At 44.3% G+C, this 57,671-nt stretch carries 48 protein-coding genes, 5 pseudogenes and 1 riboswitch (2 of these 54 cut by a window edge); of the genes and pseudogenes, 16 read left to right on the top strand and 37 right to left on the bottom strand.

Annotation, left to right across the window (positions count from 1 at the left end):
• Both AB6D93_RS13925 and AB6D93_RS13920 read right to left on the bottom strand, forming a co-directional pair.
• Nucleotides 1–368, bottom strand: the 5' end (the start) of a protein-coding gene (locus AB6D93_RS13925) for a glycoside hydrolase family 18 protein (protein ID WP_170962816.1). It extends 1,003 nt beyond the left edge of the window; only the first 368 of its 1,371 coding nucleotides appear in the window; the start codon lies at nucleotides 366–368; its stop codon lies beyond the left edge, outside the window.
• 172 nt (nucleotides 369–540) lie between these two features.
• A complete protein-coding gene (locus tag AB6D93_RS13920) occupies nucleotides 541–1,545 on the bottom strand; it encodes a sugar-binding transcriptional regulator (protein WP_017065721.1) in 1,005 nt (334 codons plus the stop codon).
• A gap of 459 nt (nucleotides 1,546–2,004) precedes the next feature.
• Here AB6D93_RS13920 and tal point away from each other — a divergent pair, with 459 nt between their 5' ends.
• Both tal and tkt read left to right on the top strand, forming a co-directional pair.
• Nucleotides 2,005–2,955, top strand: a complete 951-nt coding sequence (gene tal, locus AB6D93_RS13915) for a transaldolase (RefSeq protein ID WP_009845571.1) — start codon at nucleotides 2,005–2,007, stop codon at nucleotides 2,953–2,955.
• Between the two features lie 87 nt (nucleotides 2,956–3,042).
• On the top strand, nucleotides 3,043–5,034 hold the full coding sequence (gene tkt / locus AB6D93_RS13910) for a transketolase (RefSeq protein ID WP_009845572.1): 1,992 nt from the start codon (nucleotides 3,043–3,045) through the stop codon (nucleotides 5,032–5,034).
• A 101-nt stretch (nucleotides 5,035–5,135) separates the two neighbouring features.
• Here tkt and AB6D93_RS13905 read toward each other — a convergent pair whose 3' ends face one another.
• Together AB6D93_RS13905 and AB6D93_RS13900 are read right to left on the bottom strand one after the other, a co-directional pair.
• On the bottom strand, nucleotides 5,136–6,704 hold the full coding sequence (locus tag AB6D93_RS13905) for a PAS domain-containing methyl-accepting chemotaxis protein (protein ID WP_102333911.1): 1,569 nt from the start codon (nucleotides 6,702–6,704) through the stop codon (nucleotides 5,136–5,138).
• 165 nt (nucleotides 6,705–6,869) lie between these two features.
• Nucleotides 6,870–7,274 (bottom strand): annotated as a pseudogene (locus AB6D93_RS13900) (Lrp/AsnC family transcriptional regulator); the annotation flags it as partial.
• Between the two features lie 409 nt (nucleotides 7,275–7,683).
• Between AB6D93_RS13900 and AB6D93_RS13895 the strand changes: the two are divergent.
• Nucleotides 7,684–8,010, top strand: a complete 327-nt coding sequence (locus AB6D93_RS13895) for a hypothetical protein (protein WP_102333912.1) — start codon at nucleotides 7,684–7,686, stop codon at nucleotides 8,008–8,010.
• A 47-nt stretch (nucleotides 8,011–8,057) separates the two neighbouring features.
• On the top strand, nucleotides 8,058–10,814 hold the full coding sequence (locus AB6D93_RS13890) for an immune inhibitor A domain-containing protein (RefSeq protein ID WP_102333913.1): 2,757 nt from the start codon (nucleotides 8,058–8,060) through the stop codon (nucleotides 10,812–10,814).
• A 213-nt stretch (nucleotides 10,815–11,027) separates the two neighbouring features.
• Here AB6D93_RS13890 and AB6D93_RS13885 read toward each other — a convergent pair whose 3' ends face one another.
• Complete coding sequence (locus AB6D93_RS13885; protein WP_017061890.1) at nucleotides 11,028–12,203, bottom strand: MFS transporter; 1,176 nt, start codon at nucleotides 12,201–12,203, stop codon at nucleotides 11,028–11,030.
• Between the two features lie 235 nt (nucleotides 12,204–12,438).
• On the opposite strand from AB6D93_RS13885, the gene AB6D93_RS13880 reads away from it, so the two are divergent.
• Entirely contained in the window at nucleotides 12,439–13,329 is an 891-nt protein-coding gene (locus AB6D93_RS13880; protein ID WP_102333914.1) for a LysR family transcriptional regulator, read from the top strand.
• A gap of 94 nt (nucleotides 13,330–13,423) precedes the next feature.
• Here the strand turns inward: AB6D93_RS13880 and AB6D93_RS13875 are convergent, their stop codons facing one another.
• From AB6D93_RS13875 to AB6D93_RS13850, 6 genes are all read right to left on the bottom strand, one after another.
• A complete protein-coding gene (locus tag AB6D93_RS13875) occupies nucleotides 13,424–18,307 on the bottom strand; it encodes an ATP-binding protein (protein ID WP_372050032.1) in 4,884 nt (1,627 codons plus the stop codon).
• Between the two features lie 70 nt (nucleotides 18,308–18,377).
• Nucleotides 18,378–19,403: an HD-GYP domain-containing protein gene (locus AB6D93_RS13870; protein WP_029235511.1), complete on the bottom strand. Its 1,026-nt coding sequence runs from the start codon at nucleotides 19,401–19,403 to the stop codon at nucleotides 18,378–18,380.
• Nucleotides 19,404–19,713: 310 nt separating this feature from the next.
• Nucleotides 19,714–20,478 (bottom strand): ABC transporter ATP-binding protein, encoded by a 765-nt coding sequence (locus tag AB6D93_RS13865; protein WP_017061894.1) that lies wholly within the window; start codon nucleotides 20,476–20,478, stop codon nucleotides 19,714–19,716.
• Between the two features lie 12 nt (nucleotides 20,479–20,490).
• On the bottom strand, nucleotides 20,491–21,441 hold the full coding sequence (locus AB6D93_RS13860; protein WP_017061895.1) for an iron chelate uptake ABC transporter family permease subunit: 951 nt from the start codon (nucleotides 21,439–21,441) through the stop codon (nucleotides 20,491–20,493).
• Nucleotides 21,434–22,387, bottom strand: a complete 954-nt coding sequence (locus AB6D93_RS13855) for an ABC transporter permease (protein ID WP_017061896.1) — start codon at nucleotides 22,385–22,387, stop codon at nucleotides 21,434–21,436. Before AB6D93_RS13855 ends, AB6D93_RS13860 begins: the two co-directional genes overlap by 8 nt.
• 100 nt (nucleotides 22,388–22,487) lie before the next feature.
• Nucleotides 22,488–23,420, bottom strand: coding sequence for a siderophore ABC transporter substrate-binding protein (locus tag AB6D93_RS13850; RefSeq protein ID WP_017066720.1), 933 nt, complete (start codon nucleotides 23,418–23,420; stop codon nucleotides 22,488–22,490).
• Nucleotides 23,421–24,348: 928 nt separating this feature from the next.
• Between AB6D93_RS13850 and AB6D93_RS13845 the strand changes: the two genes are divergently transcribed.
• A complete protein-coding gene (locus tag AB6D93_RS13845) occupies nucleotides 24,349–24,558 on the top strand; it encodes a hypothetical protein (RefSeq protein WP_004731601.1) in 210 nt (69 codons plus the stop codon).
• Nucleotides 24,559–24,788: 230 nt separating this feature from the next.
• On the opposite strand, the gene AB6D93_RS13840 is transcribed toward AB6D93_RS13845, so the two are convergent.
• Nucleotides 24,789–25,382, bottom strand: a complete 594-nt coding sequence (locus AB6D93_RS13840; protein WP_017061898.1) for a hypothetical protein — start codon at nucleotides 25,380–25,382, stop codon at nucleotides 24,789–24,791.
• 456 nt (nucleotides 25,383–25,838) lie between these two features.
• Here AB6D93_RS13840 and AB6D93_RS13835 point away from each other — a divergent pair.
• A pseudogene (locus AB6D93_RS13835) lies at nucleotides 25,839–26,096 on the top strand (hypothetical protein); the annotation flags it as partial.
• Between the two features lie 101 nt (nucleotides 26,097–26,197).
• On the opposite strand, the gene AB6D93_RS13830 reads toward AB6D93_RS13835, so the two are convergent.
• The 5 genes and pseudogenes from AB6D93_RS13830 to AB6D93_RS13810 form a co-directional block, all read right to left on the bottom strand.
• Entirely contained in the window at nucleotides 26,198–26,857 is a 660-nt protein-coding gene (locus AB6D93_RS13830) for a potassium channel family protein (RefSeq protein ID WP_102333917.1), read from the bottom strand.
• Entirely contained in the window at nucleotides 26,858–27,958 is a 1,101-nt protein-coding gene (locus tag AB6D93_RS13825; RefSeq protein ID WP_102333918.1) for an AI-2E family transporter, read from the bottom strand. It lies immediately after the preceding gene.
• A 22-nt stretch (nucleotides 27,959–27,980) separates the two neighbouring features.
• Nucleotides 27,981–28,553: pseudogene (locus AB6D93_RS13820) on the bottom strand (hypothetical protein); the annotation flags it as partial.
• Nucleotides 28,542–29,222, bottom strand: a pseudogene (locus tag AB6D93_RS13815) (PAS domain S-box protein); the annotation flags it as partial. The pseudogenes AB6D93_RS13815 and AB6D93_RS13820, both read right to left, overlap by 12 nt.
• Before the next feature lie 274 nt (nucleotides 29,223–29,496).
• Nucleotides 29,497–29,925 (bottom strand): PACE efflux transporter, encoded by a 429-nt coding sequence (locus AB6D93_RS13810; protein ID WP_102333920.1) that lies wholly within the window; start codon nucleotides 29,923–29,925, stop codon nucleotides 29,497–29,499.
• A 137-nt stretch (nucleotides 29,926–30,062) separates the two neighbouring features.
• Here AB6D93_RS13810 and AB6D93_RS13805 point away from each other — a divergent pair, with 137 nt between their 5' ends.
• Nucleotides 30,063–30,965 carry a LysR family transcriptional regulator gene (locus AB6D93_RS13805; RefSeq protein WP_102333921.1) on the top strand — a complete coding sequence of 301 codons (903 nt, stop codon included), beginning with the start codon at nucleotides 30,063–30,065 and terminating at the stop codon, nucleotides 30,963–30,965.
• Between the two features lie 423 nt (nucleotides 30,966–31,388).
• Entirely contained in the window at nucleotides 31,389–31,733 is a 345-nt protein-coding gene (locus tag AB6D93_RS13800) for a thiamine-phosphate diphosphorylase (protein WP_102333922.1), read from the top strand.
• A gap of 100 nt (nucleotides 31,734–31,833) precedes the next feature.
• Here AB6D93_RS13800 and thiE read toward each other — a convergent pair whose 3' ends face one another.
• Nucleotides 31,834–32,451: a thiamine phosphate synthase gene (thiE, locus tag AB6D93_RS13795; RefSeq protein WP_017061909.1), complete on the bottom strand. Its 618-nt coding sequence runs from the start codon at nucleotides 32,449–32,451 to the stop codon at nucleotides 31,834–31,836.
• Between the two features lie 261 nt (nucleotides 32,452–32,712).
• Between thiE and AB6D93_RS13790 the strand changes: the two genes are divergently transcribed.
• Entirely contained in the window at nucleotides 32,713–34,656 is a 1,944-nt protein-coding gene (locus AB6D93_RS13790) for a methyl-accepting chemotaxis protein (RefSeq protein WP_102333923.1), read from the top strand.
• 123 nt (nucleotides 34,657–34,779) lie between these two features.
• On the opposite strand, the gene thiM is transcribed toward AB6D93_RS13790, so the two are convergent.
• The 10 genes and pseudogenes from thiM to AB6D93_RS13740 all read right to left on the bottom strand — a co-directional run bounded on the left by thiM (nucleotide 34,780) and on the right by AB6D93_RS13740 (nucleotide 43,473).
• Entirely contained in the window at nucleotides 34,780–35,565 is a 786-nt protein-coding gene (gene thiM / locus AB6D93_RS13785; protein WP_017064406.1) for a hydroxyethylthiazole kinase, read from the bottom strand.
• Nucleotides 35,566–35,594: 29 nt separating this feature from the next.
• Nucleotides 35,595–36,275, bottom strand: coding sequence for a thiaminase II (gene tenA / locus AB6D93_RS13780; protein WP_017061912.1), 681 nt, complete (start codon nucleotides 36,273–36,275; stop codon nucleotides 35,595–35,597).
• A gap of 8 nt (nucleotides 36,276–36,283) precedes the next feature.
• On the bottom strand, nucleotides 36,284–37,240 hold the full coding sequence (locus AB6D93_RS13775) for an ABC transporter substrate-binding protein (protein WP_102333924.1): 957 nt from the start codon (nucleotides 37,238–37,240) through the stop codon (nucleotides 36,284–36,286).
• Between the two features lie 46 nt (nucleotides 37,241–37,286).
• Nucleotides 37,287–38,021 (bottom strand): annotated as a pseudogene (locus AB6D93_RS13770) (ABC transporter permease); the annotation flags it as partial.
• 73 nt (nucleotides 38,022–38,094) lie between these two features.
• On the bottom strand, nucleotides 38,095–38,853 hold the full coding sequence (locus AB6D93_RS13765; protein WP_102333926.1) for an ABC transporter ATP-binding protein: 759 nt from the start codon (nucleotides 38,851–38,853) through the stop codon (nucleotides 38,095–38,097).
• Nucleotides 38,843–39,727, bottom strand: coding sequence for a bifunctional hydroxymethylpyrimidine kinase/phosphomethylpyrimidine kinase (thiD, locus tag AB6D93_RS13760; RefSeq protein ID WP_170967429.1), 885 nt, complete (start codon nucleotides 39,725–39,727; stop codon nucleotides 38,843–38,845). Before thiD ends, AB6D93_RS13765 begins: the two co-directional genes overlap by 11 nt.
• A 98-nt stretch (nucleotides 39,728–39,825) precedes the next feature.
• A riboswitch (TPP riboswitch) is annotated at nucleotides 39,826–39,937 on the bottom strand.
• A gap of 98 nt (nucleotides 39,938–40,035) precedes the next feature.
• A complete protein-coding gene (locus tag AB6D93_RS13755) occupies nucleotides 40,036–40,953 on the bottom strand; it encodes a DMT family transporter (protein WP_102333927.1) in 918 nt (305 codons plus the stop codon).
• A 77-nt stretch (nucleotides 40,954–41,030) separates the two neighbouring features.
• Entirely contained in the window at nucleotides 41,031–41,771 is a 741-nt protein-coding gene (locus AB6D93_RS13750; protein WP_017061918.1) for an AraC family transcriptional regulator, read from the bottom strand.
• 245 nt (nucleotides 41,772–42,016) lie between these two features.
• A complete protein-coding gene (locus AB6D93_RS13745) occupies nucleotides 42,017–42,268 on the bottom strand; it encodes a DUF2999 family protein (RefSeq protein ID WP_004731647.1) in 252 nt (83 codons plus the stop codon).
• Nucleotides 42,269–42,375: 107 nt separating this feature from the next.
• Entirely contained in the window at nucleotides 42,376–43,473 is a 1,098-nt protein-coding gene (locus tag AB6D93_RS13740; RefSeq protein ID WP_102333928.1) for a YdcF family protein, read from the bottom strand.
• A gap of 497 nt (nucleotides 43,474–43,970) precedes the next feature.
• On the opposite strand from AB6D93_RS13740, the gene AB6D93_RS13735 reads away from it, so the two are divergent.
• On the top strand, nucleotides 43,971–44,645 hold the full coding sequence (locus AB6D93_RS13735) for a glutathione S-transferase family protein (protein WP_102333929.1): 675 nt from the start codon (nucleotides 43,971–43,973) through the stop codon (nucleotides 44,643–44,645).
• A 103-nt stretch (nucleotides 44,646–44,748) separates the two neighbouring features.
• Here AB6D93_RS13735 and AB6D93_RS13730 read toward each other — a convergent pair whose 3' ends face one another.
• The 5 genes from AB6D93_RS13730 to AB6D93_RS13710 all read right to left on the bottom strand — a co-directional run bounded on the left by AB6D93_RS13730 (nucleotide 44,749) and on the right by AB6D93_RS13710 (nucleotide 50,134).
• Nucleotides 44,749–45,792 (bottom strand): GMP reductase, encoded by a 1,044-nt coding sequence (locus AB6D93_RS13730; protein WP_017062429.1) that lies wholly within the window; start codon nucleotides 45,790–45,792, stop codon nucleotides 44,749–44,751.
• Between the two features lie 777 nt (nucleotides 45,793–46,569).
• A complete protein-coding gene (locus tag AB6D93_RS13725) occupies nucleotides 46,570–47,010 on the bottom strand; it encodes a PAS domain-containing protein (RefSeq protein WP_017062430.1) in 441 nt (146 codons plus the stop codon).
• A 1-nt stretch (nucleotide 47,011) separates the two neighbouring features.
• Entirely contained in the window at nucleotides 47,012–48,016 is a 1,005-nt protein-coding gene (locus tag AB6D93_RS13720; RefSeq protein ID WP_029236531.1) for a response regulator, read from the bottom strand.
• Nucleotides 48,017–48,335: 319 nt separating this feature from the next.
• Nucleotides 48,336–48,581 (bottom strand): hypothetical protein, encoded by a 246-nt coding sequence (locus AB6D93_RS13715; RefSeq protein ID WP_010430578.1) that lies wholly within the window; start codon nucleotides 48,579–48,581, stop codon nucleotides 48,336–48,338.
• A 200-nt stretch (nucleotides 48,582–48,781) separates the two neighbouring features.
• Nucleotides 48,782–50,134, bottom strand: a complete 1,353-nt coding sequence (locus AB6D93_RS13710) for an MATE family efflux transporter (protein WP_065584788.1) — start codon at nucleotides 50,132–50,134, stop codon at nucleotides 48,782–48,784.
• Nucleotides 50,135–50,234: 100 nt separating this feature from the next.
• On the opposite strand from AB6D93_RS13710, the gene AB6D93_RS13705 reads away from it, so the two are divergent.
• Nucleotides 50,235–51,209 carry a LysR family transcriptional regulator gene (locus AB6D93_RS13705; protein WP_017068435.1) on the top strand — a complete coding sequence of 325 codons (975 nt, stop codon included), beginning with the start codon at nucleotides 50,235–50,237 and terminating at the stop codon, nucleotides 51,207–51,209.
• Nucleotides 51,210–51,251: 42 nt separating this feature from the next.
• The gene (locus tag AB6D93_RS13700; protein WP_102333930.1) at nucleotides 51,252–52,151 is read left to right on the top strand and encodes a DMT family transporter; all 900 of its coding nucleotides are present in this window, start codon (nucleotides 51,252–51,254) and stop codon (nucleotides 52,149–52,151) included.
• A gap of 138 nt (nucleotides 52,152–52,289) precedes the next feature.
• Here AB6D93_RS13700 and AB6D93_RS13695 read toward each other — a convergent pair whose 3' ends face one another.
• On the bottom strand, nucleotides 52,290–52,709 hold the full coding sequence (locus tag AB6D93_RS13695; protein ID WP_017072063.1) for a VOC family protein: 420 nt from the start codon (nucleotides 52,707–52,709) through the stop codon (nucleotides 52,290–52,292).
• Nucleotides 52,710–53,107: 398 nt separating this feature from the next.
• Between AB6D93_RS13695 and AB6D93_RS13690 the strand changes: the two genes are divergently transcribed.
• Nucleotides 53,108–53,728, top strand: a complete 621-nt coding sequence (locus AB6D93_RS13690) for a heme-binding beta-barrel domain-containing protein (protein ID WP_017062436.1) — start codon at nucleotides 53,108–53,110, stop codon at nucleotides 53,726–53,728.
• 71 nt (nucleotides 53,729–53,799) lie between these two features.
• Here the strand turns inward: AB6D93_RS13690 and AB6D93_RS13685 are convergent, their stop codons facing one another.
• Nucleotides 53,800–54,780 carry a bile acid:sodium symporter family protein gene (locus AB6D93_RS13685; protein WP_032545880.1) on the bottom strand — a complete coding sequence of 327 codons (981 nt, stop codon included), beginning with the start codon at nucleotides 54,778–54,780 and terminating at the stop codon, nucleotides 53,800–53,802.
• A 345-nt stretch (nucleotides 54,781–55,125) separates the two neighbouring features.
• Between AB6D93_RS13685 and AB6D93_RS13680 the strand changes: the two genes are divergently transcribed.
• Both AB6D93_RS13680 and AB6D93_RS13675 read left to right on the top strand, forming a co-directional pair.
• Nucleotides 55,126–55,392 carry a DUF3081 domain-containing protein gene (locus tag AB6D93_RS13680; protein ID WP_102333931.1) on the top strand — a complete coding sequence of 89 codons (267 nt, stop codon included), beginning with the start codon at nucleotides 55,126–55,128 and terminating at the stop codon, nucleotides 55,390–55,392.
• Nucleotides 55,393–55,440: 48 nt separating this feature from the next.
• Entirely contained in the window at nucleotides 55,441–56,052 is a 612-nt protein-coding gene (locus AB6D93_RS13675) for a CIA30 family protein (RefSeq protein WP_102333932.1), read from the top strand.
• A 122-nt stretch (nucleotides 56,053–56,174) separates the two neighbouring features.
• Here AB6D93_RS13675 and AB6D93_RS13670 read toward each other — a convergent pair whose 3' ends face one another.
• Together AB6D93_RS13670 and AB6D93_RS13665 are read right to left on the bottom strand one after the other, a co-directional pair.
• Nucleotides 56,175–57,200: a zinc-binding alcohol dehydrogenase family protein gene (locus tag AB6D93_RS13670; protein WP_102333933.1), complete on the bottom strand. Its 1,026-nt coding sequence runs from the start codon at nucleotides 57,198–57,200 to the stop codon at nucleotides 56,175–56,177.
• A gap of 156 nt (nucleotides 57,201–57,356) precedes the next feature.
• Nucleotides 57,357–57,671, bottom strand: the final stretch of a protein-coding gene (locus AB6D93_RS13665) for a glycine betaine ABC transporter substrate-binding protein (protein WP_102333934.1). The gene runs 453 nt beyond the window's last position; the window shows 315 of its 768 coding nt (coding positions 454–768); its start codon lies beyond the right edge, outside the window — the gene reads right to left on this strand; the stop codon is at nucleotides 57,357–57,359.

Genomic DNA, 57,671 nt, shown 5'->3' with positions numbered 1-57,671 from the left:
ACTTCTAACGCAGCTTCTTTATCCACAATAATCGCGGTATATGGTTGTTTGTCTGCACATTGCTGCTGAATTTGTTTTTGGACGGGCTCACCAGCACCGCTATGAGGACCACACATGCTCAAGAAGGCGTAAATAATATGTGAGAGCTTGTCTGCAGGTATGTCGTCAACGGTATAAGGGTTGTCTTTATTCAGATATTGCCAATCCGCAAAATACCCTGCGACGACTTTATCATCGGCATGTACTGTAGGTGTGAGCATACAAGCCGTGGCTATTGAGCTAAGCCCAAAGATAGAAATAGATTTAAAGATAGAACTTGATTGGTCACTGTTGCTAGAAATAGCGTGTGTGATAAATGACAGTTTCATAATTATCTCCTTTAGTGTGGCTTAACATTAAAGAGTGATAATTCTTTCAACCGCTGAAAAAATTCACTATTCGAGTCATGTCTAATAGTTATCCCCCTTATTGCACTGGTTTCATTAGGGGGAATTTCCATGATTACTCAAATAGTGAATTCAACGAAGCATAAATATCTTACTATTCACTGCCGTTTGGTTTATTCACGCTAAGTTGTTCGTCCAAGTTAAGTACCGTCAAAGCATTACTTACGCTGGTCGCTATCACATCGACCACACCGGTCCTTAGTGCGCCTAATAGAGCTAATGGCTTACTGTTCTCCGCTGCAATGGCAATGACTTCTGCAATTGGGCGGAATTCTTCCAAGGCCAAACCAATCACACGGTCACTCATTACTGTGTTTGCTGTTTTACCGTGAACATCGAAAAAGTCATAACCCGCAAAGTCACCGACGACTCCTTGCAATAAACGAGATTGAACGACCTCACCTGCGGTAAACCAACCTAAGTCGACCATATAGCTGTTTTCACTCATATCACCGATACCGACTAATGCAACATCGGCTTTTCGAGCGAGATCGAGGGTCTGCTTAACGGTGCTGTTTTCCATGAATGCGGTTTTTTGCGCTTTATTCTCGGCATAAGCGGGCGCGTATAAGGTTTCAGAAGATCCACCGTACTTTTTGGCTAACTGCCTGCATATATGGTCGGCATTAAACATACCGCCTCTTGGGTGAATACCGCCGATACCACACACGAATTTGCAGTCTCGTGGCGTAATGACGCCAGTGTGATGAGCAACAGACGATACGTTTCGCCCTTGTCCTACTGTCACTACCATGCCGTTTTTCAGTGTACTGGTAAGGTAGTTAGACACTAAACCAGCAACCTGTAATCGCTGCTTCTCTTCATTTGGTTGGTCTAGTGCCACAAGCGCACGCTTTACACCAAATCGTTCGATCAAACGTTGCTCGATCTTCGCACTAAAGACGGGGTGATATTTCACGGTGATCTCAACAATGCCCTCATCTCGGGCTTGCTTGAGCATTCGACCAACCTTTGCACGGGAGATAGAGTACTTTTTGGATATCTCTTCTTGCGTGGCACCATCTTGATAATAAGCAACCGCGACTTCAGTGAGGAGATCAGTGTTTTCTTCGGAAACATCTTGGATATTCTTACTCATATACCACTCAACCAATATTTAACAATTATTTTACCTGCTTAGAGATCAAATGTTCGATGCTTAAGCAAGTGATACACAAGTTTACACCCTGAACATATGTAACAACAAGGAACATTTGCTCACAGCCATAACCATGGTTTTGTTGTTGATTAATTCACCTCACTTTGCTCGTTAAACGTTTGCTTGCATACCCCATGATTACTAGAGCGAAATATATTTGACTGACGTCACCATACAGCACTATTTACCGTTGACTTTGGGGCTAGATCGGATAAATATGGCTACATCATTTACTCATCGAGCGATCAAATGTTCTGTGCAAATGTTCGTTCGGAGAAAAATTTAAATTAATGTAAGTTTGGCTCACTGGTACAACCATTGAGAACTTCATTAGTTAGCTTGCAAATGCCCACACCTCTCCCATTAACGAGGTGTTATGCGATACATAGGATGATCAAAATGAGCAATAAATTAGAGCAACTTCGTAAACTAACAACTGTTGTAGCTGACACTGGCGATATCGAAGCTATCAGCAAGTACACTCCTGAAGATGCAACAACTAACCCATCTCTAATTCTTAAAGCTGCTCAAATTGCTGAGTACGCTCCTCTAATCGATGCTTCTATCGAATACGCAAAAGCGCAAAGCGGTGATAAAGCACAGCAAGTTCAAGATACTTGCGACATGCTTAACGTGAACATCGGTAAAGAAATCCTAAAAGTTGTACCTGGCCGTATCTCTACTGAAGTCGATGCTCGTCTTTCTTACGACATGGAAGGCAGCGTTGCTAAAGCTCGTCAACTTATCAAAATGTACAACGACGCTGGTATCACTAACGACCGCATCCTAATCAAACTGGCTTCTACTTGGGAAGGCATCCGTGCTGCTGAAATCCTAGAGAAAGAAGGCATCAACTGTAACCTAACGCTTCTATTCTCTTTCGCTCAAGCTCGTGCTTGTGCTGAAGCTGGCGTATTCCTAATCTCTCCTTTCGTTGGTCGCATCATGGACTGGTACAAAGCGAAAGAAGGTCGTGATTTCGAAGCTTCAGAAGATCCAGGCGTAATCTCTGTTTCAGATATCTACAACTACTACAAAGACCACGGCTACAAAACTGTTGTTATGGGCGCAAGCTTCCGTAACATCGGCGAGATCCTTGAACTTGCTGGTTGTGACCGTCTAACTATCGCTCCTCAACTTCTAGCAGACCTAGAAGCAGCAGAAGGCGAAGTAGTAGAGAAGCTTATCGACTCTAACGGTACTAAAGAGCGTCCAGCAGCGATGACTCACGCTGAGTTCCTATGGGACCACAACCAAGATGCAATGGCTGTTGAGAAACTGGCTGAAGGCATCCGCAACTTCGCCGTTGACCAAGGCAAACTAGAAGACATGATCGCAGCTAAGCTGTAATCACTCTTACCAAATTCAAATAGGGGAACGTTCAGTTCCCCTACTTTTATCAATTTTGTTTTTCTTAATTTTTATTCGGAAGTTCTTATGAATCGCAAACATCTAGCTAACGCTATTCGTGCTCTAAGCATGGACGGCGTACAACAAGCAAACTCTGGTCACCCAGGCGCACCTATGGGTATGGCAGACATCGCTGAAGTACTTTGGCGCTCTCACCTAAACCATAACCCAGCAAACCCAGAGTGGGCTGACCGCGACCGTTTTATTCTGTCTAACGGCCACGGCTCAATGCTGATTTACTCTCTGCTTCACCTAGCAGGTTACGAGCTTTCAATTGAAGATCTTAAAAACTTCCGTCAACTGCATTCTAAGACTCCAGGTCACCCAGAGTACGGCTACGCACCAGGCATCGAAACAACGACTGGTCCTCTAGGTCAAGGCATCACTAACGCTGTTGGTATGGCTATGGCAGAGAAAGCGCTAGCAGCACAGTTCAACAAAGAAGGCCACGACATCGTAGACCACTACACTTATGCATTCATGGGTGATGGCTGTCTGATGGAAGGTATTTCTCACGAAGCATGTTCTCTAGCAGGTACGCTTGGTCTTGGTAAGCTGGTTGCTTTCTGGGATGACAACGGTATCTCTATCGATGGCGAAGTTGAAGGTTGGTTCTCTGACGATACACCTAAGCGTTTCGAAGCTTACGGCTGGCACGTAATCCCAGCGGTAGATGGTCACGATTCTGACGCTATCAACGCAGCGATTGAAGCGGCTAAAGCAGACCCTCGCCCTACTCTAATCTGTACTAAAACAGTGATTGGCTTTGGTTCTCCAAACAAAGCAGGTACGCACGACTGTCACGGTGCTCCACTAGGCGCTGAAGAAATTGCAGCAACACGTAAAGAATTAGGTTGGGAGCACGGTCCTTTTGAAATTCCGTCGGAAGTTTACTCAGAGTGGGATGCGAAAGAAGCAGGCGCAGCTAAGGAAGCAGCGTGGAACGAGAAACTTGCAGCTTATGAAGCAGCATACCCTGAGCTGGCAGCTGAATTCAAACGCCGCGTAAACGGTGACCTACCAGCTGAGTGGGAAGAGAAAGCATCGGCAATCATCGCTGATCTTCAAGCTAACCCAGCAAACATCGCATCACGTAAAGCATCTCAAAATGCTCTAGAAGCGTTCGGTGCTATGCTACCAGAATTCATGGGCGGCTCTGCTGACCTTGCGCCTTCTAACCTAACTATGTGGTCTGGTTCTAAGTCTCTTGAAGCGAACGACTTCTCTGGTAACTACATCCATTACGGTGTACGTGAATTCGGTATGACGGCTATCATGAACGGTATCGCTCTACACGGTGGTTTCGTACCATACGGCGCAACGTTCCTAATGTTCATGGAATACGCGCGTAACGCTATGCGTATGGCTGCTCTGATGAAAACTCAGAACATCCAAGTTTACACGCATGACTCTATCGGTCTTGGCGAAGATGGTCCAACTCACCAACCAGTTGAGCAAATCGCTTCTCTACGTCTAACTCCAAACATGAGCACATGGCGCCCATGTGACCAAGTTGAGTCTGCTGTTGCTTGGAAACTAGCAATCGAGCGTAAAGATGGTCCTTCTGCACTTATCTTCTCTCGTCAAAACCTTGCACAACAAGATCGTGACGCTGAGCAAGTAGCAAACATCGCTAAGGGTGGTTACATCCTGAAAGATTGTGAAGGCAAGCCAGAGCTTATCCTTATCGCAACGGGTTCTGAAGTTGAGCTAGCGGTTAACGCTGCTGCTGAGCTAACGGCTGAAGGTAAGAAAGTACGCGTAGTTTCTATGCCTGCTACTGATGCGTTCGACAAACAAGACGCGCAGTACCGTGAGTCTGTACTTCCATCTGACGTAACGGCACGTATCGCTGTAGAAGCTGGCATCGCTGACTTCTGGTACAAGTACGTTGGTTTCGGTGGCAAGATCATCGGTATGACAACGTTCGGCGAGTCTGCACCTGCAGGTGAGCTATTCAAGATGTTCGGTTTCACTACTGAAAACGTAGTAAACACAGCGAAAGAGCTTCTAGCTTAATCTTGAATACATTGTCTCGCCCTTCAATGGGTTGATGCATACAGAAAGCCCCGCATGAAAATACGGGGCTTTTTTTGTCTTTTCTCTCATTCGGATTAAATCTAACGGCTATTTTCTTCGAAACGCTTTGCCAGTTGGTAGAACTCATTGACTTGTTCTTTTAGCTCTGTGGAGTGGTCTTTCACAGAATGCGTTGCCACTAAGTTTTGTTCTGCGGTCGAGGCGATAGACTGCATATGCAGATTGACTTCACTCGACAGCTCACGTTGCTTATGAGCAGAACTTTCAACAGACTGCATGAGTTCATTCATGGATTGCATTAGGTTTTCGACTTCCGACAAGCGCTCTGCACTCACCTTCGCAACATCACCACATGCGTCCGTTTGCTCACGGTTCGCCAGAATATCTTTTTGCCACCCTTCAATCGTCGTTAGCATGGTATCGATGCTCTCTTTGATCTGAACCGTAGCCTTTGAGGTTCGACCCGACAATGCACGGACTTCGTCGGCAACAACGGCAAAGCCTCGTCCTTGCTCGCCCGCTCTCGCCGCTTCAATCGCAGCGTTCAGGGCCAACAAGTTGGTTTGTTCGGCGATTCCACCAATCTCTTCCATTATCTTGCTTACGCTCTGCGCTTGGTCGCTCAGTTGGTAAGTCGTTTGAGTCGCCTTTTCGGCCTGAGAAGCTAGGCTCTCTAAGTTTTGATGAGTTTGATTAATGCTTTCTTTAGCGCCAGCACAGGTTTGCAAAGTCACATCAACAATCTGGTGCGCTTCTTCTGTGCGAGAAGAGACCTCATTGGCGGTGACTTCAACCTCTTCAGTCGCCTCTCGTACTTGAAGAATGTCTTTTGTTTGTTGATCTAAGGCTTCTGATACTTCAAATGACGTCGCATTTAGGTTGTCAGCCAAATCTTGTAACGGCTTGGCAGAGTCTGTCATGCGACCTAATACGGTGTGGATTCTTGCAGACAATAGTTTTAAGTGAAAATCGGCAATAGAGAACTGACTATTACCTGAATAAACAAGACGACTAACACTATCGAATTTAGATTGCAGCTTTTTCAACTGCAGTGGAGTATCAATCAGCTCTTGTCGGAAAAGCAGTGCTAATGCTGAAACAGGAAGTAGGCTCAACAACCATTGTGATACTTGCCCTACTTCAATGAGATTTGAAATTAACGGCGCAGCCAAAGAGCCTAGCAACACGGCGTAACGAACACTGTCACTGATCTTTAATGACCATTGGCGACCCGACTTTTCAGCCTTCAAGAGGCCTTGGTAAGCCTTATCTGCAACTTGTATCCATTCATTCTTTGGCTTAACACGAACAGATTGGTAGCCACTCACCTTACCATTGTCGTAAATTGGAGTTACATAAGCATCGACCCAGTAAAACCCACCAGATTTGGTTTTGTTTTTTACGATGCCACGCCAAGCTTTACCTTGCTTTAGGTTAACCCACATATCAGCAAAAGCGGCTTTCGGCATATCGTTATGCCTTACGATATTGTGGTGTTGCCCTAGCAATTCTTGTTGGCTGTATTCCGCTATGCGACAAAAAGCATCATTACTGTACGTAATCACGCCTTTTAAATCAGTGGTAGAGACAAGTTGTTCGTTTTCGCTGAGAAGCGTTTCACGAGATTGAGTAGATGAGCTGACAGTCATTATATTAATTTAGGTTAATTATTATTTTAGGCGAGGAATATATACAATTATTAAAGTTATGACAAAATGTGAACGTCACATTTTGTGTAAATGCCTGCTATTTATACAAATATTAGCTAAGTACCTCACAAAGCTAATAACTTCACTATCTTCTCATGCCAACAGTCACGACTCATCTAAGTTTACGGCAGTGGTAAATTTCACGGTTCTCACTGAGACAGAGGTATGGAATTTACGAATATTCAGATCTTTGCGTAGTACTCGCTCCACAAAGTCTTCGTAGGCTTGAATATCTTTGACCGTCACAATCAACATGAAATCAAAGCTGCCTAATATCTGATAGCACTGCGTGACCTCTTCTGCCTTTGAAATAGAATGGCGAAAGATTTGGTAAATATCCCCTCGATCACGCTCCATTTCCACGGACACAACCAAAGTCATCTTACTGCCGGTCAGTTCTGGATTAATGATGGACACACCACCGACAATCACGCCCTCTTCTCTCAGCCGTTTCACTCGCTTTAAGCAAGCAGGCGGTGACAACCCGACCAGCTCTGCTATTGTTAAATTTCACGTCATTGAAACACTGAAAGTTACTCTCAATACCCTAATTATTGATATTTTGAGTAAAAATAATTTGAGCATGGGTATTTACTAATGACTCAGTTATTACATGCGTATTTTAAAACACCGATAATAAAAAATTATCTTATTAGTTAGAACCCAACGCCTTGTATAAAGCGCCCTCCAGAATAATAACCACGACCTAATCAATGTTATTAAACATCCAAACTATCAACTATTCATTCAACAAAACCCATTAAATAACTGACAATAGAATAAATAACACTCCTTATTTTATATTAACTCTAAATGTTGAAACCGGAACGAATAATTAATTGTAATAATTATCCATTTGATTGGTAAATTTTATAAATATATTTTGTTACATAATCAAAACTGATGGCTTGATATAATAATGTCACACAAAACAATGGCTTTAATGGTTCTAATTTTTTCCTCACTGTCACAGGCTTCCACTATTGAGAACGACGAACTATTACTGAAGTCATTGATTAAACGAGGTGTTATCTGTTCAGGCTTAACCTATGAGGAAAATCAAGAAGCTTTGCGTATCTATCTCAACGCTAAAAAAGTGAAGAGCACCCCGTTTGATTCAAAAAATAAAAAAGAGACAACCAATACAAAAGAGATAGAAAGTAAAAAACATACAACAAACACACGTCAGTTAAATAAGGCACCACAAGAGTGTATTAGGCCAAACTCGGACAACAGATCTGAATAAGGCAAGTTGATACTGATATCGACATGGAAATACAAAAAGGAAATATAATGAAAATGATGAGAAAAACATTGTTGGCTTCAGCAATGCTTACTCTATTTAGCGTCAGTGGTTATGCAAAAACACCTATTGATTTAGGCGTAGTTAATGAAGACAAACTCATTGAAATGCTAGTTAGACAAGGCTTAGTCGACCAAGATGCAACCGATGCGGCAAAGCGCGATGCGCTTGACCGTTACTTAAAAAATAAGATCAATTCCGGTTTCAAAGGCGATGCTCAATTCGGTAAAAAAGCACTTGAACAACGAGCGAAAATACTCAAAGCCATTGAGAAAGGATCTGGCGTTAAAAAGGCCAGCGTCTTTGCTTTAGAAGTCGGCACTAAACGTACCGACAAAGTGCTCGCTCTGTTGGTCGATTTCCCTGATTTGAACTGGGATGACAACAAGTTGACCGAAGAGCACACGCAGATGCTCTACGAGAGCTACAACCCTGAACATTATCAAGAGTTGTTGTTTTCAAATTCTGGCTACACAGGGCCAAATGGCGAAAACCTAATCTCGATGCGCCAATATTACCAAAGCGAATCAGGCGACAGTTACAGCGTTTCAGGTCAAGCGGCAGGTTGGTATCGCGCCTCTAAGCCTGCGTCATTCTATGGTGGCAACTCCCCTACCACCGACAACGACCTAAACGCCCAAGAACTGGTTCGTGAAGCGCTGAATCAACTGGCTCAAGATCCGAGTATCAACCTTGCCGATTACGACATCGAAGATCGTTACGATTACGACGGTGACGGAAATTTCCGCGAACCCGATGGTGTGATTGATCACCTGATGGTGTTTCATGCATCGGTAGGCGAAGAAGCCGGTGGTGGCGTGTTAGGCCCTGATGCGATTTGGTCTCACCGATTCAACCTTGGTCGCATTCATGTACTTGAAAGCACCTCTAGCTCGCTTCCAGATCGCTTTGGTGGCCAATATGCAGCGTTCGATTACACCATTCAACCGATTGATGCGGCTGCGGGTGTTTGTGCCCACGAATATGGCCATGATTTAGGCTTACCAGACGAGTACGACACGCAATACACAGGCAAAGGCGAACCGGTTTCTTACTGGTCAATCATGTCTTCGGGCAGTTGGGCTGGTCAAATTGGTGGTACACAACCAACGGCATTCAGCTCTTGGGCAAAACACTTCCTACAGAAATCGATTGGCGGACGTTGGGTTAACGATGATCAGCTCTCGATTGATGACCTAGGAGACAATCCACAAGTGTATACGCTGTTCCAAACAACGGATAACAGTCGTCCTAACATGATCAAAGTGGATCTTCCTGAAAAGCAGATTGAAAGTCTGAAACCCTTTGAGGGCGAGTATTCATTCCACTCTCAAAAAGGCGATGATCTGAAAAACAGTATGACTCGCAAGTTGATGATCCCAGCGGGTGATTCTGCACTGCTGTCTTTCAAAACTTGGTATGAGATTGAAAAAGACTACGACTTTGCGCGCGTGCTAATCAACGGACAAGCCATTGCAGGCAACATTACCTCAATGGACGACCCATACAACACGGGCCTCGTTCCTGCTATTGGCGGCGAATCTGGCGGATGGGTTAACGCTGAGTTCGACGTTTCACAATGGGCAGGACAAGAAGTTGAACTTTCATTTGAGTACATCACCGATGGCGGCTTAGCAATGGAAGGCTTCTATTTAGATAACCTTGCTGTGGTTGTCGATGGTGAAGTGACCTCAATAGACGATGGTGAAAGCAACTCCACCTTCGCCCTTAATGGTTACAAGCTGAGTAATGGATTCCATCAAGCGCAGCACTACTATCTATTGCAGTGGCGCAGCCACATGAATGTTGATGAAGGCCTAGCGAACATCAAACGCATGGGACAACTGATGTCATTCGACCCAGGCTTGATCATTTGGTACGTCGACGAATCACTAACCGACAACTGGGTAGGTAAACACCCTGGTGAAGGTTGGTTAGGCGTGGTTGATGCAGACCAAAATGCCATGGTGTGGGCAAACTCTGGTGAAGTGGCTCAAACACGCTACCAAGTTCGAGACGCTGCGTTCTCACTCAAAGATCATACTCCAATGCGTCTTGTAAACAGCGACAATGATGTACTCGAAGATACCAGTTTGGTTGGCAATGCTAGCTTCTCGGATGACCAAGATTACACATCGCCTCAAGCACCAGATTCAGGACGCATCCTGACGGAGTTTGGTTTAGCGGTCGATATTGTGAATCAGAGTGATAACAACGAATACGGTGTGGTTCGCTTATCTAAAGTAAGCCAACACAACATCGTTCCTACTGCGAACTTCGAGCTTAATGTGACTGGTCTGACTGTTTCTGCAAACAACTTCAGCTCAGACCAAGACGGTGAGATCGCCCGTTACCTATGGGACTTTGGGAACGGCACAACAAGTAACGAAGTGGCACCAACTTGGTCTTACGAGCAAGCGGGCGAATACACGGTGAACTTGACTGTTGTCGACGACAAAGGCGCTACCGCTTCATTTAGCTCCGTAGTGAGTGTTGAATCTCCAAACGCCCTTCCAGAAGCGAGCGCGAAGTACATTCACTTGGGCCGCTGGGTAACCATGTGGTCTACAAGTTCAGACAGCGATGGTCGTATTGTTGATACCGAGTGGACACTTCCAAACGGAAAGGTGAAACGAGGTCGCACATTCACGTCAATCTTCCCTTCATACGGAAAGCACGAGGTGACACTGAAGATAATCGATGACCAAGGTGGGATTACCACTAAGACAATTTTGGTCGACCTGTAAATCATCGCTGGCTCTGTCATGCGTATTTGCAACACAAGCTTAAGTACTGTTGTCACAGGATATAAGCCACGACAGCAGTTTTAAGAAAACGTTATTATTTAAGCCGTAAGCAAAGGCCCTACCGATTTGGTAGGGCTTTTTATTGGTCGCAGTTCGAGATACTAGGGTTTTAATCACAGTAACAAATTTACTGAACCACCATTCGATGAGCCATTACACAGGCTGCTTTTGAATACGCGATTTACGAGCACTGAATGCGAACAGCAAGATAACAGCTAACACGAATGGTAATACGTAGATATTGAGGTTCTGCCACCCTGCTGTCGATTCTAGCCAGCCAGAGAGCATGGCGGTAATCGTCACACAGCCAAAGACAATAAATTCATTAAACGCTTGTGCCTTAGCTTTATTCTGCGATTGGTAGGACTGACTAAACAAACCTGTTGCCGCGATAAACATAAAGTTCCAACCGACACCAAGCACAACTAGAGCCGCTCTGAAGTGCCAGATAGATTCGCCATGAATGTTAATCGCGATACAGACGACGAACAGAACCCCGCCTGCCAAGATCATCATTCTTGAGCCAAACTTCTCGATAAGTGAACCAGTAAAGAATGCAGGAACAAACATCCCCAATACGTGCCACTCAATGACGCCCGCTGCTTTGGTAAAGTCAAAGCCACAACCAATCATTGCCAATGGCGTTGCTGTCATCAGGATATTCATCACCGCATAAGCGACCATGGCAGCAAACACTGCGCCAATAAAGTTAGGCGCTTTTACTATCACACTGAGAGGATCGGATTTAGGTGCCTGACTATTAAAAGAGACTTTTGGAAACTGAATTGTTTGTAAGATGAGTAACGCAAGAATGTTCAATCCAATCAAAGAAGCAAAAGCACCAATGTACAAGCCATCTTGCGACCACTGTTGCGACATAATCGCCAAATTTGGTCCTAATACCGCGGCTAAAACGCCACCAGCCATCGAGATAGAGATCGCTCGGTGACGGGCATTTTCATCACACACCTCGATTGCAGCAAAACGATAAAGCGTGCCAAAACCTATGCCTATCCCAAGTAAGAACGTAGCGAAACAAAACAAATAGAAATGTTGTTGAGACAGTGCGTAGGTGGCAAGACTAGCTCCTGTAATGCCAACCACATTACCAATGCTAAATCCTCGCTTTCTCCCTAACTTGCCTGAAATTAAAGATGCTGGAATAGTGGCTGCCATTAAACCCAAAAACTGCAGTGCAACCGGCAAGGTGATCATGCTGACACTGGGTGCAATCTGCTTACCGATCAAACCAATCACAGAGATCAGTAATATGTTACCCGTCATCAACAAGGCCTGACACAGTGAGAGCAGCCAAACATTTCTATTCATCTTCGTTCCTAAATATGAGCACAGTTGGTCAATAGACCAAAAATTCAACAAAGTCGCAACACTTTGTTACTCATAGCAACTCTACAAAGCGGCCAATATAAAGTGCTACCACCACATGACTTTGATTAGCGTTACTTAAGACGCTAGAGTTGAAATTATCATTACTTAAGATAATAATAATTTTCTGTTATTTATTGGCTTTGTTATTTATAGGCTTTAGTATTTGAAGGTGAGTATGATTAATCCACTTTGGCTCAATACATTTAAGACTCTGGTTGAAGTTGGCCATTTCACCCAAACGGCAGAAAAGTTGTATATGACACAACCTGGAGTCAGCCAACACATCAAGAAGCTTGAACAAGCTTGTAATTGTGACCTGCTATCTCGAGAAAACAAGAGCTTCGAACTGACCGAACAGGGTCGGATTATGTATCGCTATGCGATCAAACTAGAGAAAGACCAAGAAGATCTTTTTGAGTCTCTGAGTTTTGATAACCCTTATGCTGGGCAATGTCACTTGTCTTGCTCTGGCTCACTCTCTTTGCGTCTGTATCCCAAGCTTCTTGAACTTCAACAGCAACACCAAGAGCTCAGCATTAACTTAGAAGCCGCTCCAAACAAAAAGATATTGAATGACCTAAGCGAAGGCACTACCGATATCGGCATTGTTAGGCATTCCCCGAACGACAGCTACTACCAAAGCCAAGTCATCGGCAAAGAAGCACTGTGTCTTATTGTTCACCACAGCCTTGCTAATTTAGAGATAACGCCGCAAGTATTGAATGACATTGGCCTGATTGCCCACCCAGATTCTGCACACTATCTGTCTTTGTATTTCGACCTTTGCGGAGATAAAGACTTAGCGAACATCAACGTTAATGAGATACCAAGATCTGGCTACATCAATCAGCTTCACCAGATCTTGCTACCCGTATCAAAAGGATTAGGTTTTACCGTATTACCGGCTGGCGCGGTTGAACACTTCCCAGATAGAGACAAGCTACACGTTGTGCCGCCAAAGGTAGAAGTAGAGGAAACGTTGTATCTGGTTCAAAAACGAAACCGAAAACTGCCGCACCGATACGATACGGTTGTTGAGCTAATCAAACAGAACGTGAGTCGTTAGTTCGGTATAGATAGATTTAAAGCCTTTAGCTAGCGCGTTATTTCGCTGTAAGAGCTAAAGGCTTTAATGTTGAAGTGATATTTATAAAAGACAACTACTCAGAAGCGCCAAGCCCCTCTTTGGCTCGTTCAAAGTCATAATTATCTAACGCACTTTGAACATCTTTAAGAACAACAGAATGTGGATACTGTGCCAGTAACTCAGTCACATATTGAGTTGCATCGTTATCATACGCATCCAGCAGTGATAGCAACTGAGCATGCTGTTCTGACGTGATGCTCGGTGAGTCAGAGGTATCAGCAAGACTCACATCGGCTACTTCAGAACTTGTCGTATTAGATCCTTTGGCACCAGGCACATCAAAGCTGATCTCAACTGCTTTAATCAGTTCAATTAACCCAAGCTCACCTTGTTTAAGATCCTCTTCATCACACGCCTTGTTATGAGCTTTGCTTTCTAAATCACTGAGTAACTCTGCCAATCGCAACCCACCAATCGAAGCTGCCATGCTTTTTAAGGTATGTAGATTACGCTCTAACGTCTCCCATTCGCCTTGTACTAAGCTATCAAAAGCATCCGACATCATGTCTGGTGATCCTTTGCAGAACCTATCAAGCATTTTGGCTTGCAGTTTCACATCATGATAAGTCAGTTGCTCAAACCTCGACTGAGAGAAAACAGGCGGTTTTATGTGAGTATCAGAGTGTAATTCCGCACTCTCATCAGAATCACCTGTCTGTATCGCATCTGAATGCGTTCTACCTTCAACTAATACCTCAGGAACAATGTATCGAGTAATCAGAGACATCGCTTTATCAATAACAATAGGCTTGTCTAAGAAGTCCGTGACACCCGCTTCCCTCGCTCGTTGTTTCGCATCAGCAAAAACATTGGCTGACATTGCAATAATCGGTACATCTATATCGAATTCACGAATCAAACGGGTAGCTTCAAAGCCGTCCATAATCGGCATTTGAAGATCCATGAAGATTATTTCGTAGTCGTTGTTTTTAGCTAACTCCAGCGCTTCCTTTCCGTTTTCAGCAAGATCGGCATTTAATTTAGAGCGACTGAAAAATGCTAAGGCTAGATCTTGGTTCAGCTCATTGTCTTCAACCAATAACACTCTTTGGCCTTTGAACTCTATCTGGTAATCCAGTTGCAGTTCTTGGGCTTTGAAGTCGGCTAACGCATCCGAGCTTGATCGTGGCAATGTCAGTACAAAGGAGAACTCACTGCCTTGCCCGTAAACACTCTCCACCGTAATTTGACTGCCCATCGCATGCACTAATTTCTGGCTAATGTTGAGTCCAAGCCCTGTACCGCCAAACCGACGTGTCGTTGTGGTATCCGCTTGGCTAAAGGCTTCAAACAGCTTGTGACGGTTCCCATCCGAGATGCCTATCCCGGTATCCATCACACTCACCTTCATGGTTAGACTGCTATCGTTCGAGTCAACATGCTCCACCGTTAACGCTACGCTGCCTTTTTCCGTAAACTTAATCGCGTTACCCACAAGGTTGAGTATGACTTGGAACAACCTCAATGGATCGCCTTGCAATGGCGTGTCTAACTCAGAGTCTATGACCATCGACAAATTGAGCTGCTTCTCAGCCGCTTTCGACTCCATCAGCTCAATCACATCTTTAAAGGTCGTTACGGGATCAAACGGGACGTTATCAATAACAAGTTGTCCAGCTTCTATCTTTGAGAAATCAAGGATGTCATTGATGATACCGAGTAACGAATGGCCAGAACGGTGCACTTTCTCAATATAATTTCGAGCGACAGGATTAGATATTTCGCCAATCGCCAGATAAGACAAGCCAATAATGGCATTCATTGGGGTTCTTATCTCATGGCTCATATTAGCTAAAAATTCCGATTTAGCTTGGCTCGCCAAATCGGCTCTCTGTTTTTCTTCTTCCAATTGTTCGTTAAGGCGCTTCATTTCTGAAATATCGAATGCCCAAAATAGTGTGGCGACTTCCCCATCAATCTCAAAAAGATAGTAACTGACCAAAGCAACAAATCGGGTTCCATCAGACTTTCTGAGTACTAACTCCCTATTTTCAACTTTACCGTTAAGGTCGAGCTCTTCATGCACGCCATCACGAACGCTCAGCGAGTCATGGATAGCGGCAACGTCGATAGAAGACAACGCCTGATCTTCCACGCCAAACAAACGTTTTGCCGTATCGTTCGCGTAACGAACCTCTTCTTCAAATACCACACTAGCTGCAATTGGAGAGCTATTTAGCATGTTGTAGAGTTGGTTCTGCGCCTTTTCCAGAGCTTCGGTCGCTTCCTTAGCAATACTGATCTGCTTCGCTAATTTACGATTCCAGAAAATAATAAGAAGAAGGATCACCAGAGAAAAAACCGAAATAGTGTAAACCAATTGATAATCAACTCTTTCTATCGCTTTGGGCGCCGCCCACTTCGCCGATATCTTTTGATGTTCTTCAGCAGAAATACTCTCAATCGCCTTATTCACAATCGAATAAAGCAAAGGTTCAGATTTGATGACATGCAGAGTTGGCGACAGGAAGAAGTCTAACCGGCCGATGATACCAACCCCTCGATGACCAAATGAATCAATGAGGTAATTGAGGACATCAACAGTGTCGACCATGCCGTCTAAGGTTTTATCATCCAATCGGTTGAGCCCATCGGCCGTGGATTCTACCTCTACCCACTCAACGTTCGGGTACTTATCTAAAATCGCGTTAGTATTTGCCGCATTCTTCAATATACCGATTTTCCAACCATCAGCTTCTTCAAGTACCAAGCTACTAACGTCTCTTCTCGATGCAATGGCCAAACGACTTGAAAACAAGCTTTTAGCTGCTTTGACGTTATCTCCTAACGAACGATTCTCTTGAGCTGCTGAGACCAGTTCCACTTCATGATGATCAACCAAGCTTCGGGTCTCAGACCAATTCGCCACATCAACATGCTGAATACTTAGCCCTGTTTTTTGTTCAATCAGCGTTAGATAATCATCAATCATCCCGATGTATTCACCGGTATTGGATACCGCTTCATAAGGTAACGAATTCGGATCGATACCTATACGTACATCCGGATTATCTTTAATCCACGCCCTCTCTTTTTGGCTTAGATTTAGGATCTCTCCAGTCAAGTTACTCGCTTGATAAACATCCGTAATATAGCGTTTCGCCGCATCTCCGAATGAACTAAATTGTTCGACAGATGGAAAATAAACATGGTTCCGTACTAACGAATTAACATCAAAGTAGAAAGTCATCGAACCAGAGTTGATACTCCCTCCCTTGGTCCTATAATTCGCCACCTTGGTGACTGATGAAAAGTGAGAGGTATTTTTCTTCTCTCCATATTGATCAACTAGGTTGCCTATGTACCAAGATTTGATCGGGCGACTATTGTTATCCGCTTGTGCGGTGATCACCTGAAAAGAACTGTCCGTGTCGAAAATTTCAAACACGTCCGTCAACTCTTCAAAGCGGTCGTTGACGATAAAATACGCAGATATTTGCGCGATAATATTCGCTTTTTTAAGGACTAGGCTTAAATCACTCTGAACCTGCATCTCGATAATTTGGTTTAAGCCGTCATCCTCCTGTTTAAGCCTTTTAATTGCGGCATTGAAGCTATCTCTGATTTCTTCACTCTTAAAGTCCACATAGATCGGATACTCAACTTTATACTCGTCATGTAGCGTTAGCTCTGCCATTTCAATAAAACGAGTATTGGTGATAAACCACTCTAGCACTCTTCGTTCAACCATTAGCAGGTCAACATTTTGAGCCCTCAACTGCGAGAATGCTGACTCAAGATCTTCGTAATCTTCAACACGATCAATGTCTAACTTACTCTTCAGAACTTCAACAGAGTTTTTAATTGAGGATGTTTCGTCGAACAATAACGCCCCTAATGATAGGTCTTTTTGGGATTGAAGTTGGAGTTTGCGGCGAGTTAGTGAAACAGGAACAAACTCAATATTAAGAACGTTATCACTTAAAAAGTGCGCATTAGGATCATCAAACTGAACACCAGAAACAAAGGCTATAGAATTATTGTTATCGATGGCTTTTTTAGCGGCGCTAGGTGGAAGTGTGACAACGTCACCTAGTTTATATCCCATGTCATTCAGTGCACGCTGAAGAATGTCGTGCTCTAGCCCGACTGCGGTGCTGTCTGGGTAAATATACGGAGGGTTACCAAAGCCAAACACGCCTTTTAGCGGCACTCGATAGGGGGAACTGTCTAGCCACTTCGATAAAATCTGGTTCTTGTTATCAACGTCGAAGGTTTCAATCTGTTTGTTGATTAGCGTCAGCAGTTCTGGTTCATCGGTTCGAATCACCATTGATGCTTCAAACCTTTTCCAATGCTCCAGAACATAATTTACCGCTAAATCATGAACGCCAATCTTTTCCGCAAGATCCATAGTGGTGATAGGTTCACCGACCATGCCTTCGACATCCCCGGCCCCTAACGCACGTACTGCATCAATAACGTTATCAAAATCCACTCGCTCAATAGAACTCAATTTGACACCAGCTCGCTCCAAATCGATATTTTCATTAACCATCGCAATACGGCGTTTATTATTTTGATCTAGGTTTCCATCGAGTTTGTTGTCGATGGGAACAATCACTGCGACCTGATAAGGAATATAGGGAGCACTCGCAAGAAAACGGCCACCTTCACTTGGGTCGAACTGTTGGAATGGAAATACATCGCCTCGCCCGTCGACTAACGCGGCTTTAGCCTCGACACGCGAGTTAACTGTGACAAACCGAACATGAACACCAAAACGCTGTTCAAGATCTAATGTCCAATCTTTGATGATCCCAGAAACCTGCCCATCATCATCGATGAATGAGTAAGGATAATGGTTGGCCAAGACAACAAAAGTTACCGTTGGTTGGTTTCCCAACCACTGATTTAACTCAGTATCTGTTACCTCAGCAGCATTCGTAGATCGCATTAGCAGCGACCACACTACAAGTGTAATGACCAGAAAAACAACCAAACGATTTAGCGACAACATCAAGCCATCACTCATCTCTAAATTTCTCTTTAATTGCTAGAATCTCAGGTAACTTCAGAAAAAACACATCAACGATAGTTGGATCAAAATGTTTGCCTTTCTGTTCTTCAAACAAGTTCAGCGCCTCATCAATACTCCAAGCTTTTTTATAAGGGCGCTCTGCGGTCAGGGCATCAAACACATCAGCAACAGCCGCAATTCTTCCAACCAATGGGATACCTTCACCAGCTATCTGGTTTGGATAACCACTGCCATCCCATTTTTCGTGATGATATTGCGCCACCTGAATAGCCATACGCATCAGTTTGGAATCACTCTGCCTACCAAGTATATCAACACCATATTCGACATGCTTTTGCATAATTGTCCACTCGTCGGCGTCCAATTTACCCGGCTTGAGTAATACGCTATCAGGAATACCGATCTTGCCAATATCATGCATTGGTGCTGCATCACGCAACGTCTCGGCATCTTCGTCAGTCATTCCCAAGGCTTTAGCTAGCACTTCACAGTAGTGACTCATACGCTTAACGTGCATGCCTGTTTCATTGTCTTTAAATTCAGCAGCTCTACCCAGTATGTTCAGTGTTTCTAGCTTACCGAGATTGATCTCTTGAGTTTTCTCTTTTACCTGACTAAACAACGCGCGTTGTTGGTCATAAAGTGCGATATGCGTTTTCACACGCTGGAGTGCAATTGCAGGGGTTATCGGCTTGGTTAGGTAATCGACAGCCCCCAAGGAGAGTCCTTTTACTTCGGCTTCTGGACCAATTGTGGCGGTCACGAAAATGATAGGAATGTGAGCCGTATTCGGCTGAGCTTTAAGTTGGCGGCACACCTCGTAACCATCGATGTCAGGCATCATGATATCAAGGAGGATAAGGTCTGGCTGCGGCACCATCTTCGCGATCTTGATACCAATTGTGCCGTTAATCGCTACTTTCACTTGATAAGTATCTTTGAGTATTGCCGTTAACACATCCAAGTTACTTGGGGTGTCATCCACGACTAACACTATAGGTTTCCGACTCATTGATACCTCGTATACAAATCAAACAGTTATAACCCTAGTGTAGAACGGTTTCCAGAGGTTAAGTAGAAAAAAAAGCAATTGATTTTCAAAAATGAAGAGTAGATCTGTGAGTGACTTCAAACTGGCGTTATTAGAGGTACGACCAGTCAATATTACGTCAGTTAAGTTATTATTATACAAGGGGAATTACCTTTGCATTTCAACATTTCACTAACAACACAGATACTATCCGAAAACAAAAAGAGCTCCTCATATGGGAGCTCTTTTCGTTCAACGGCTAGAAAGCAAAACAACCGAGTTATTCAGTAATCTAACGACCAGAATAATACATACAGATTCGAACACCATCGAACTCACGAATCTCAAATGGGATCTCGTAGATAGACTCCATCACTGATTTTTCAACCACTTCCGAAACCTTACCCGACTTAACCACTTTGCCTTTCTTCATCGCAACAATGTTATCTGAGTAACAAGAAGCGAAGTTGATGTCATGAATCACGATAACGACCGCTTTATTGAACTCATGCGCTAAACGACGCAACGTCTGCATAATTTCGACCGAGTGTTTAATATCAAGATTGTTCAGAGGCTCATCTAAGAACACATAATCCGTATCTTGCGCCACAACCATCGCGATAAACGCCATTTGACGCTGACCGCCACTCAACTCATCAAGGTATTTGTTTTGGATGTCAGTAATGCCAAGGTGTTCTAGTGCTGTATCGACGATCTTATGATCTTCGTCTTTCAAGCGACCTTGAGAGTGTGGGAAACGACCAAAACAGACCAATTCACGAATCGTAAATCGCATGTTGATGTTATTTGATTGTCTTAACACGGCAAGGTGCTTCGCTAGCTCTTTGGTATCCCACTCAGCCAGTAACTTATCGCCAATGACCACTTCACCTGCGTCACTGTCGGTTAAGCGGCTCGCCATTGAAAGTAGTGTACTTTTACCCGCACCATTTGGGCCAATGATAGAAGTCACTTCGCCTTTCGGGAACATAGCACTGGCATCATCCACCACGAGTGACTTGCCATACTTCTTACTTAAACCTGTTAATTTAATCACTACTTACTACCTTTACTGAATTCTGGTGCGTAACAACAAGAACATAAAATACAAACCGCCGACCAAGTTAATAATCACACTCACAGTGGTTTCAAACGCCATCACTTTTTCGATAAACCATTGGCCAGAAACCAATAGCACGATCGCTAATAAGCTGCTTGCGATGATAAGCACACGATGCTGATAAGATCGGAATATCTGGCGAGCTAAGCTCACGGTGATCAAGCCAAAGAACAGCACAGGGCCAACCAGAGCCGTAGACACCGCGACCATCACTGACACAATCACCAAAGTAATCTGAGTCAGTCGCTTGGTGTTCACGCCAAGGCTTGTCGCGTTATCAACACCAAGCCAAAGTACATCAAGCTTAGGCGCTAACAACCAAAGGCCAAGCAAGCTCAAACCTAATGGAATAAGGCTGAGGTAAACCAGTTCGCCTTTCACATTATTGAAGCTTGCGAACATCACATTCTGCAGCACCGCGAATTCATTGGGATCAATCAACATCGCAAGGAAGTTCGCTAAGCTCGAGAATACGCTGCCACACACGATGCCTATTAAAAGCAGTGTGAAAACGTTATTTCGCTTGCTCTTAAAGTAGAAATGGAACAAAGCAAACGAGAACAAGATCATCACAGTTACAGACATCGAAAAGTTTGCGATTGAATCAATCACCCAGAAACTGGTACTGCCAAACACAAACAGAAGTACCGTTTGAACCAGCATATACAAGCTATCAAAGCCCAAGATGGATGGGGTTAAAATTCGATTATTAGTAATGGTTTGGAACACCAATGACGATGCAGAAATCGCCACCGCCGCCAACACAATTGACAGTAGTTTAGGTAGTCGCAGAGACAAGAAGAACTCGTAGTTATCCCACGTCAGCCCCTGCCCGATGAATAGCGCTGTCATACCCAAAGACGCGATAGCCAGAATCGCAATTTTTACTGAATCACGCATTCGACTTGTCTCTCATGATTAGGTAAATAAAAATCATGCCACCAAAGATGCTGATTACCATCGAGATTGGAATCTCATAAGGGAAGATGACGATTCGAGCTAGCAGGTCACAAGCCAACACCAAGATCACCCCCCAGTAGGCAGTCCAAGGCAGAATCTTCTTCATGTTATCGCCCATCATCAGCGACACGATATTCGGCACGATAAGGCCAAGGAATGGGATAACACCAACGATCATCACCACAGAGGAGGCACTGATAGCCACTAACGCAACACCAATGAAGACGATCTTCTGATAATTCAAACCGATGTTTTTCGCGAAGCTCTCACCGATGCTCGCCGCACTGAACTGGCTCGCGAAATAGTAAGCCAATACACAAGCAGGCACCGCGAGATAAAGGATTTCATAGCTGCCCTGCAACACGCTCGCAAAGTTCGCCATAGTCCATGCCGACATGGTTTGTACTAAGTCGTACTTATAAGCAATAAAGGTTGTTAGAGACGAAACAACGTTGCCATACATAATGCCAATCAAAGGCACCAATACCGCGTTCTTAAACTTGAGGTGTTGTAGGAAGCGAACCAATAGCATGGTGCCAAACACTGCAAACGCGAAGATAAAGCCTAAGTAGCTCCATTGCGCAGCATTGCCTAGCACTAGAATGCCGACAATGTAACCCAACATCGCACAGTCAATGGTGCCCATCGTCGAAGGCGCGGCAAACTTGTTCTGTACGATTTGCTGCATGATCAAGCCAGAAACACTCAATCCCGCTCCGGCAAGCACGATCGCGAGTAGTCGAGGGATCCGACTAACAATATAAATAGAGTTGGCGTGTTGGTTGCCATTGAAAAAGTCACTAAAACTGATTTCAGCGACTCCAATCATCAATGACGCAACGCATAACACAACAAGAAATACAGCAGCTGCAATGGGTTTCAACATAGAAATAATACTAAAGGTAGGTCTCGGGTAGCCCGTATAAAAAAGTGAAAAAGGGCTTATAAGAACACTCTTATAAGCCCGAAAATCTGATGGTTAGTAACTATTGAATCGTACGTTCAATGTCACTAATCATTCTGTGAATCGCCGTCACACCGCCACCAGCCAGATACCAAGCACTTGAATCAAGGTAAACGATATTGCCGTGCTGCGCTGCAGGTGTTGCCGCAACCAGTGGGTTATCAAACAGTTGTTGAGCGCGACCTTCTGATTTGCCAATCGCTTTTTCGCGGTCAAGCACGTAAAGCACTTCCGGTTTTGCATCAGCAATGTATTCAAAAGAGATTAGGTTGCCGTGTGTTCCTTTGATCGGAGCCACAGTTGCACTCTTTGATTCCACGAAACCAAAGTCATCAAAGATGATTGAGAAACGGCTGCCTTTGTTGAACATCGCAATGTTGTTACCGTTGTTCATTAGCATCATTGCTGAAGTTTCGTCAGACGCTACTTTGTCGTTTACCGCTGTGATAGAAGCTTGAGTCTCTTTAATGATCGCTTCGACTTCAGCTTGCTTACCAAAGATGTCGCCTAGCACACGCCAGTTTTGCTGAGCATCAGCCCAGTACTTGTCGCCTTCAATAGAAAACATGACAGTAGGAGCAATTTGTGCCAGTTTGTCGTAAACCTTAAGCATGCGGTTTTCCGCAATGATGATGTCAGGCTTCAACATGTAGATAGCTTCAAAATCAGGTTCGCTTAAAGAGCCTGTATTTGCCGTCGTATCTTTGTACGAAGCTAGGTAATCAGGCAGCAAGCTATGAGGCGCGCCAACTGGCTGTACACCAATTTTATCGAGCACGTCTAAGCTACCGTGGCCTAGAACCACCACTCGCTGTGGTACTTCAGTAAACTGCGCTGTGCCTTTCACATGCTCAATGGTGACGGTTTCCGCATGCGCGGTCATCATGAATGATGATGCTAGAACGATGGCAAGCCCGCTCAATAACTGGCGAACTGAATTGATTGTTTTCTTCATGTTTCTTCCTTTGCCATTGATACAAACCACCACTCATGACAATGAAAGTCACATTACTCATAGACGAGCATGGGGCGTACACAACTGCTAAATAACGATAATTTAAAGTCTGTCATTGGATTGACAACAAACCTGTAACGCAAGTGAGAACTATTATCAATTATATTTGCACTAAATTGGCGATACAACAACTTTATTATTCAGAAATGTAAAAGTGAGTATTCATATTTTGCGTAGTCAGGAGAGGTATTAGGAATCAGAAATATCAAAAAGACGCGAAGAGGAAAATACTCATCAACCTGAAGAAAAAAACAGATGGGGAAAGCACCCAAAAACCCTGTAATTACAACGCTGAACCCCAAAATAATGGATTGTAATTTACAATGTAAAGATCATATACAACAGAGACTTAATCATCACCAAATTAGCTGATCAATTAAACCCACTAATGACAACGAATACGAACAGCTGAAAAGCCAAGACTCAGTCAGATATCATGGTCAAATCCCTGACCTTCGCTCATTTAACCTTCAGTAACCGATGATAAATCACCCAAAAATATTTTTGAATTTAATTGAAAATAGGGTTGTAATTTTGAAAACTAGGCGTATAGTTCGCCACCTGGCTCTAATCTATAGAGCTGTTAATGCTAAAGTAAGTCCAAGTTCCACATAGACAGTTCTCGATTCCCTCGTTACACCATCTCTGCGTCAGCTTTCACCCAGATAGTCATTCAATAGCTTTTAAATTCGATCCTACTACCGATCTATCGTCATTTGCTCTTTTGTCAGCGAAGTCAGAATAGATCGAGCACTTAAATACAAATGTAATAAACACAAGGCACAGTTATGTCACGCAGAACAACACGACAAACCCATTGGTACCAACTATCACGCGAAAAAACAGTCAATAAACTAAAAGGTAATAAATGCTCAAGATTAAAATAGATTTACACAAAGAAGAGATTTCATGGGTCACCGAGATTCGACAGCTCAATAGCGATATACTCCACCGCCACATATTGCCCAAGCTACAACATCACAGCTATCTCATCGACTTTGAATTTAATGAACGAGAAAGCATCGGAACTATCGTTTCAGGCAACGGAAACACCCTAGGACATTTCACACTCCTATAGCATTTCCCAAAGGCTACAAAAGAAACACCATCTAGTCCCAAAGATGTAAAAGATGTCACCCTCAATTCGCTCTAGCAGAACAAAATAGAGTAGAAGTAAAACAGATCTGAAACCTAGCCCTTTTTGCATTTCACACGCGGCTAACGCTAGCTAGGTTATCGTACTTCTATTGAAACCAACTTATATCAAACTCTAAATCACCATTGAGTCATTATCAGTGCATTCATGGACTAATAAGTTAACGGCATCGACCTTAACTTCTGATCAAGAGTATATAAGTGTTCTGCAGCTTGCATGTGTTGAGGGTAATCACTGAACTTCTCACGATTCTCCTCATTCATCTTACATGTCTCATCCACCAGCATTAACTTCCAATACAGCTTCGTTGTATGCAACATCGCCAGTAACGGTTTGAACACCTCTTTCTCATAAGCTTGAATCAACTCTTCAATCAACTCGTCACGTTCGTCTTCGCTTGCGATTGAACCCTCGGTTGCCGACAACACTTTTTGATACTTCAGGTTTTGTTGCAGCTTATCCATGACCGTTTGGTTTTCTTCCGCTAAGTCAACAAGCTTCGACTTAATGATGTTTACCCAATTCGCTTGGCTCAGTACTGTGTCATCAACGCTGGTAAAATCTTCTCGTATTTGTCGTTCAACATCTTTTTGAGCTTTCTTTAAAACCGCACGCACCTTTTGGAAAGGCAGCTGATACTCCTTACTTAGCTCGATAATCAGTTTATGAAAACCACCATTTGGAAGGTGTAAGTTTTCTTTAAACGTCGCCATTGCAGCTTCTTGCTGTTCGGTAAGGTGAGTCATTCTGTTTCCTATTCTTTATCACTTATGGTGCTGAGCCCGCGATCATACCATTATTACCCTCGTTTTTTCGGTAACTTGATCAGTTACACCTCGCTATGCCGTTAAATTCTCTCAGCCCTTTCTCTTTTGGCTAGTTATTAACCCACTTGGCATAAAATGGTAAATCTCTATCGGCGAAAGTTCGTACATTACGCGCTCAGGGGATATCGCCAGACAGGAGTCGTTACTTACATATGAAAGACAAGCGCGAGAAATGAGAAAACAGATGACCTATTCAGAATACAAAGAATCCGATTTGCATAAATGCTTGAGCATTGCGGCTGAAGCGATGACCTCAATCGCCAAGTTTGCTTTTAAAGCCACTACCCTTATCTTTCGCCTTTTACGTTGGCTTGCAGTAAAAACTTACACCTATATCATGAAGTAACCGTTGGTATTGCCACAACCTCCCTTTCAAAACTGAACGACGGCCTAGACCCAAGCCTCAAAGAAGCTCCTGTCGGCCCAATCTCAAACAATCGCACGATTGAAACGGGTGCGATGATTAAGATCGACAAAAACACGGTTCAAATGGATATCGTCTATACCTCTGGTGAAACAGGAACGCTTACCGGAATCAAAGATGGTCAAAACGTTAGCTACTATATGGATGGTCAGATCGTGTCGCAAACGACTATCGAAAAGCTAGAAAAGATACAAGGCACTGAGGCCTAAGATTCCTAGGCCACACAAAATTAAAGCTCAAAGCCCATACATACTTTGAAGCTCATACGATAGAAGAAGCCCGGCAATTACCGAGCTTCTTTGTGTGTCCTTTATTGGGATTGAGATTGAGCAAGCCGAATACTCACCAAGCTCGCCACCATGATGGCCAAGTAGAAACTGCCAATAATGGATTCCATAAACACAAAGAACTGAGCAATAGGCAAAGCCGGTGATATATCACCGTAGCCAACCGTGGTCAACGTAATGAAACTAAAGTACATTGCATTGAACAAGTTTGTTAGCCAAATTTGCTCTTCTAACCCATTAAAGGCGTTAGGAAAGATTTCTAGAATCAACAAATAGATAGTCGACCAAGCAAACCCCAACAGTAAGTAAATACAGATAGAGCCGATGATGTGATTAGGGGTTACCGTTTTTGCTTTCATCACTTGCTTTAACGCAGAGTAAATGTGTGAAAACAAGAACACAGCCAACGCCGATAACGTTACTACCGATAAGTTATAGCCTTCCAAAAATGAAAACACACCAGACACCAAGGCCGTGATCAACAACATCCCATACCAAGAGCGATACAAAGCTCGCTCTTTATGAATACCAACAATTGAACTCGCCAAAGTAATGATGATGAGAAATAGTATTGTTTTCTGGCCTTGCGGATAAAACTGCTGCATCACCGCGCAACCAAAAAACAACACCAACAGTGCATAGAATAAGAAGTAGAAGTTGTCGTCTTTAGAGACTGGCTTCATCTATTTTTCCTCTGCCTCTGCTGGTTTTTTCTCAGTTTCTTGTTGGTTTTTCTCTTCAAGCCCAAGCCACGCCATCATCAGCTCATAGCTTAAACTCAGTATCACAGCACCAACAAACAGACCGACGATTCCTGACATCGCCATTCCGCCCAGTGCGCCGAGTAAAATAACCAACATTGGAATGTGAGAGCCACGGCTCAGAAGTACTGGCTTCAAGATAGCGTCACTGCCGCTTACCAAAATACACCACACTAAGAACAAGCTCGCCGCCAGTGTCGATTCAACACTGAACATGTAAATAATGGCAGGTAACAAAGCAAGAATCGGCGGCAACTGAATAATAGCGACCAGTAACACCGCTAGCGCCCACAATGCCGCGGCTGGAACACCCGCGATAACCAAACCGATTGCTGACATGATAGATTGAATCACAGCAACGCCTATCACACCCTGTACGACACTGCGCACGGTTGATTTAGATAACTGCACGAGCTCTACGCCTTTGCCATCCGTTAAACGAACCACTAAGTGAGTCACACCGGTTTGACATTTGTCGGCGTTACTCATGAACGCACCTGCAATGATGGTAGAGATGATGAACTGAATAAAGCCGCCACCTAACGAGCCAAGAACAGAAGCCGCTTTCGTCGCAAACTGTTTAAGTTCATCCGCATACTTTATGAAAGTGCCTTCAATATTGTTGGAGGCGGCAACCAAGGTTGAATAAACCTTCTCACCTATGAATGGAATATCTTGTAAGGACTCTTTCGGTTTAGGCAATGACAATGTGCCATCTTGAAGCCCTGTCATCAGGTCAGTCGCGCTGGTGTAGATACCAGAAGAAAGCGCCGCCAAAGGAATAAATAGAAGAATCACACCAATAAAGCTCAGCAATGCACTGGCTTTACCTTTCGACATCCCGGTTTTATTTGAAATTGCGACCGCCACTGGATACAACGCAGTCGCAATGATCGCACCCCATATCACCAGAAGAATGAATGGGCGCAAAATCGAAAAACACCAATACACGAGCATGGCAATCGCTGCGATCTTGATGGCAGCGTCTATCGCCTGTTTTGAAAAATCATCGGTTAACTTCATGAGACGTCCTTGTTAGACAAAATTAAGGCTGATTTTGTAGAAACTTCCAATTCCGTGTTTCTAGGAATAGAGAAGCCAAAATCATATATATGCCAATTAACACTAATTGGAATATGCGTATAAGAGTGTTGCTATCGATGTCACCGGAGCTCATCAACGTGCTACCAACCAGTACGAGCAACGTACTAAATGCAGTGGCGAAAATAGGTGCTTTTTCGGGAACCGTGTAGATCTTGGTAGCCATAAGAATGGCAATAAGTCCTATAAACAAAGAATAGAAGACAATGTTGGGTACTATAGAAAGAATTGAAAAAGCAGCAATCGCCAGCAATCCCCCGATACCGTTACTTATCACCAAAAAAGCGCTCAACTTTATCGACTTCTCTGACGTAATCATCAACGATAACAACGCAATGAACATCATTGTCAGTAAAGCTTCAAATATTCGAAAAATAAAGAAAAAGCACACCACTGGATAGGAGATAATCATCGCCCTAAAGGCCGCATACCAACGCTGTTTCTTTTCGAGTGGCGCAGCAGCGAAGCCAGAGAACGCCGATTTAGGCTCAGGGAAAAACACATGCACTAACGCAAAACAGGAATGTGTGTAACCATAACGCTCTGCCAGGTTAGAATAATGTTTTAAGTCGTTATCAAAGCGGCGTCGATTCCAGCACCCTGTCAGTGAATCCGTTTCCACCAGCATTCTTAATCGACGCTCCAATATCTTGCGTCGGCTAATATCCGTAAAGGTCACCACGTACTTGTTATTGTGCGGCAGAATTTCAGTTAGCTTTTCCACCACAACGTTTACGGTAAACTGCTCACCAAGTCGACTGACGCCACTCAACTCACCTTTCCATCTCTGGTTTTCTTTCAGTGAGCGAGTAATGGTCGTGATTAGGCTGCTGTTATTCATAAAACAGAGATCAGAAATCGGACGAGATTCGACTTGGTCAAAGGCATAACCTGAAACCCGAGAGAATTGTTGATTCACTTGTATGACCCTCAATTGACTATCGAGGACAATAAAACCTGCGACACCATCAATGATCGCTTCCGACAAGTTATTCTTGCTTTGAGCCATTTCATGTCGATAAAGGCGTGCGGTAATAAGAGTGCTAAGTAAAAACAACGCACACACCGAAAAAAACATGGCTGGCGTAGAAGCAATACTCAGCAACCACAAGCTAAATGCCATATTGAGGACAAGTGCAGACACCACGTATAGCGGCATTTTTCGGTCATAACTTAACTTGTTCATAGTTTGCTCTGGTGATGGGCGAATGACTATGATGGCTAAGTTTTAATTAAGATATTTACCATTTTACGACACATACAAATTCAAATTACATATCGAACAATAAGTGCATAGGGTTACACTAACTATTAAGCGGAAGAGATTGAAAAGATTCGAGACCGCCACTTTGAATGCCAACCAGTGCCGGGTTACCTAGGCCTACTAACCGAATATCTCCGTCAAAATAACGAATAAACAAACGGTTAGTAGCCAAGCTCGTGTTTACTGACTTGGTAGATTACTGAACGGCTAGCTCCCCTCTGCGTACCCAGAATGCTCGAACATGGTCATAAATCAGATTAAACACAAACGCGTAAATGGTAATAAAAATGGTCACGCCGATGTCCATCAAAAATGCCTGCCATAACCCCACGTTAAGTAAGTATGCCATCACAGGGATTGTCGCTATCAACAAGCCAGCCTCAAATAGCACGACATGAAAAACACGTAACTTAAGCGAACGCTTTGATTTTTCACCCGTGAAATAACGATCAAAAATACGGTTAAAACAGTAGTTCCAAATCATCGCGATAGTCGCAACAACTATCATGGTTCCTAATAAGGCATTCACATCGTGATCAGTAAATATCGCTAAACCTATAATTGACAGTGTGACGGCCAATACTTCAAACAACACCGAGTGGAAAACTCTCTCTAACGTACTCATACATTCCTATAGCAATTTATAACATGGTGGACTTACCGAAATTATGTCACCGAAAACAATAAGAGAAAGTTAACAGCCATCACGTTTAGTGATAGCTTAAGTATAAGTACCCCATTTTGTATTGAGCGAGAGATAACATGTACAGTTTTGAGCAACTAAAAGTCTTCGTCACGGTGTGTGAAAGTGGCTCTTTCTCTGCCGCCGCTCGCAAACTGAAACGCGCTCAGTCTGGGGTCAGCCAGTCGATCGCCAACCTAGAAATTGCCATCGACCAAGAGCTGTTTAACCGAGAGAAAAACATCCCCGTTTTGACCAACACAGGTAAAGCGTTATTGCCTGTCGCTAAGTCGATTCTCGACCAACAAAAGTACTTCGACCAAAAAGTAGAATCGCTCACACAAGAAGATGAGCACGAACTGATCATTGCGGTTGATGAAAGCATCATAGATAAGAATTTCATTAAGATAATCAGATCACTGGCCGATCAGTTCCCAATCACGCACTTCGATATTATTACGACCTCAACCTTCGATGTAGAAGACCTGGTAAGACGTGGCAAAGCACAGATTGGCATCATCTACGCGGATGGCGAACTGAAGGTCGATATGGATTTCTTTTTGCTGGGCCAAGCGCGTTTCCTAACTGTTAGCTCTGCCACTCACGAACTGAGTCGCATGTCCGTTGTACAAGACTCAGACCTAAAGCGCTATCGCCAATGTGTGCATCGCAGCTCAAAGCAGCGCGAACTGTGGTTCACCTATGGTATTAGCTCGATGCGTTGGTATGCGAACAACCACAAGAACATTGTTGATCTCGTTGAACAAAACGTGGGTTGGGCAAATGTGCCCGAGATGATGGTGATGGAAGGCATTCAAAAAGGCGATATTGTGGCGTTACCTGTCTCACACGAGCATGGTGGTTGGATTACTCCAGTAGGTTGTTTAGTTTCTCGCAGCCACATCAATGGCCCAGTTCTCACCAGCCTTATTGAGCAGCTTAAGGGGCACTCACTGCAGTACAATCAATGGCAAGCCAACTAGCCTCCCCTGTTTACAAATCATCTCTATTTTCAAAACATCGTCAATTCAGAGATTCAATATCGGCATGGAACACACCACCGCTACCTCATTTCTGCTTATCTTGCCGATAAATATCTTTGTCGTGTGGATAAAACACCCTAGTTGATGTCCCAAAGTGACATAACTACTATGCGATCCCAACGGGTTTGTCTTTTCAAACGAATATAGACAGGCCCAAATCGCTCTTTAACACCACTGACCCAACTTCAAATCTCCCAGATAAGCGCTCAGCCTTGCCGTTGCTTATATCGGTTTCAAATAGATCACTTTTTGAATATTAATTCGCACCCAGTTTATGAGCGCTCTTTGAGTGCTTTTTTATATCTAAATGAACCTTTTGGAAGATTTGTCGTGAACGTTTTAAGAAATATTTGCCCTGAGAAAATGGGTAAAGAGCGTAACAAACGAGAGTATGATTTACGCGTACTTAATTGTGTCAGTGAAAGCGAATATGAATCGCGTATGGCGGTTTGGAATAGCCTAGCGTTAACTGCTACTCCGTCTGCTTCGGAAACAAAGGGCTTCATCGATGAGTCTTTCAACAAGCTTCAACAAGACCTAAAAGAAGCTAGCCGTGAGTTATCGATTAACTACATGGACTTCATCGCAATGGCGCATGAAGAGATCAACTACATTAAGGTGTTTGTGGCTTATAAAACAGCACAATACGGTTGGTACGCTGCGATCGTTCTTATGGTCATCGGCACGGTTGCTCTGTGTATTCAGTAAGTTAGACCACAAATTTTACTGGCTACTGCATCGAGCGCTTTAATGCGCTCTAACTAGAAAATAAATGACGAGTCTCATTTGTTTTCTAGCCACCACAAACTCACTCTCCCATCAAAAACAACAAATCTTGGGTCGCTTGTTTCGGGTCTTCTGCGTGACATATCGCTGATACCAACGCCAGGCCGTGAATACCTGTCTGAACCAACTGCGGAATGTTCGATTCGTTGATTCCACCGATACCAACAATCGGCAATTTCGTTGTTTTCAAAGCCATTTGAATGCCTTCATAACCCCAATGTTTCTTTAGATTCGTCTTAGTCGGTGTGGCAAAAATCGCACTGAGACCAATGTAATCGATCGGCAAACTATCTGCTTGTTGTAGCTGCTGTTCAGTTTCAATTGATAACCCAAGAATCTTGTCTGAACCAATCAGCTTACGTGCTAACTCTGCAGGCATATCCGATTGACCCAGATGCAAACCATCGGCGTCGACAGCCAATGCTACGTCCACTCGGTCATTGATGATCAGCGGAACACCTGAGCCAGCCAGAATCGACTTAACCGCTTGTGCTCGTTCAATGAAGGCTCTTACGTCCCCATGTTTTTCTCTTACTTGAACCATAGTGACGCCACCAGCAACCGCTTGTTCAACCACGAATTTAAGCGTTTCTAGATCTTGTTGGTCGTCAGTCACCAGATAAAGTTTATAAGGGTTCATCGCGTACCTTTGAAGTCGATTTCTAAAATTGGTTTTCTGCCATTTTACCGACAAATCACATCCTATGCATGGAAGTTAGCACTTAATTCCTTAAGTTAGGCGGTTGAATTCAAATACGCAACTCGTTGAAAGCATGTCGAAAAACCCGATTTTTCTAACAAAAGCGTTACTTATTACACAAACTATTCGCTTTAGCATGCCCAGAATGCTGTTTTATGAAATACTCCCCTATGAAGGAATCAGGTAAATATAGGGATAGTTATGCGCCACCTTTCTATAGCGCTCAAGATCAAGCTGGGTTATGCCATCTGCTTGCTCTTTTTCGTCATTTCAGGCCTTGTGAGTTACAAAGGTATTCAAACCTTGTCGAACGGCTTTAGCCAGTACAGTGACCTCAGCCACAAGGCGACATTGTCAGGCAACATTCAAGTGCACTTTCTTCAGATGCGTTTAGCTTCTGAACGTTACTTAGAGTCATTGGATGATCAATACGAAGCGAATTATCAATCGAGCAAACTTGCGATTGATGAACTGCTGAACAACTTAATCCAAACCACCACCAATACTGATAGCTTGTCGAGCCTGCAATTAGTGCAAGACAGCGTTGCAGCTTTTGATGCGGCTTATGGATCAATGAAACAGAGCCAACTGCTCATTGACCAGTTAGTGAACGTGGAGATGGTCACACGAGAAACCAACGCACTGAAAGCGGCTCAGAGCTTATTGTATGAGTCTTACAATAACAATGATCCAAACGCGAGCTTATACGCAGGCATGTTGATGGAGAACTTCCTCGCAGCCAAGATCACAGTGCTGAGTTACTCAAACAACAACGACCTCAAAACCTATGAAGCTGGTAAAGACATTTTTGAATATGCTCTGCCAGGTATAGAAGGCGATATTGAATCTCTTAAATCATCTCCTTATCAAAGTGAATTGATTGAAGATTTCTCTAACCAACGGGAAGCGTACGCGAAAGGCTTTGAGCAAGTTCATCAACAGATGATTGAGAACACGCAAAGAACCGCTACCCTCGCCTCTATTGGTGACAGCTTAGCGATTGCAGTCGCGGATGCTCAAAGTATTCTCGAGCAACAGAAACAAGCGCTCACGCCAGTACTGCAAGCCAGTGAAAAGCGTTCGATTCAAATCATCATATTGCTGACGGGTGTGGCTTTAGTTATTGGTATGACGAGCGCCGTATTAGTGACTCGTTCTATTACCAAAGGCATTGCACAGGTTAAACAGATCACCAACGAGCTTTCTCAGGGCAACCTGAATGTGGAAGTGAACATTGAGAGCAAAAATGAGATTGGCGAACTGCTGACTAATATGGAGATCACCATTGAATCTCTGCGCGATATTGTTGGCCAAGTGAACCGTTCTAGCGTGCGTATTGGTGAGATGTCGGAGTCACTCAATCAAGTGACAAATAACAGCTCGACCAACGCAACACAATTGAACAGTGAAATGATCAATATCTCTTCTGCCGTTGATCAATTAGCTTCCAGCACATCAGAAATTGCGGCAAGTGCTAACCACGCGTCTCAAGTTGCCAACCAAGCCACCGAGAATGTGGCGATGGGACTGAAAGAAGTAGATAAGACACTGCATGAAATTGGTAGCGCCGATGAAAGCATGCAGGTAAGCAGCCAAAAAGTGACCGACCTACATAAAGAGTCGATGAACATTGGTGCCATTCTTGAAGTAATCAAAGGCGTTTCTGAGCAGACCAACCTGTTGGCATTGAATGCGGCTATTGAAGCTGCGCGCGCAGGTGAACAAGGTCGCGGATTTGCAGTAGTAGCCGATGAAGTAAGAACGCTCGCTAAACGTACCCAAGACTCTGCTAGCCAGATTGATGAGCTCATCACCTCACTACAACGTGGCGCTAAAGATGCGTTAGAGTCTATCAAAGAGAGCCACAGCACGGTTTCAGACGCTTCAACGCAGGCGCAGCAAGCTTCTCAGAACTTACATGTGATTAATCAACACATCCAAGATCTGAACCAAGCCAACAGCCAAATCGCGGTGTCGGTTGATGAGCAGGATCGTCTTACCAAATCACTGGGTGAAAACGCGCAAGGTGCAAACACTATTGCTCAAAGCAACCAAGAGTCGGTAAGCAGCATTTCAGGTGCAGCGAGCGACTTAACCGAGGTTGCTCATCACCTAGAGAGCCAAGTTAACCGATTTAGAACCTAGCCAGCCAGTCTATACACAGCTGACACAGTTCCAAACCAGTAATAAAAAGCCCCCTACACATAAGTGTCGGGGGCTTTTTTAAGTTAATCTAACTCTAACTTGTGGCTTAGAGTTAGATTAGCCCTACTGAATCTTCAAGCGTTGAATCAGAGTCTCTTCGTCTAACTGATACAACTCATCAAGCAAGTTAATTTGCAAGCTACCTGGGCCGCGAGAGTTTTCAGCCGCGATTTCACCAACCACGCCTAATACCGCTGCTGCAGCTAAACCACTATCATCACCAACAGCCGCGAAAGCACCCGTCAATGCAGTTAAAGTACACCCCATACCCGTCACATACGGCATCATTTGGTGTCCATTGTTTAACGTCACCACGCTGTCTTTGGTGACAACGTAATCTGTCTCACCAGATATCACCACATTTGCACCGTATTCAGCCACTAAGCACTGTGCAGCACCTAACGCAGCATCACTGCTATCAAGCGCATCAACGCCTTTGCTCTGCGCTTGTTCGCCCGCTAACGCGATAATCTCAGACGCGTTACCACGAATGATCAACTTATCGGCTAAGCGTGCAATTTCACGAGAAGTCTCGGTACGCAACGTACTTGCCCCACAACCCACAGGGTCAAGAACCACAACCTTGTTGTTCGCGTTAGCTTGTTCAACCGCAAAACACATTCTTGGCGTCCAAACGCTGTCGAGCGTGCCGATGTTGATCACCAAAGCGCCAGAAAATGACATCATCTCTGCCAGTTCTTGTTGTGAGTGCGCCATAATAGGCGAAGCGCCAATCGCTAATAACGCATTGGCCGTGTTGTTCATCACTACATAGTTGGTGATGTTCACAACCAGTGGTTTTTGCTCTCGTACTGCGCGTAGCGATTGAATAATTTGTTCAGTAAGCATGGGTAAATCCTTATTCGTGAAAGTTGCTTTTAAGCCGCTGTTGAATCATCAAGAGCGTTCAGCCCTTGCTGCCAAAAAGCCACTTCCATACGCGTTGCGGTTTTGAAGATATGAACGATGTTCTGACCGCGTTCGCTGTTGATATCAATTTCAGCAAGCAACTGATTGAAGTATTCCGCGCCCGTTGCTACGCCAGACTGGAACTCTTCACTGCCATACAGTTGCAGCCAGCTTGCGTATGGGTTGCCTTCCAAAACAGTATCACTGCTTTCTAACAGCGCTTTACCAATCACGGCATAACCGATTGAACACGGAGCCAGTGCCGCATATAAGTCGACAAGATCACCCGTCATACCCGCATCTAGAACGTAGCGCGTGTAGGCAACAGTGCCGAAATCTTCAGGCTCGTTTTCTAAATCCGATTCGGTTAAACCCCACTGACCACAGTAAGTCACGTGGTGTGAAATTTCAGAATCTAACAGAGCATGAACACTAGGCAGTGCACGACGCATATCAGCCAAGGTTTTAGCCTTGTAAATTGCCAATGCATAAGCACGGGCATACTGCTTTAAAAACAAAAAATCTTGCTTCAAATAATGCAGAAAACACGGCTGAGCGAGGGTGCCGTTTGCTAGCGTTTTAACAAAATCATGCTCGGTGTAGTCTTGCCAATCTTGCTGACAGGCTTGGATTAAGTCTTGGTATTTCATGAGATTCCTTAGTCAAAAGTCGGTACGTAATCAGCGGCTTTTGGTAGTGATTTGATGATGCCTTTGTCGAACATGAACTGTGCGTAATCGTCGTAACGCTTCATATCTACAGCAGAAGGGCGAAGTGCAAAGCGAGTCAATGTGTCGTTCCATGCGCGTTGGTTAAGCTCGTTATTCAACGTATCTGGTGAATACGCCACAAACTCACTCCATGACTCTTGTGGGTGGTTCACAATGTAAGTCGTTGCTTGCTCCAATGCTTTGTTGAACGCTTTGATCGCTTCATCATCTTGCTGCTTTGCGTTCGCAACAAAGATAAGCTCATCGTAAGCTGGCACACCGTGCTCTTCTGGGAAGAACGCTTTTGCTTTAAAGCCCTCAAGGGCTAGCTGGTTAGTTTCAAAATTACGTAAGCCACCCCAGATTGCATCTACCTTGCCCGATGCTAATGAAGACGACAGTGCCCAACCGACATTGATGGTTTGCACGTCTGTAAACGCAACATTTTCTTGCGCTAACATAGTGCCGATAGTCGCTTCTTCGTTACCCGCAATCGCAATACCGATCTTCTTGCCTTTCAGATCCGCTAGCGAATCGTTCTTGCCGTTATCCAGTACCATTAGTGTGTTCAGTGGCGTCGCGATAAGGGTTGATGCACGAACTAAAGGAAGACCCGCTGCCACATCCATGGTTAAACTTGGTTGGTAAGTTACCGCTAAATCGACCTTACCTGCTGCGACCAATTTTGCTGGCGTGCTTGGGTCTGCTGGCTCTTGGATTTCAACCTCTAAGCCTTGGTCAGCAAAGTAGCCACGCTCTTGAGCGATCACAATCGGGCCATGATTCGGGTTCACAAACCAATCCAACATCAGCGTCAGTTTCTTTTGTTCAGAGTCCGCTAGAACATGACCTGAAACCAATGAAGCAAGCAGTGCCACTGCACCTATCAATTTTGTATTTTTCACGGTTAACCTTTCCTTTTGAATATTATTCTTATATTGAGCGAAGCCATCATTGGTTTTCCCAAGGGATAGCTTTTTTGAGTAATTTATCTGTAACGAAGTAGAGCGAGATAGACAGCACCGCCAAGATGAACAAGGCAGCAAACATCTCATCTATGATCATGCGTGCGTTGGCCTGTAGCATTAGGTAACCCAGCCCCTCACTCGAACCCACCCACTCCCCGACGACCGCGCCAATTGGGGCAATAACCACCGCCACACGAATGCCAGACGCCAGTGTTGGCAGCGCAGCAGGCAGTTGGATATAACGCAGCAATTGCCATTTCGATGCGCCCATCGTTTTGGCAAGATCGAGATAGCCTGTCGGAGTATTTCGCAGGCCGTCGTAGCAACAGGTCGTCACAGGGAAGAATATAATGATCGCCGCCATCACCACTTTTGAGGCGATGCCATAGCCAAGCCACAACATCAATACTGGAGCAATCGCAAACACAGGAATCGCTTGGCTAGCGATTAAGATAGGTAACAGCCAGCGTTTTAGTGGTTCGAACATCAGCATCTGCAGGGCGAAAAACAGCCCCATCGACAAACCGAGTAACAAGCCAAGTAGGATCTCTTGCGCAGTCACCCATGTGTGTTTGAGCAACACATCGTAACGTTCAATCAGCTTTAAAAAGACTTCTGCTGGCGTGGGCAGAATGAAGCTCGGCATCTCGAAGATAACCACAACTAACTGCCATAAACCGAGAATCACAGCACTGCTGATAAGCAAACGAACAACAGGATTCATCTGACGATGGCGTGTAGTGGCAGCCTGTCCGTTAGTTGAATGAGCTACAGCTCCACTTCGCGTTAGATCATTCATAATCACGCTCCAACTGATCTAAGATCGCTTGTTGCAACTCGGCACACTCACCATCGAGCACTCGTGGTGTTGATGTGAGAGGCACAGATAAAGACTGAGCATTCGCAGGTGTGCCTTGCAACACATACAAATTGTCCGCCAAACGCACCGCTTCTTGTGGATCATGGGTGATCAACACAACGGTTTTATCTCTCAACAGCTCACACGCTAAGCTCTGTAGTTTGTGTCTCGTTACCGCATCCAGCGCAGAGAACGGCTCATCCATCAGCACCACTGGCTTGTCTTGCATTAAAGTTCGAGCCAAAGCGACACGTTGACGCATACCACCAGACAACTGATCCGGCATCGCATTCGCATAATCAGCCAAACCAACCGCAGCGAGCAACTCGAGTGCTTGATTGGTTTGCAGTGCTTTGTCAGAAGCTGATTTTTGAAAACGATGACTCAGACATACATTGTCGATAACCGACAGCCACGGCAGTAACAAATCCTGCTGCGCCATGTAAGCGATGCGATCCGTTAAAGGCAATTCATCAGAGGTTGTCAATGTTCCCTGCCACTCCACCTTGTCGTCCAACAAGCCTGCCAGATAACGCAATACCGTGGTTTTCCCGCAGCCACTTCGACCTAGCAATACCGTCCACTTACCTGCGTTTAAGCTAAGCGACAATCCCGATAAGGTTGCGTGCTCACTGTCGTTATAACGTAAAGAGGCATTGCTGAGCTGAACACCCACCGTATTAACGGACATTCCCGTGCCCAGCGAAGAAGTGATTTACGGGCCCATGACCTTGGCCAACTTGCAACTCATCAGCGTGAGCAATCGCGCGCGAGATGTATTGTTTGCCTAGGTCGACAGCCTCTGACAGCGTATTGCCTTGCGCTAAGAAAGAAGCAATAGCAGATGAAAGCGTACAACCCGTACCATGCGTGTTTTTAGTCGGGAAACGCTTAGCACTAATCAAGGCAGACGTCGTTGGCAGAATCAGTAAGTCGTTACTGTTTTCATCTTTCTCTAAATGGCCGCCTTTTAGGAGTACCGCTTTCGCGCCCAAAGCACGCAGGTCCTCAATCATGCCCTGCATTTCAGCTTCGCTTTCAGGTACTGGCTTGCCTGTTAATGCTGCGCCTTCCGGCAAGTTAGGCGTAATGATGTCTGCGAGCGGAATCAGTTCTTGTTTTAGCGTGGTGATCGCCGAGTTTTCTAAAAGAAGGTCGCCACTTGTCGCCACCATGACAGGGTCAATCACTAGGTGTTTAGGTTGGTATTGTTTGATTTTGTCCGCGACGACTTTGATGATTTGCGAATCCGCCAACATGCCGACTTTTACCGCCACGATATTCAAATCGGTAAACACTGCATCTAACTGACTAGCGACATGCTCTAGTGGGATTGGAAATATAGCGGACACGCCTTGGGTGTTCTGAGATGTAATCGCGGTAATTACCGAACAAGCGAAGCTACCCGTTGCAGACATGGCTTTAATATCAGCTTGAATGCCCGCGCCACCACCACTGTCAGAACCCGCAATGGTCAAAACAATCGGAGTATTGATCGAAGAAGATTGGTTTTCTGGTGTTTGAGTGCTGTTAGGTGATACTTGAGAATTGGAATGCTGTGTCATGGTCGCTCCTACTGTCTAAAAGACGTAAGAGAACCGAACTTTGGCCGCAAAGAGAGTGTGGAGGTGAAAGCAATGAGAGATCATTGTTGAACCACGTAGGCAAAGTAATCATAGTTCCCTACGCCAGTGTTAACTGAATCAGGTTCAACGGGTCTCGAATAACGATCTCAGCAAACACCAACTAAGGTATATGCCCCCCGACTATTGATAACGATAGTAACAGCACTCTCGCAACTGAGATACTCATTTTATTCAATTATAAGAATCACGCATGAATTTAATTCAATTAATCCCGTTTTAACAAATACTTATAATGGCTTTTTAGTTGGCTGAGATTGGATGAATAAACACATCACTATCAAGAACATACCTAGCCATCCAACCAATGAAATAAGCTCACCCACAATACACACTGCCAACACGGCGGCAACGACTGGCTCAAGTAAGGTAATCAAGTTGGCGCTACTCGCTGTGACATGGCGTAGCCCAAAACTGAAAGCGATATAGCCTAAACATTGAGGAAGTAACACCAAGTAACTCACCACCAATATATTGGTATTCGATGCGAACAAGTTATCCCCCGTAAACCAAAGCGTTGGCAGTAGCAACATCGCTCCTAGCCCAAATATGCTGCCCATCGCTGCTTGCGACTTAATGCCTTCGTCTATCAGAGCTTTTGTCGCCCATGAATAAATGGCGTAACACAACCCAGCAATCAACCCTAATCCAATGCCCAAAAGCTTCAGATCGTCACCAGAATCATTCGCTGATGATGATTCTGAAAATACCAGTAGCCCAATACCAACCACGCCAATGGCAAAGCTCGTTAACCAACGTTTGTTGATATTATTCTTTTTGCTAATAAGACACTCTAAAAGTGCAGAAAAGAAAGGAGCTGTAGCTATCGACACCACTGTGCCCATTGCGACACCCGATAACTTCATCGAAGAGTAAAAAGCCAGAGGATAGATCGCCAAAGCCAGCGCACTCGCCGCTAACAACTTTTTGTTGAGCAAAAGCTTATCAAGTGAAGATAAGATCTTTCGATACGCCAAGACTGCTTGCATTAAGCCGCCGACGCCCATTGAAAAAGCACCAATCGCTAATGGGCTGAGATCAGGCGCAAAGCTTGCGGCGGTGCCTGTCGTGCCCCATAAAACAGAAGCAAACACGATGGCTAAAGTGCCCGTTTGGAATTCGTTAACGCGATTGATGGCAAGATTCATTTCTATTACCTAGTCTATTTTCATTTCTGAAATAGATAATAGTGAACATATACTAAGTTGAGTTTGCCAAAAGGACGCTATTCTTGTTTTGGAAGACTCTCTTTCATCGAGCCCAAAAACGCCCTTGGAGACATGCCAAAGTGCTGAGAGAAGCGTCGACTGAATGCAGACAAGTCACTATAACCCACATTTTCTGCGACCAATTGAACGGGTAAATCGGTATGGCTAAGCAAGGCTTGAGCTTTCTCCATACGATAGCGAGTGATGTACTTAAGCGCACTGATTCCAATGCACTCTTTAAAGCGCTTCTTAAATTGAGTGGGGCTCAAGCAAGCCGTTTCTGCAAGCTGAGAAATAGAGAGAGGCTGGGCGTAATTATCCGCAATGAGCCTTTGGACCGCTCGAATACGAGGGTCGATGCTCTTGCTGACTTTTTGTTGCTCTAATAACAGTGAAAACACATCCAAGATGGATGATTCAATGCCACTGTCCACTTGGTATTCCAACTGCTTTTCAACAAACAGCAAGAAGCTCATTAAGGGTGGCGTGATAGTAAACACCGAGAGCTCATGCTCTAACAAGTGCTGCGGTAACTCTGCCATATCTGCGACAATAAACCGCGCTGCTTCATCCGCCTTAAACGCATGCGCTGTGGTTACCGGAATCACCACGCATTCGCCCACGGCCACCTTGCCGACATATCCCACCATTTCAATACTAATACTCCCTTGAATAGGCAGCACGAGTTGATGGTAGCCATCATGGGCATGAGTATTAAATTGCTTGGTGTAAGATCGAATGCTTAGGCTAGATTTCATGAGCAACGCCGGAATTCAGTTTATTGAAACATGAGTGTTAAAAAGAAATTACATGATTTAAGCGAGGGAGTCACATCGGACTAGTATTTTTGTCGTATCTCTTTCTAGCCTTTCTAAGTCGGATCAAAAAAGCCGTTTAAGTATTGATACTCAAACGGCTTTTTACTCAAGTCTAATTCGCAATCTCAAGAACAGTTAACCGAATCGGCTATCACTTCCTAACAAAATCGCTCATTCAGACTCTATTATTTTTGAAGTTGCTCTTTAGCGGCTTCAACCTTAGAAAAATCTAGGCCAAGCTCTTCAACTGCTTCTTTGATTAGCGCAGGGTTTTGCATTACCTGGCCCATCAGCATTTGAAGTTTATCTTGTGGTAAGCCAAGTTGGCTGATCGTCGCCATTGCTGCAAGAGGGTTCTCGGTCAACGTCTTGAATAGCTCGCTGATCTGCTCGTCGCTAATATTGTTCTCTTTCAACATTGCTAAAATCGGGTTCATTTTTTTGCCTTTGAAACACTAAATTAAGTAGGAGCACAGCATACCATCTAGCTGTGCTCGATTGTACTAGCAACTTATACTTTGCCTACTGTGAAGTAACCCTAAGCCTAGCGAGACTCTAATGGGTAAGAGCGGTAGCTCCACATACCATAGGTTCTAAGCGCATCTCGGTAGATACCTAGTAGCTCACCATCACTCGCCTTCTTAAGATCTGCGAGTGGCTTGTCTGGGTAAGAAACCGTATCAAAAGTCATGCCCTGAGGGCCGGTTTGCCAGCTAGCGATTTCAAACAGAGTTTGACCACGACGAACATGGCTTGCCGAGCTAATAATGGTCGCGTGCTTAATATCATGGCGAGCAAGTGCGTAGCTACTGAATAAGGCATTGCCTACCGTGCTGGTCGCGTAATTCTCTTCGATGATGCGATCTTTGCTTACCCCTTTCTCGATAAGCCAATCCGCCATTAACTTACCTTCAGTCTTATGATTCTTTGGCACTCCGCCCGTCAACACGATCATCGCATCAGGGTTAGCTTTCGACATTGCTAATGTGGTTTCAAGACGTTCAATCAAGATTTCATGCATAGAGCCATCAGGGTTAAGCGCGTAGCCCAAAGTGACGATGGCACCGTGATCGCTCAACAGTCCCTTATCTGCAGACTCTTTAAGAGGTGTTTCTAACACGCGGTCAACCGTTGCAAAAATACGTTTGATGTCTTCAGCCTTGCCTTTATTCAGGCTTTCCAGTTTATCCATGTGCTTGTTGGATTCACTTTCATTGCCTTCAAATCTTTGCCAAACCGCAAGATACGCATGCAAGTCGACATCGTCTGGCGCAACCGTCAGTGCTTGTTCAAACAACTCAATAGCGCGTTCTGCGTTCTTGTTGTAGATCTGAGCGTTCGCCGCCGAAATCAACAAGTCAGTACGGTAAGGTTCTAGCTGGTACGCTTCTAACAATCGGTTAGTCACAATTTCCATGTTGCTTGACATTTTAGCCGTGAAGCCCGCGTGAGAAATTCTTGCCGGAGACTTAAACGCCTGCAACGCATCAAGAAGTAGTTGATCGACAACTTGCCGCTTAGTCACCAACTGCGCGTAATCCGCAGAAGCCTGTACAGCACCATCGTTAGCAGCAAAAGAGTAAGGTGTTGCGCCAAAAGCGAGCATGCCACCAAGAGCGAGGGCGATAATGTTCTTTTTCATGGAAAGATCCTGTGTCGTTAAGTGTTCACATCAGATTTGCTCACCAATGTAAGTCCCTAAGATTAAAAAACCGTGAAGCACACCTTAATCTCTAACGTTTATATTCATTTGTTGCATAAGGTGTGGCAGCAGATCACGATTTTGAACTTACCAATAAGCCTGTGCATCCAGATAATTCTGGTTTGAACCAGTGCTCAACGTTTTTGTTGGAATATCTGACTGCGGATTTCATACGCCCTATCCCGCCAAAAACCACCCATCACAAATCCGAACTCCGCATAAAGCAACGAATCAAAAAAACCACTTTAAGCTCATTTTTTCAACAACTTAAAATCCAACACACTGAATCGCGCGATTTTACCCCTCGCTCAAATAACGAGGTCTTCAACACATAGAGTTGGAATGCGAGTCAGAAGATCTTCAAATAATTCAAAATCAACCATTGAACGATCGTTCAAGTGGTGCTTTAATAAATGACCAATACAAGGAGTTACCCCATGCTTAAGTTCTATTTTCACCAAACACCAAACCCAATGAAGATCGCTCTGTTTTTGGAAGAGACAGGCCTAGATTTTGAACTTGTTCCTGTCGATACCTTAAAGGGTGAGCAGCATTCACCGGAATATCGTTTAATCAATCCAAATGGCAAAACGCCTGCGATTGAAGATGAAGGACAACGTGTATTCGACTCTAACGCTATCCTTCTGTATCTCTCAGAGAAAACAGGCAAGCTTGGCGGTCAGCCAGAAGACAGAGCTGAACTACTCTCTTGGATGATGTTTATCGCGAGTGGCCTTGGTCCATATTCAGGCCAATCGGTACACTTCCGCCATGCTGCACCAGCAGGCTTAGACTACGCTGTGAACCGATACCTACGTGAAGCACAACGTCACTACGAAGTGTTAGAGAAGCATATGGAAGGTCGTGAGTTTATCGTCGGAAATGAGTACACGATTGTCGATGTCGCTGCATGGGGCTGGATTGATAAAGCACCTGTCGTGCTTGGTGAAGAAGGCTTAGAACCTTACCCGAACTTGAAGCGCTGGTTTAACGCAATCAACACTCGCCCTGCTGCACTGCGTGCTCGCGAAATCGGCAAAGGCATTGAATTTAAAACTGAACGTGATGAAGAAGCGAAACGAGCACTGTTTCCTTCGAATTATGCGAAGTAGAAAAATTGAGAGTTAATGCTCTACTGAGTGATAGCTAAAACTCAAACATAAAGAGCCGCTAAAAAGCGGCTCTTGATTTTCAAACTATTCGAATCCGTTCAGATTACTCTTTACCGAATACGTTGTTCTCTTGCTCTTGTACACGGATGAAAGTTGTACGCTTAGTTAGCTCTTTAAGCTTTGCTGCGCCTACGTATGTACAAGTTGAACGTACACCACCAAGGATGTCCGAAATTGTGTTGTGAACTGAACCACGGAACGGAAGTAAAACAGTTTTACCTTCCGCAGCACGGTACTTAGCAACACCACCTGAGTGCTTGTCCATAGCCGACTGTGACGACATTCCATAGAACTTCATGAATTGCTTACCGTCTTGCTCTACAACTTCGCCGCCTGACTCAGAGTGACCTGCTAGCATGCCGCCTAGCATTACGAAGTCAGCACCGCCGCCGAACGCTTTAGATACGTCACCCGCACATGAACAGCCACCGTCACCGATGATCATACCGCCAAGGCCGTGTGCTGCGTCGCCACACTCGATGATTGCAGAAAGTTGAGGGTAACCTACGCCTGTTTTAACACGTGTAGTACAAACAGAACCAGGGCCGATACCAACCTTAACGATGTCTGCGCCAGCTAGGATTAGCTCTTCAACCATGTCACCCGTTACAACGTTACCAGCAGAGATAACTTTAGTCGGGAATTCAGCACGTACTTTTTGTACATACTCAACTAGGTGCTCTGAGTAGCCGTTAGCGATATCAATACAGATAAATACGAATTCGTCGCTAAGCGCCATGATTTGCTTAGTTTTCTCAAACTCAGCTTCAGAAGTACCTGTTGAAACAAATACGTTGTTCAGCGTTTTCTTGTCTGCTGTTTTTGCGAACTCAGCCCACTGCTCTACTGTGTAGTGCTTGTGTACTGCAGTCATAACACCGTGCTCTGCTAGAGCAGCTGCCATTTCAAAGCTTGCTACCGAATCCATGTTCGCTGCAATTACTGGAGTACCAGACCATTGACGACCGCTATGCTTGAATGTAAAATCGCGGGTTAATTCAACTTGAGAACGGCTTTTAAGGGTAGAACGCTTCGGACGGAAGAGTACATCTTTGAAACCTAACTTAAGTTCTTGTTCGATACGCATGATAATTTGTCCTGTAATCATATTACGTGTCGTGCGTTTTCGGTAAGCGTTGGCAGACGCTTTACTGAGTTTCGGACACAAAAAAACCGGAGCGTTGGCAGACGCTCCGGTTTTCAGCATTATAGGCTGTGATTTACTAACAGCAAGTCTGATATTTCATTTTTTTTTGTGCTATCCTCTCAAAGATTCCATATCTGGTAAAAGCTTCCCGCCCGTCATTTCCTACTAAATTCATAGTAATTAATAACTTAACAACATATTCACGCAAACGCTGTCGGTTTATTGCGCAAACGTTTCCCTTGCAAATTCGGCGAAAAAATCTTCGATAAGGCAAATTTGTGAAAAAAGTGCCCTTTAATCACATAAAAATCACACTTTTCTTGAATCAAAAAATGCGTTTTTTCTTAAATAATTTCATTTTTTTCTGACTTTTTCGCTTCGAGTGCCGATCTCAGCCCTCTTTCATTAGCCCTGAAATTTATAAAGTACAAAGGCAAGATCGATTAGCACGTTCGAAACTTGGATGAGCGGGGTAAAGTCCACAAAATATGGCAGGTTAGATGCGCTTATTTATGAGAACCCAGCGGATACAAGCCGCTGTTGATAGAGCCTAACAACAACTCGACTAAAGTTAACGAATACGGAACGCCTTTCTTTAGTTCGAACTCATTACTACAGGATCAGATACAAAAATGGCCAAGGGGATTAACCTTGGCCATTTTTATTTGGTTTTCAGAGTGCTCTTATAAGGCGATTCAATTTTCATCTTAAGGTACGTCAAGCCTTTTTCTGAGACATCAGAGCTTCAGCAGTCGCATCTTGAATCGACAAGAACAAGGATGTCACTTGCCCAGTTGGAGAACGCATCGGGTTAAGCGTGACGTTCTGATACATAAAGTCGGCTTGCTGAGTTACTGGCCTCACGTTGCGGCACTTAAACAGATAAGGCCTTTGTTGCCACGTTATGAAGCTACGGCAGCCTAGGTCATAAACCGGTTTTGTTTTAAGCCTAAACCACTCTTCAGGAATTTCAGGGAACAGTTCAAAGATCGACTTACCGATCGCATCGTGCGATTGCTTACCGCTATGGTGCGTCATGAAGCCATTCCAAACTTGTACCTGAAAATCACGGTTAATAACCACCAGCCCCATATCGACGTTTTGAACCATGTCGACCATCCAGTGGAACTGTTCAAATTCAGCAGGAAGATTCAGCATATTAAAACTCCTCCATTAGGTAGGCCAATTTGTTGTCTAGAAGAGGCAGAGACTCATCAACGAACATAAACAGAAGGTCACAACGGATAGAAGTGCCATCAATGTTGTAGCTAACTTCGAACGTCATGGTCTTTTTAAATGAGCCGCTGGTATTCTCAATCACCGAATCAATCGAGATGTGTTGACCTAGCAACACAGGAGAGCTCTGGAAGAAACGAACTTCTGACTGCTCCCCTAACCCATTCAAGAATGAGCCGACTAAGATGTTCGATACATCCATCAACAACTCTAGTTCTTCTAGCTGCTCGCTTTCTGTTGGCACCTTCATGAGCTTCTTAAGATCGCTCACACTGGAATCACTCAACAAGACTAATGCTTCGCCTGCAATGCCTTCTCCACTAAAGCCTTGGCAAACACCCGACACTTGGTCGTTATCCGCTAGGTCACGAAGTGCCATGTGCAATTCACTCACTTCGAAGATGTTAACGTTCGGCAGCGGTAGGTGAACAAACACATTAAAGTGACGAGCCAGTGCATCAGCGGCACGGCCTATCGCTACGTTCGCGACTTCCATATAGATATCGCGTCTACGAAGTATTGGCAGTTCTAAAGCGGTTGGGGTAATGATTTGAGGTTGTTTTGGCGGCTCGACATGCTCACGTAAAATGGCTTTTAGCGCTTCTTTATCGATCGGCTTTTGCAAAAATGCTTTGGCGCCAAGATCCAGCACCTTCTGTTGTGCTTTTGGTTGTATGTCACCAGAAACAACGACAACTGGCGTGGTATCGCCTAAACGTTGCATCTCTTCCAATGTGCCATAGCCGTCTAATTCCGGCATGGTTAGGTCGAGGAACATCAATTTGAATTGGTTTTTAGCGAGCTCTTCAAGTGCATTAAGCCCATGAACAGCAAAAGTTATATCTGCATTTAGAGAACTAGGCAGTGACCGAGCCATCTGCTTCCTTGCTAACGCAGAATCATCACATATAAGAACTGGGAACGACATAAATGCACCACTGACAAATTAAAGCTAATTCGACCGAGTGTAACAGAACATTATGGTATCAGGTACGGGGTGAATGGATTTATGTGCAGATTATTAGTAAGAATGATGAAACAGGTGGGTAAGCTATTATTTCGCATTATTCTTCATGAAAAACAATATGCTACAAAGGTAATAGCCAATCCTTGCTGTTGAGTAATAGCACTATTATATTTAACAGCAGCCTTAACAAGCGGGTTTATTAAGGCTCGACTGACTCATTCATTGAACGGCTTTATGTAGCCATGATAGAGAGCTATCCCACAAAGCTAATGCAAGAGAACTAGAACTGATATGAAGGCCATAAAATCAGTAATGCGAAACGTATGATCACAGCAAATACCAACAACGCGATCCCCAGGCGATACCATTTGTATTCGGCGATGTTCATTGGGATACGCTTGTAGAACATCGTAATCACGCCTTTCCAATCGCTACTGCGTCTTCCGTACTGCATCATGCTCGTCAAAACAAACAGTGCGCCAAGCACTAACATTCCTTTTTCAGCCCAGAACAATCCAACTTCCATTTGTGTATTCCTTGATAAAACGGTGAGCAACTCAAATCATTCTAGTCACCTTTTAGCTCGGTTTCTGTAAGACCAAGGTCTAAATTACGAAGTACGCAATTTAGGGCTTATAGGTCATTGTTGGTAATTGATAGTTCTCGGTCAGCAATACAACGTTTATCGTTCAAGGTTCCATGGTAAAGGCGAGCATCACAAGCAAATCACGTATAAGCATGATTCGACAAATCTGGAGATTGGTTGTTCTTTTGAATGACACGCATCAATTGGATAAGCAGCAGAATACCTGTCACGCCTAAGCCAACACCGATTCCGCCCCAAATCCCTGCCAATTCGAACTTAGGCATCAAATACCAAGCCGCAGGCAAGCCAAATACCCAGTAACCGATGGCAGTCATCACGGTTGGCATAGAGACAATCTTCATGCCTCTTAGCAGGTTAATCGCCAGTAGTTGCCAAGCATCAACAATAAAGCACAAAGCAACGACCCAAATCACAGAAGCCAGTAGTGAAGTCATAGCACCCGTGCCATCGTCTAACTTGAAGATAGAAGCGATCATCTCAGGCCATATAATGAACACGGCCGACAACGCCACACTCAACACCGACACCAATATGAAGCTTTGAATCGAGGTTCTTTTTATTCCTTCGTAGTTACCCGCGCCAAAATCACGACCAACCAAAATCGCCGCAGCTTGTGAGCAGCCGAAATTGAAGTTCCAAGTAAAGCTTAAGCATTGCAGCAAGATTTGGTGCAGCGCTAGAGAAGCAATACTGATCGTCCCTGCCATCAAAGTGCCGCCGTAAATAAGGCCATGCTCAAGTAATGCTGCCAAGCCGATAGGTAAACCCATCATTAAAAGCGGGCTCATCAACTTGATTGAATACTCTTCTGTGTTTAACCAAGGGGCGAACTGCTTGAATTCGTCACGTTTGAATACCCAAACCGTGTATCCAACCATCACGATAAATGCCGCGATAGCCGTACCTAGCCCTAAACCTGTTAAACCCATGTCTAATTGGAAGGTTAAGAAGTAGCTGACTGGCACATTCAGAATTACGGTGATAATAGACATCACCAGAATAGAACGCACATTGCCAAACGCGCTAGTTAAGCCGCGAAGCACCAATAAGATAAGCGAAGGCAACATCACCCACTTCAAAGCATGGACATATTCCATAGCTAAAGTGATCACTTCTGGCGGCTGTTTGGCTGCTTCTAATACCAACGGAGCAAACCAGAAGCTGGCCATTAAGGTCACACTGAGCACGAATGCCAACATGGTTGCGCCTTTCACAGCCAATCTGATTTGAGTATTACCAAACTCAGGGCGAGCTACGCGCTGACCATAAGCAATCGCAATCAAGTTCGCGACACAACCCACGGTGCTGCTCGCAATAATGAAGATGAAAAAGTAGATTGAGGCACCTAAGCCACCAGCCGCAAGGGCTGACACACTGATACGCGACATCATCCAAACATCAGTAAGGACTAAAGCCATAGAGATCAGCTGTGAAATGATCAAAGGGAATGCAAGAGTGAGTATTTTTTTCATGAGCGCCTCAGTTAATTTCGCCCAAAATACGATCGATGAGGCTGGCGTTCAATTGATAAATTTGCGACTCTAACATTCCATAAACTCATGCGAACGAATTATGACCCCATATCCTAGCTTGCCATCATCACATAATGGCTTAAAAGCCTTTGAAGCTGCCGCAAGGCTGATGAGCTTTACTCTGGCTGCCGAAGAGCTGCATGTGACACAAAGTGCGATCAGCCGACAGATCAAACAGCTTGAAGATGAGTTAAACGCATCACTGGTTATTCGTAAGCATCGAGCCATAGAATTAACGGTACAAGGTCATGATTTGTATGTCGCTTTGCGAGAAAGCTACGGTAATATCGAAGCTGTTATCGCCTCTTGGAGTGAGCCCAAGCAGAAGCGTATCGTGATCAAAGCGACTCTGAGTTTCGCGACGCGAGTATTGATCTCCAAAGTTCGGGAATTAAACGAGCGTTATCAAGATCATGAGATAGTCATTGTTCCTGTGATTGAGGAAGACGAATCGATTAATAGTAGTGAGTATGATCTACTGATCTTCCACACGCGTTTCAAAAAACGCTATGACAAGGCACCTGACATTACCTTCTTGCGTGAAGAGTTCATGGCGCCGGTTTGCTCTACTAGTTTAACCACCAAAGACACCGACCTTGATTCAATCTTAACCTTGCCAAGGCTGCATCCAACCTTAGATCATCACGACTGGAAAGTGTGGCTGGCCGATGTTGAATTCCCACCAAAGAAACCTGTCAGAAATACCAGCTTCTTGTCTTTAGATATGGCGCTCAGTGCCTGTCTATCCGGTGAAGGGGTTACGGTCACGGATCTGTTGTTAGTTCAACAAGATCTCCAACGAGGCTTCTTGTACTGCCCTAGAAATGCAAAAATCCAACACAGTGCTTGGACTTACTTCATGCACCAGCGTAGTCACACGCCTATCATCAACGACCTTATTGAATGGCTTAGAGAAGAGACAACAAAAGAGATCGAGTTGCTGAAAGTACTCGCACAGCAATATCAATGGTTTGGTGTAATAGAACAGGACAAAGACTTTGGTCGGCTCTTCTAAACTAAGTTATGATTCCTGTTCCCTCAACCGATTGATATTTTTATGTCTTCTTTCTCTTTTTCACAAATCCCTGTTGGGGTTCGATTCATGATCCTCTCCGCTTTTGGATTCGCACTGATGTCAGCTTGTGTGAAATACATCAGCAATTATGGCATTCCTGTATTCGAAATCGTTGCAGCAAGAGCGTTGGTGTCTTTGATCATCAGCTACATCGACGTAAAACGAAAAGGCATTTCGATCTGGGGAAATAACAAACCTTTGTTGTTTGTTCGAGGCGCAGTTGGTACAGCAGCCTTGATGTGTGTTTACTACGCTGTGACCACTTTGCCATTAGCCGAAGCGACCATTCTACAATACGTTCATCCTGTATTTACCGCCCTACTTGGCGTGTTATTTCTGAAAGAACGCGTCCAAAAATCGACCATGATCTGCATTGCGTTCTGCCTAGCTGGGCTATTAGTGATGGTACAACCAAGTATGAACAGTGGCGCGAGCAGCGAGTTACCGCTATTTAGCATTATGGTGGCGTTATGTGGCGCATTTGGTAGCTCAATTGCTTATGTGATTGTGAGAAAACTTAGCCAAACGGAAGATAGCTCAGTCATCATCTTCTACTTCCCATTGGTTGCGCTACCAATCTCAACAGCTCTTATCTGGAACGACTTTGTATGGCCTAGCCTATTCCTAACCATGATGCTTGTGCTCGTCGGGATTTTCACACAAATAGGACAATACGGTTTAACCAAAGCAATGCAAACCCAGGCAGCAGGTAAAGCTTCAGCTTACTCATACGTGCAGATCGTCTTCTCAGCGCTATTAGGTGTGTGGATCTTCAATGAGATTCCATCGGTTTGGACTTATCTAGGTGGTGGCCTGATTGTCACTGGTGCACTCATTAACGTGTTTGGTAAACAGCTATTGGTGCCGTTCAAGGCTAAATAAGTAACCCACTCAATATCAGCTGATAAATAGAATCTAAAAAGGGCATTGCGGATTATTCCACGATGCCCTTTTCTATAAATGCTCTCTAGCGCGCTTTCATTCAGCTAACCAACTTTAATAAAGCGGCGTATTACGTAACTAACTCGTGGCATTTCGTAACTTAGGATCATCACTCAAATACTCAACAAACTCGATCTCAAAGCCTGCAGGATCCACAAAGTAGACATTTTTTCGATAAGGTTCTTCGGCACCGGGTTTGGCAATTGGAAAGCCCGCATCAACAAGGCGTTGAGTGACACTTTCGATATTATTGGTCACATAAGCGAAGTGTGCGAGACCAACAGAATGCCCAGCCAAATCTCTATTTTCACCTTCACCGTGATCACTTATTGCTATGTATTGGTACTCGTCGCCAAAATGCAGCCAGTTACGTGGCTTACCTGACCACTCCCCTTTTCCCTCATCACGGACATACCAATGAGGGAACGCCGCTTTATAGAAAGCCAGCATTTCTGGGATATCTTTTACCACTAAATTCACATGTTCAAGTTGGATCATTCTTCTCTCCTTAAAGTATTCTCGTAAGCAACGTTGCATATCCTAATACCTCAAGTTAAGTTGAGGTAAAGCACTAATTTGCATTTATTTCGAGAACGTCTTTAGAGCCCAAATTGTCGTATTTTATGCGATATAAGCTTTAAGTTTAGACGACCTAATCCAATGTGACTCAACTCAACCACAAGAGTTAGCAAACCCATGGTGTATCACTGAGATAAGACGACCCAACAACTGCTTCTTGCTCAATATATACACACATTAATATCCCCTTACTGACTGATACATCAAGTTACAATTCGATTTCATATTAGCCAACAACACTGATCTGGGTTAATAAACTAGTTTCACAATAACCTTATTTTTATTGGGGTCAGATAATTAATAAAAAGGAAGTTAAAGTGAAAAAATTATTAGCACTTGGTATCGCAGCGGTAATCTCGGCTCCAGCAGTAGCCGACCACAACACAATCAATGGTATGGATTTTGGTCCACTCGCAAAGTTAGTCGGCACATGGAAATCAGTCGAAACTGGCGGCGTTGATATTTCTCCAGGCCAAGAAGGCACAGAAGTGGGTGCAGGTGGTCCCGCGGTTACACCATTCTATGAAGTAATGACGTTTGAGGTTGCGGCAGATGCAACCAATGCCAGCGATCAATATCTGGTTGCTCTGTACTACAAACAAGAAGTATTCAGAAAGGCCGACGACTCTAAGTTCCACGATCAACGTGGCTACTTCATCTACGACCAAAAAAATCAAGTCGTCTACAACTCTTACTGCGTACCACGCACCACATGTGTCACCGCAGAAGGCCCTGCTGGCGATACAATGACGTTAGTTGCGTCTAAGCGTGGCATCGCTGAGTCCGAATACATGACGGACAACGCAACCACCACGGGCTTCACGATGAACATTAGCATTTCAGACGATACGCTGACGTACTCTCAAACAACAGGCTTAGAGATCTACGACAACGCATTTGCTCATACAGATTCAAGCACTCTAATTAAAGTGAAGTAGATTCAAATACAAACGCCTTTCACAGCGAAGTGAAAGGCGTTTTTCTGTTGTACTTGTAACAACAAACAAGTTTAACTAGATTGTGTATCAACCTTGGCGTAACGGTTGGCTAGCACTGCACAGTAAAAGATCTGAATCGGGTGATAAAGCATGATTGGTAGTAATATCATCCCTAGATTAGGGTTGTGAGCAAAGATCACCTTAGCCATAGGAATACCTGCCGCTAAGGTCTTCTTAGTACCACAGAATACTGCCGCGACTTCATCTTGATGATTGAATCCAACCTTTCGGGCACTCCATTGAATGCCGTGTACCATCACCATCAATACCACTAAACAAATCACCGCTGACAGCAACAACAGCATTGGTGAAAAGTCGCTCCAAATACCGTGTTCAATAGAGTCACAGAAAGCACTGTAGACGATCAGAAGTATCACGTATTTATCTAACTTATTGACCACTGACTTGTGTTTCTGAGTCCATTCAAAAAGTAACGGGCGCATCAACTGGCCGACAATCATTGGCAATAGCAGCATTTTAGATATAGAGATCACCGATTCCATCAGGTTTAGCTCTGCACCTTCCAACCCCATAAAGAGCTGGATCAGTAGAGGCGTAATGAACACGCCTAAAATACTAGAAAGTGATGCATTGAATATCGCACCCGGTAGGTTTCCTTTTCCAATCACCGTCATCGCGACCGAAGACGAAATCGTACTCGGTAATACGAAGAGGTAACAGAAACCAAAGGCCAGAGCTGCTGGCATATAAGCGACAAAGCCTTGCCCGAATATCACCCAAAGCAATGGGTAAACTAAGAATGTCGCGCTTTGTACAAAAACATGCAGCTTCCAATTCGAAAGCCCCTCAAGAATGGCTTTGGGAGACAAACCCAAACCGTGTAAGAAAAACACCAAAGCGATGCCGAGAACAGTCACCGTATCGAGATGAAGTACCCCACCCGATTTGCCCCAATCCGGCGTAAAAACAGCAACGACCATAGCCACCACCATCCCTACAAGAAACCATTCCTTTTTCAGTTTTTCTATCATGTTGACACGCACTTTCTATAGATTCTATTTCAGCCAATAACCCGGCTCCGACGCTATTTATCCTATCGACTCTAATTTTAATTAACCACCATAAACGTAAATTAAGCTTGTCTTTATCTTGAGGGTTAACATCGTTATTAAGTTTGTTACACCCGTTTTGCTCAGGATTAATCGGATGTATGGAATGACGATGAAAATATTAGAAAACAGAGGTTTATCGAGAAGATAAGATCACTTTCAGTGATCGGAACACAAAGGCAAGCCGTAGGGACAGCAATCAAACAGTAACAAATTTAGATACCAATATTCAGCCTATTACCAATAACTACTCAGCGGGAGCAAAACATGGACAACAGAATCACCATTTTAGAGTTTCTGAGAGTGTTCGATTGCATTCGCTCCTCGGGCAAGCAATTGGACAGCAAATATCAATTGGGTGAGATGGTAGCGTGGCACGATTACGACGGTTACACCTGTTGGTTAAGCTATAGAGACGTTACGGTGACGCTGATGTTTCACGGTTCGCTAAAAATTGAGTACGACAACGCTTCAAATTACTCTGAATTTATTGAGCATTGTATGGGTATGCTTGCCACTGAACCTTCTCCATAAAACGCGAACAGACTAACGGCTAACGGCTAACGGCTAACGGAGACAATCATGAACGAAACGGCTTCATTGCTTAAGCGAAGACACCCTTTTTGGCTAGTACTCAGCCTCTCCTTTTTATGGTCTCAAGTATCTGTAGCAGGCATAGGTATGATTGACTTTACACAACCGAACGAACATAAGAATTGGACAGCGACCAACGACAATGTGATGGGCGGCATCTCAACAGGCGAGCTTGTTTACGAAGGCGAGACGAGTCAATTTAAGGGCGAGCTATCGTTAGAAAATAATGGGGGGTTCAGTTCCATAAAGCGCTCCATTGAATCACCAGCCCATGAAATAGATAGCGCAGAGCTAGTTTTCGTTGGTGATGGTCGCACCTACCAACTGAGGCTCACAACATCGAAAGATGGTAATCGAGTTCAATACAAACACGATTTCGTTACGATAAAGGGAGTGCGGCTTAACAAGGTGTTCCACTTCAATGATTTTCAAGCTGTGTTCAGAGGTCGGCTACTGAGCGATGCGCCGGAACTTAAGGCACGAGACATCAAACAAATCGTTTTTTTGATTGCGGACAAAGAGCCCTCGCCTTTTGAGCTAGACCTAATACAGCTTCACTTCAGAACATCGAAACCTATCACATCACCAGAAGCTGACTAAACTGACTAAACTGAAAACAAACAAAAGCCCCTGAAACCTTTTGACTAGCAATCAGATATCAGGGGCTTCTTCTATTTAAACCGTCAACAATTCAAAACAACGGCGGATTAAAACATCAGCAATTAGTATTTGATAGCTGTTTTACCAATCGAGGCACTGCTTTCAATACGTTGGTGTGCATCTTTAAGTGTTTCCACACTAAAGCCATTTAGGGTCGAGGTTAGCGTCGATTTAATACGGCCCGCATCAATCAGATTCGCGGCTTGGAATAGGATGTCTTGCTGCTTCTGGATATCTTCGGTGTTAAACAGTGAACGTGTAAACATCAGCTCCCAAACAAAGCCTGCTGATTTGCCTTGCAGCGCTGACAAGTCAATGCCACCATCAAATTCAACAATCGAACTGATCATGCCTTGCGGTGCGATCAATTCAACCATCGCATCCCAGTGCCCTTTTGTGTCTGCAACATTGAAAATGTAGTCGACATGTTGAATGCCTTGCTCTCGCACAGACTCGACAAGGTTACGGTGGTTCACCACATAATCCGCCCCCATATCCCTTACCCACTGTTCAGTTTCGGGTCTTGAAGCTGTTGCGATAACATTTAGGTTGGTCAGTTGCTTAGCCAGTTGAATCGTAATTGAACCAACACCGCCTGCTCCACCAATGATCAGGATAGACTTTTTCTCTTCAGGACGAACACGCAAGCGGTCAAACAATGCTTCCCAAGCCGTAAGCGTTGCTAGTGGCATAACGGCTGCAGCTTCATCAGAAAGGCTCTTCGGCGCTTTAGCGGTAATACGGTAGTCCACAGCTTGGTATTCGGCATTAGCGCCCATACGAGTTACGTCACCTGCATAGTACACACGGTCACCGACTTTGAAGCCTTCAACGTCAGCACCTTTGCCAACAACTTCACCGACTGCGTCATAGCCCAGCACTTTTGGCTGCTCAAGAGTTTTGTCTTTGGCATTACGAATACGAATTTTAGCGTCAGCAGGATTGATAGAAGTCGCGCTCACTTTTACCAGCAAGTCATTATTTTTTAGTTCTGGCAGACTCGTTTCAAACTCAAATAAACTGTGTTGCTCTGTAATCGCAAGTGATTGAGTAAATCCGATAGCTTTCATTTTTGATGGTACTGACATTGTGCTTTCTCCTTGAATTAGACGAGTTAATCTTAGTCAATTCTCACTCTAGATAAACCGCCTAATATTTGAATGATTCTCAAATATTTTTTGATAATGGTGTTACCGCTATCTGGGTAATGCAGACATCTAACTGCATTGCCAACGGCTTAGAGGTTAAATAAGGCCTTTCTCAATCAACCAATCATGTGTTACTTGATCTTGTGGTTTACCTTCACGGCAAACTTTGTAATCCAGCTCTGCGATGATGTCGTTCGAGAAACGTAGGGAATCCAACTTCTGAATCTGTTGCTCGCTGAACAGATGCTTCTTGTCATCTCTTAAAAGAAGTACCGCTCTATCAACAATTCCGAGTAAGCCTTTTGGCTCTTTGAGCTCACGAATATCGTAACGATAGTGCAAAAACTGAGGTTTCCACAGTGGCACTACCACCCACTCTTTGTTTACCACTGCACTTTCAAAGGCACTGAA

Source organism: Vibrio sp. 10N.247.310.23, assembly GCF_041467155.1.
GTDB lineage: Bacteria > Pseudomonadota > Gammaproteobacteria > Enterobacterales > Vibrionaceae > Vibrio > Vibrio crassostreae_C.
Note: the sequence above shows the minus strand (reverse complement) of the source record. Positions and strands in the feature narration are given on the sequence as shown.

What these genes read in the sequence shown, in the direction of transcription:
- AB6D93_RS13850 (WP_017066720.1), bottom strand. Translation starts at nt 23,420, where the DNA reads ATGAAGAAAACAATCAATTCAGTTCGCCAGTTATTGAGCGGGCTTGCC.
- AB6D93_RS13675 (WP_102333932.1), top strand. Translation starts at nt 55,441, where the DNA reads ATGAACGAAACGGCTTCATTGCTTAAGCGAAGACACCCTTTTTGGCTA.
- AB6D93_RS13710 (WP_065584788.1), bottom strand. Translation starts at nt 50,134, where the DNA reads ATGAAAAAAATACTCACTCTTGCATTCCCTTTGATCATTTCACAGCTG.
- AB6D93_RS13855 (WP_017061896.1), bottom strand. Translation starts at nt 22,387, where the DNA reads ATGTTGAAACCCATTGCAGCTGCTGTATTTCTTGTTGTGTTATGCGTT.
- AB6D93_RS13790 (WP_102333923.1), top strand. Translation starts at nt 32,713, where the DNA reads ATGCGCCACCTTTCTATAGCGCTCAAGATCAAGCTGGGTTATGCCATC.
- AB6D93_RS13695 (WP_017072063.1), bottom strand. Translation starts at nt 52,709, where the DNA reads ATGATCCAACTTGAACATGTGAATTTAGTGGTAAAAGATATCCCAGAA.
- AB6D93_RS13765 (WP_102333926.1), bottom strand. Translation starts at nt 38,853, where the DNA reads ATGTCCGTTAATACGGTGGGTGTTCAGCTCAGCAATGCCTCTTTACGT.
- AB6D93_RS13840 (WP_017061898.1), bottom strand. Translation starts at nt 25,382, where the DNA reads ATGACTCACCTTACCGAACAGCAAGAAGCTGCAATGGCGACGTTTAAA.
- AB6D93_RS13885 (WP_017061890.1), bottom strand. Translation starts at nt 12,203, where the DNA reads ATGAATAGAAATGTTTGGCTGCTCTCACTGTGTCAGGCCTTGTTGATG.
- AB6D93_RS13700 (WP_102333930.1), top strand. Translation starts at nt 51,252, where the DNA reads ATGTCTTCTTTCTCTTTTTCACAAATCCCTGTTGGGGTTCGATTCATG.
- AB6D93_RS13890 (WP_102333913.1), top strand. Translation starts at nt 8,058, where the DNA reads ATGAAAATGATGAGAAAAACATTGTTGGCTTCAGCAATGCTTACTCTA.
- thiD (WP_170967429.1), bottom strand. Translation starts at nt 39,727, where the DNA reads ATGACACAGCATTCCAATTCTCAAGTATCACCTAACAGCACTCAAACA.
- AB6D93_RS13845 (WP_004731601.1), top strand. Translation starts at nt 24,349, where the DNA reads ATGCTCAAGATTAAAATAGATTTACACAAAGAAGAGATTTCATGGGTC.
- AB6D93_RS13720 (WP_029236531.1), bottom strand. Translation starts at nt 48,016, where the DNA reads ATGTCGTTCCCAGTTCTTATATGTGATGATTCTGCGTTAGCAAGGAAG.
- AB6D93_RS13730 (WP_017062429.1), bottom strand. Translation starts at nt 45,792, where the DNA reads ATGCGTATCGAACAAGAACTTAAGTTAGGTTTCAAAGATGTACTCTTC.
- AB6D93_RS13680 (WP_102333931.1), top strand. Translation starts at nt 55,126, where the DNA reads ATGGACAACAGAATCACCATTTTAGAGTTTCTGAGAGTGTTCGATTGC.
- AB6D93_RS13745 (WP_004731647.1), bottom strand. Translation starts at nt 42,268, where the DNA reads ATGAACCCGATTTTAGCAATGTTGAAAGAGAACAATATTAGCGACGAG.
- AB6D93_RS13735 (WP_102333929.1), top strand. Translation starts at nt 43,971, where the DNA reads ATGCTTAAGTTCTATTTTCACCAAACACCAAACCCAATGAAGATCGCT.
- AB6D93_RS13920 (WP_017065721.1), bottom strand. Translation starts at nt 1,545, where the DNA reads ATGAGTAAGAATATCCAAGATGTTTCCGAAGAAAACACTGATCTCCTC.
- tenA (WP_017061912.1), bottom strand. Translation starts at nt 36,275, where the DNA reads ATGAAATACCAAGACTTAATCCAAGCCTGTCAGCAAGATTGGCAAGAC.
- AB6D93_RS13825 (WP_102333918.1), bottom strand. Translation starts at nt 27,958, where the DNA reads ATGAAGTTAACCGATGATTTTTCAAAACAGGCGATAGACGCTGCCATC.
- AB6D93_RS13750 (WP_017061918.1), bottom strand. Translation starts at nt 41,771, where the DNA reads ATGAAATCTAGCCTAAGCATTCGATCTTACACCAAGCAATTTAATACT.
- AB6D93_RS13880 (WP_102333914.1), top strand. Translation starts at nt 12,439, where the DNA reads ATGATTAATCCACTTTGGCTCAATACATTTAAGACTCTGGTTGAAGTT.
- AB6D93_RS13830 (WP_102333917.1), bottom strand. Translation starts at nt 26,857, where the DNA reads ATGAAGCCAGTCTCTAAAGACGACAACTTCTACTTCTTATTCTATGCA.
- tkt (WP_009845572.1), top strand. Translation starts at nt 3,043, where the DNA reads ATGAATCGCAAACATCTAGCTAACGCTATTCGTGCTCTAAGCATGGAC.
- AB6D93_RS13800 (WP_102333922.1), top strand. Translation starts at nt 31,389, where the DNA reads ATGGGTAAAGAGCGTAACAAACGAGAGTATGATTTACGCGTACTTAAT.
- AB6D93_RS13905 (WP_102333911.1), bottom strand. Translation starts at nt 6,704, where the DNA reads ATGACTGTCAGCTCATCTACTCAATCTCGTGAAACGCTTCTCAGCGAA.
- AB6D93_RS13755 (WP_102333927.1), bottom strand. Translation starts at nt 40,953, where the DNA reads ATGAATCTTGCCATCAATCGCGTTAACGAATTCCAAACGGGCACTTTA.
- AB6D93_RS13705 (WP_017068435.1), top strand. Translation starts at nt 50,235, where the DNA reads ATGACCCCATATCCTAGCTTGCCATCATCACATAATGGCTTAAAAGCC.
- AB6D93_RS13725 (WP_017062430.1), bottom strand. Translation starts at nt 47,010, where the DNA reads ATGCTGAATCTTCCTGCTGAATTTGAACAGTTCCACTGGATGGTCGAC.
- AB6D93_RS13810 (WP_102333920.1), bottom strand. Translation starts at nt 29,925, where the DNA reads ATGAGTACGTTAGAGAGAGTTTTCCACTCGGTGTTGTTTGAAGTATTG.
- AB6D93_RS13805 (WP_102333921.1), top strand. Translation starts at nt 30,063, where the DNA reads ATGTACAGTTTTGAGCAACTAAAAGTCTTCGTCACGGTGTGTGAAAGT.
- AB6D93_RS13860 (WP_017061895.1), bottom strand. Translation starts at nt 21,441, where the DNA reads ATGCGTGATTCAGTAAAAATTGCGATTCTGGCTATCGCGTCTTTGGGT.
- AB6D93_RS13670 (WP_102333933.1), bottom strand. Translation starts at nt 57,200, where the DNA reads ATGTCAGTACCATCAAAAATGAAAGCTATCGGATTTACTCAATCACTT.
- AB6D93_RS13875 (WP_372050032.1), bottom strand. Translation starts at nt 18,307, where the DNA reads ATGCGATCTACGAATGCTGCTGAGGTAACAGATACTGAGTTAAATCAG.
- AB6D93_RS13685 (WP_032545880.1), bottom strand. Translation starts at nt 54,780, where the DNA reads ATGATAGAAAAACTGAAAAAGGAATGGTTTCTTGTAGGGATGGTGGTG.
- AB6D93_RS13870 (WP_029235511.1), bottom strand. Translation starts at nt 19,403, where the DNA reads ATGAGTCGGAAACCTATAGTGTTAGTCGTGGATGACACCCCAAGTAAC.
- tal (WP_009845571.1), top strand. Translation starts at nt 2,005, where the DNA reads ATGAGCAATAAATTAGAGCAACTTCGTAAACTAACAACTGTTGTAGCT.
- AB6D93_RS13740 (WP_102333928.1), bottom strand. Translation starts at nt 43,473, where the DNA reads ATGAAAAAGAACATTATCGCCCTCGCTCTTGGTGGCATGCTCGCTTTT.
- thiE (WP_017061909.1), bottom strand. Translation starts at nt 32,451, where the DNA reads ATGAACCCTTATAAACTTTATCTGGTGACTGACGACCAACAAGATCTA.
- AB6D93_RS13895 (WP_102333912.1), top strand. Translation starts at nt 7,684, where the DNA reads ATGTCACACAAAACAATGGCTTTAATGGTTCTAATTTTTTCCTCACTG.
- AB6D93_RS13715 (WP_010430578.1), bottom strand. Translation starts at nt 48,581, where the DNA reads ATGGAAGTTGGATTGTTCTGGGCTGAAAAAGGAATGTTAGTGCTTGGC.
- thiM (WP_017064406.1), bottom strand. Translation starts at nt 35,565, where the DNA reads ATGCTTACTGAACAAATTATTCAATCGCTACGCGCAGTACGAGAGCAA.